A 57671-nucleotide genomic window follows, 5' to 3' on the forward strand; every position below is an offset into this window, starting at 1 on the left:
ACGCAGCGGCAATGGTGTCTGGCAATGCGGCCTCAGAACGCAGCTGACACCAACGTTCGGATACATGACGCGCCAGTTTGAAGGTCTTACCATTGGCGACTCAGTTGACTAAACATCCAAGCTCCGGGGGGACGATGGATCAAGTGAAGTCTGGCGGTATCGCAACACCCGATCCACGGCAAGAAACGTTCTTCCCGTCCAAACGCAACCCGCTGAAAACCACGCGCATCTCGATCTGGATCGGATTCGGCTGCGCATTCGCCATCAGCTTGCTTGCATTGAACGGCCGCACAAAAGCCCAGCTCATCGCCGCTGGGGTGATCTTGCCGCTCCTGCTTGCCCTCGACTGGTTTTTACGTCGGCAGCAGGGTGGTGGGCAGCCGCTGATCACACTCACTCGAAGCGATATCACCTCTGGGTTGTTTCCCGGCAAGCAGAAACGCTATCTCTGGCGCGATATCGAAAGTGTGATCGTACAAACGGTGCAGGGCACGTCGTACCTTCTGTTTCGATTGAACAGCTCGACCGGCGCGGCGCAAAAGCGGGGCTTTCGATTTGGCAGAGACCCTTCCAAGCGGCGGCTGGTGCTCTCATCGTTTGATGCCGCCGACCGTGAGCGCCTGCTTGACTCTATCCATATCCACCTGCAACTACAGAAGGGCGGCGCAATTGATCGGTCGACTCCGGTTAACCAGTTTGCAGTCGAGCGCAAGTTCGAAGAAAAGCTCAAGGCACTCGCTCCCAAACCTCGCATCACCTACATCCTGATCGCACTCAATATGCTGGTCTGGTTGGTAACGCTGTTGCTTGGTGGAAGCGTTTTGCAAACCCCTTTGGACACACTGTTCAACCTCGGTGGAAACGCTGCCTACGAAGTACAGCACGGCGAATGGTGGCGCCTGTTGAGCGCCATCTTCCTGCACGCAGGTGTCGTCCATCTGGTGATCAATATGATCGGGCTGTACTCCGTAGGCGTCGCGGTCGAGCGCATCTACGGACCTGTCGCATACGTCTTGATTTACCTGGGCGCCGGCCTACTCGGCAGCGCGTTGAGCCTGTCGTTCTCGGCACAGCATGCGATTGGCGTTGGTGCATCTGGCGCAGTATTTGGTGTCGCCGGGGCTTGGCTGGTCGCGGTGAGCCGATACCGCGACGAGATGCCGGAGGCGCTAAGCAAGCGACTCCTCACACAACTGGGCTCCTTCATCCTTTACTCGCTGGTGCAGGGCTTGATCACAGCCGGCATCGACAACGCTGCACACATCGGGGGGCTGGTCGGTGGATGTGCGCTGGCTTATATCCTGCCCGCTCGGTTCAACATGGAGCGCTACCGCGAGGTGCTGCGTAGTCGTTGCGCTATCGCCCTGGCGGCGGCGGTTGCAGGCATTAGCCTGCTGGCCTTCCTTGCGCCAATCGCAACGCTTGATCACCGTCAGTTCTTTGCGAACAGCACGGCTGTTGTTCACGGCCTGAGTTCCTTCGGCAACGCAGTCCAAGCCTTGCAAGCGGACGAACACGCCTTTGCCGCTGGCAAGCTATCTGCCCGCCAGTTAATCGAACGCAATCAGACAGTGCATATGCCGGCGATTCGGCGCGCGGCGCAGGCCTTGCACGCCGCCAATCTGCCGCAGAATGACCCTCGCGCTGCATTGGTTCGCAACGCCACGCTCTGTGCGGATCTCATGATTGAAGGAATGAACCTGACCGTCATGGCGGTGCCGGAAAGCGCCGGCATCACCTCGCCTGATCCGCAACGTCTGGCCAGCATCAAGACGCAGTTGGTCGAAATCGGCAAGCAGATGCGGCGAGACTCCGAAGCGCTGCAGCGTCGCGCGCGCAACTAGCGCTTGCTTACCTCTTCACCAACGGACAAGCTGATTCCGCCAGCGTATTGAACGCCTGCTCACCCGGAATCGTCTGCGCGAGCTTGTAGTAGTCCCACGGGCGCGTCGATTCCGACGGCTTCTTGACCTCGAACAGGTAGATGTCGTGGATCATCATGCCGTCAGCGCGCACGTAGCCGCCCTTGGTGTACATATCGTCGATCTTCATCGACTTGAGCTTGGCCATCACGCGATCGGAGTCATCTGTGCCGGCGGCCTGCACGGCCTTCAGGTACGTGAGCGTGGCGGAGTAATCGGCAGCTTGCAGGGCGCTCGGCATCTTCTTGTACTTGGCGTAGAAACGTTCGCCAAACTTGCGCGCGGCGTCGCTGGAGTTCCAGTACCACGGGTCAATCAGTTGCATGCCCTGCGCGGTCTGCAGGCCGAGTGAGTGGATCTCGTCGATGGTCATGACCAGGCCGACCACGCGCATCTTCTTGTCCAGGCCAAAGTCCTTGGCGGCCTTGATGGCGTTGATCGTGTCGCCGCCTGCATTGGCCAGCGCCACGGCCTGCGCACCCGAACTCTGCGCCTGCAGCAGATACGAAGAAAAGTCCGGCGCGCCGAGCGGATGCTTGGTGCCGCCCACCACCTTGCCGCCGCCCGCCGCAATCACGCGGCGCGATTCGGCATCCATGTCCTTGCCGAAGGCGTAATCGACCGACAGCAGGTACCACGAGTTGACGCCCTGCTTGCGCAGTGCGCCGATGGTGCCGCGCACGTGCGCGTTGGTGTCGTACGCATAGTGCACGGTGTAGGGCGTGCACTCCTCGTTGGTCAGGCGCGGCGTGCCGCCGCCGAGGTTGATATATACGCGCTTCTTCTCTGCCGCGATGCGATTCATCGCCAGGCCCGCCGCCGAGTTCGGGCCGGCAAAGAGCACGTCCACACCTTCACGGTCGATCCACTCGCGCGCTTTGGAGGCTGCTACGTCGGCCTTGTTCTGGTGGTCGGCCGAGACGATCTCGATGGGCTTGCCCAGCACCTTGCCACCGAAGTCCGCCACCGCCATGCGAATGGCTTCCAGCCCGCCGGGGCCGTCCAGATCGGCATAGACGCCGGACATATCGGTAATGAAGCCGATCTTGACCTTGTCGTCGGAAACCTGTGCGTGAGCGAAAAAGGAGGCGATGGCCAAGGCCACCGCAACCGTGGCGCGGCGTGCGTGCATGTGTGTCTCCTGATGTGTTTTGTTGTGGGTGCATGCCAGTGGCTGCACCTATTTGGAGCACATGGTATCGACACCATCCGTCGCGAACAGCCCCGGCGGGCGAAACACACTGTCAAGTGAGAGTCGACAGTGGCCTGTTTGCGATACGCTGTACGGCGCTCAGAAGCACATGCCTGTTGCCGTGGAGCTAGCGCTGATGGTGGCGGTATTGAAATCAACGATATGCGGCAACCCGCTGATGCGCACCATCACCCACGACTTCTGGTTCTGCACATTGGTACCCAGCACCATTTCGGTCTGGCCAGGGTCGTGGTGCTGCCACCATCGCCGTCGGGCGAACTCCGCGGTCCGGAAGCTACGTAGTCATTGAGACCGCTTTGGCCACCGCCGGCGCAGTTCCGGCATTACACAAACCCGTAGAGCTTGACCGGATTGGCAACGAAGATCATCTCCTGCCAATCGGCCCGTCCGATCCACACGGCCATCGTGTCGACCAGCGCAGCATCGTCAGGCTTGTGCGTCTTCTCGGTCGGATGCGGCCAGTCGGTGCCCCACAGCATCCGCTCGGGGGCCATGTTGATGAAGGCCTTGGCCACCGGCTCGACATCGGCATAGGCGGGGGCGCCGGTCTTGCTGTCGACGTAGGGACCGGAGAGTGTGATCCACGTGTTGCCCTTGTCGACCAGGCGCTGCGCGGTCCGCATGGCGTCGGACTGCATGCCGCCCGGTTGCGGCACGTGCGCGATGTGGTCGATGACGAGCGGGCATGGCAGCGCGCGCAGATGGGGCTCCAGTTCCGGCAGTTTTGCGCCCTGCACCACCAGTTCGATATGCCACCCGATTGCGCCGATGCGCGCGGCCAGCGGCGCGAGCATGTCAACCGTGGTGGCCCCCGGATAGCTGAGGTTGAAACGGATGGCGCGCACGCCCGCCGCGTGCATCTCCGTGAGCTGCGCGTCGGTGACCGACGTATCGACCACCGCAACACCGCGCGCGTTGGGGCCGAAGCGTTTGAGTGCATCCAGCGTGCAGCGGTTGTCGGTGCCGTAGGTGGAGGGCGTGACGACCACGTTGCGCTGCACGCCCAGGCGCGCCTGCACCTTGCGGTACTGATCGATGCTCGCGTTGGGTGGCTGGAGCGTGGTGCCTGGCGCGCTGGGGAAGCGGTCGTCGTAGATATGCATGTGGCAGTCCACCGCCCCGGCCGGCAGCTTGAATGCCGGCTTGTCGCTGCCGCTAGACCACACCTCGTCGGCCTCTGCGAACGCTGGCATCGCTGCTGCCACGGCACCCGCACCTGCCATCTGCAGGAACTGCCTTCTGCTGAACGCGCGCATGGTCAGGCCGTCTCCGTCTTGTTCAGCAACTGCCCTTCGGGCTTCGCCCGGCTCAACAGCAGCAGCGTCGCCACGCTCACCAGTGTCAGCACGGCCAGCGGCATCAACGCCAATGCGTAGCTGCCGGTGGACTGTTTGACCCACCCGTACACGTTCACCATCAGGCCGCCGCCGATGAGGTTGGCGATCGCGTTGATGGTGGCGAGCCCCGCCGCTGCCGCGCAGTTGGAGAGCATGCCCGAGGCCAGTGCCCAGAACGGCCCCTTGAACGAATACGCGCCCACCAGTACCGCGCACAACATCATCATGGTCGGCATCAACGACCCGCTGAGCGACGTACCAAACAGACCCAGCCCGATCAGCAGCATGGGGATGGCGGTGTGCCAGCGGCGCTCCTTCAGTCGATCCGAACGGCGGCCCCAGTAGACCATCAGCACCGATGCCACCGCATACGGCACCGAGTTGAGCAGCCCCGTCTGCATGACGGTCAACCCGAACGATTTGAGCAGCTGCGGCTGCCACACTGACAGCGTGCTGCCGGCGGCCGACGCGCACACATCCACCAGCGCCAGGCACAGCACATAACGGTTGCAGAACAGCTTGGCCAGCGACATCTGCGCGACCTTCTTGGGCCCGCGCGCTTCACCTGCCAGCGTGTTGGTGAGCCAATTGCGCTCTTCGGTCGACAGCCACTTGGCTTCTTCGGGGCGATTGGTCAGCAAGCGCAGGCAGGCGATGCCCAGCAGCACCGTCGGAATGCCTTCGAGGAGGAACAACCAATGCCACCCGCGCAGCCCGGCAAAGCCATCCATCTGCAGCAGCGCGGCCGAGATGGGCGAGCCGATAAAGCTTGCGGCCGGAATCGCCACCATGAACGTTGCCACGATGCGCGCACGGTGCGTGGCCGGAATCCAGTACGACAGATACAGCAGCACGCCGGGAAAGAACCCCGCCTCTGCCGCACCGAGCAAAAAGCGCAGCGCATAGAACGAGGCCGGCCCGCGCACCAGCGCCGTTGCGGCCGAGACCAGCCCCCACGTGATCATGATCCGCGCGATCCAGATGCGCGCGCCGTAGCGCTGCAGCGCAAGGTTGCTCGGCACCTCGAAGAAGAAGTACGACACGAAGAACAGGCTGCTGCCGAACCCGAACACGCTGGCTGTGAGCCCGAGGTCATGGTTCATCTGCAATGAGGCCATGCCCACGTTGCCGCGGTCGATGAAAGCCAGCAGGTAGCAGACCATAAGGAATGGCACGAGCCGCCAGACCACCTTGCGCAGGGTGCGCTGTTCGAGATCGGTCACACCGGTACTGCCCGTCACTTGCATGTATGTCTCCTGACGCCGTCGTGTGTTTTGCGGCGCTGTTGGGTGTGCAGAAAGAAAGGTACTGCGATCAGGCCATCAATGGGCGACCGCTTCGCCCGCATCGGCGCCCGGATCACCCAGCCAGGCGATGGCCAGCGCGCCGATAAGCAGCACAGCCGACACCGCCAGCAGCGGCGCCGTGAAGCCATGCGAAAACTGCTTGATGGCGCCGATCATCGACGGGCCCACAAAGCCGCCCAGGTTGCCCACGGAAACGATCAGCGCCAAGCCGCCGGCCGCTGCACGGCCGGTCAGGAAGTTGGAGGGAATCGCCCAGTACGTCGCCTGGAATGCGAGGATGCCGCTCACCGTCAGGCACAGCGCCGCCAGCTTGAGCGCGGGCGCATCCAGCGCCGTGCTGGCCGCCAGAGCGACCGCTGCCACCACCAGCGCGCCCGCCACATACGGGATGCAGCTCTGCGCGCGGTTCGCCATACGCGCCCACCACAGCATGACGACCGCGCCCATCGCGTACGGAATGGCCGTGAGCCAACCCACCACCGCATGCTCGACGCCAAACTGCTTGATGATCTGCGGCATCCACAGCCCCACGCCGATCGAGCCGACGATGCCGCAGAAGTTGATGAACGCCAGCACGAACACGCGCCAGTTGGTCATGGCGTCACGCAGGCTCGCGCCGTGCTTGCTGGCGATGTCGCGTTGCTCCATCGCAAGGCGACGCGCGAGCACGGCCTTTTCGTCATCGCTCAGCCACGTGGCCTTCTCGGGACGGTCCGCCAGCACAAACAGGCACGCGATACCCAGCACCACGGCAGGCAGCCCTTCGATCAGCAGCAGCCACTGCCAGCTGCGCAGGCCATACAGCCCGCCGAGTTCCAGCAACGCACCGGAAATCGGCGAGCCGATCATGTTCGCCACCGGAATGCCGACCAGGAATGCGGCCGTCACCTTGGCGCGCCACTTGCCCGGAAACCAGTGCGTGAAATACAGGTAGATGCCCGGCGTGAACCCGGCCTCGGCCAGGCCCAGCAGGAAGCGCGCCGCTGCAAAACTCTTGGGCCCGACCACAAACGCCGTGGCCATCGAGAACAGGCCCCACGTGATCATGATCCGCGCGATCCAGATGCGTGCACCCACCTTCTGCATGATGAGGTTGCTCGGAATCTCGAACAGGAAATAGCCGATGAAGAACAGCCCCGCCCCGAACCCGAACTGCTCGGCGGTCAGGCCGAGGTCCTTGTTCATCGTGAGCGCCGCAAAGCCCACGTTGGTGCGATCGAGATAGCTGATCACATAGCAGGCAAAGATGAACGGCAGGATGCGGCGGAACGCCTTGGCGAGCGTGCGTTCGCTCGCCTGGTAGTCCGCGTCGGGCAGCGTGGCAGCTGCGCGCACGTCCGCGCCGTCGGAGGGTCTGGCGGCGCGCAGGGTGCCTAAGGTGTGGGACATTTGCATGGTCTCCTCCATCGCGCTTCTGTGAGCGCTAGGGGTTACGTATCGATGCGCTAGTGCTGGGGCCTGGCCTGCTTTGCCCGATGCGGCAGCGGGCCGGCGATGTCCATCTCGGCTTTCAGCACGGTGCCGGACACCGACTCCGTCATGAAGAGCGTCTTCATGTCAGGGCCGCCAAAGCACAGGTTGGTGAGCGAGGCGCCTTCCGGGCTGGTGACGATCACCTCAGGCTCGGCGCGGTGGTTCAGCACCCACGCACGGCCAAGGCCAGGGTTGGCCACGAACAACCGGCCTGCCGTGTCGATCGTCAAGCCATCGGGGCCGCTCGGGCCGTACGACGTGAAGAACTGGCCGACCTTGCTGACGGAGCCATCGGCCTGCAGCGGCACGCGCCACACGCAGTTGCCGCGCGTCATGGCCACGTACAAGACCTTCTCGTCGGGCGACAGCACAAGCCCGTTCGGGCTGGGGCAATTGCCGAGCAGCATGTCGAGCTTGCCGTCCACCGACAGGCGATAGACGCGGCCCGTCGGGTCGTGCAAACCCGTCTGCCCTTGGTCGGTGAAATACAGGTTGCCTTGCGAATCGAACGTGAGGTCATTCACACCCCTGAAACGCTCCGAGTTGCGGCGCTGCAGATAGGACGTGACTTCCCCACGCTTGATATCGAGCCGCATCAGCCCGTTGCGGTAGTCGGTGATGAGCAGGTGCGCATCGTCGACCAGCTTCATGCCGTTGGGCTCGCCGTCGTACTCGGCCACCAGCTCCCAATCGCCCGCAGCAGAGATGCGAAAGATGCGGCCATGCGGGATGTCGGTTACGTATAGACAGCCATGACCTTGGCTATCCGGGCTCCACACCGGCCCTTCGAGGAAGGAGTCGGTGGCTTGCCCGCCACGATTGGCGCGCGCCCAGTCCGTCTGGACCTCGGGCTTGCGAAACTTGGCCGGCATGCGCGTGAAGACTTCAGCTTCACGCACAACAGGTGGCGAGAGCAGGAACATGGCTATCACGCCGCCGTGCGGGCGCGCTCCTCGATCACCGCGAGCACATTGGCCGCTGCGCCCTTGCCCATGTTCACGTAAGCCGCATCGCTCACGCCGCCGATGTGCGGCGACAGGATGACGTTCGCAATGTCCTGGAACGGGTGCGGCGTGGTCATCGGCTCCACATCGAAGCTGTCGAGCCCGGCCGCACGGAGTTGGCCGCTGGCCAGTGCCTCCGCCAATGCGGCCTCGTCGATGAGTCCGCCGCGCGCCGTGTTCACAAGGATCGCGCCCGGCTTGAAGCAACTGAACGCATCGCGGTTCAGCATCTTGCGGTTCTCAGCGGTCAGGGGGCAGTGCAGCGAGACCACGTCCGACTGTGCGTACAGCTCGCCCAGGCTGACCAACTTCACACCGGCCGGTGCCTCTTTGGAATACGGGTCAAACGCGATCACGTTCATGCCGAACGCCACCCCGATGGCAGCCGCCCGGCGCCCGATCGCGCCCAGGCCGACCAGGCCCAGTGTGCGGCCATCGAGTTCGACCGATTTGTGCGTCGCCTTATCCCAATGCCCGGCACGCATGCGCGCGTCGAGTTGTGGGACGGCCTTGGCGCACGCCAGGATCAGCGCCCACGCATGCTCGGCGACAGCCGCCGCATTGGCACCCACGGCAGCGCGTACCGCAATGCCGCGTGCCGCAGCGGCTTCCTGATCGATGACATCGATACCGCTGCCATGCTTGGAAATCACCTGCAGGTTGGCGGCCGCATCCATGATGCGTGCGTTGACCTTGCCGTAGCGGACGATGATCGCCACCGGCTTGTGTCGCGCGCAGAGCGCGACGATGTCATCTTCGGTGGGCTGCTTGCCGGCAAACACGACCTCGAAGTCGCTCAGCATATCGAGCGCCTGCGGCGCCAGATCGGCCGCCGTCACCAGTACAACGGGCTTGTGTGCAGACGCGCTCATCACAGTGCCTCGCCTTCGGCCAGCATGCCGGCAGCGCGCAATTCTTTCTCCAGCCAACCCGGGCGTGTGTCGCCCTTGCGAATAGCCGCAATGCGGGCAGCTTCCGCATCCACCTTCTTCTGTGCGAGCACGAGAATGCGCTCGACGTCTTCACGCGGGATGACGACCACGCCATCCGCATCGCCCACCACCAGATCACCGGGGTGCACGGTCGCGCCGGCAGCAGACACCGGCAGGTTCACGCGCCCCGCCACGCTCTTGGTCGGCCCGCACGGGTTGAGCCCGGCGGAAAAAATCGGGAACGTGCCGTGCGCCAGCTCGTGCGAATCGCGCACCGCCCCGTCGATCACAAACCCGGCGATGCCCGTGGCATGGGCCTGCGTGGCCATGATCTCGCCGATGAGCGCGCAGCTCTGGTCGCCCTTGCCATCCACCACGATCACATCGCCGGGCTTGGCGACGGCCAGGGCGGCGTGGATGGCAAGGTTGTCGCCGGGGCGGACTTCGACTGTCACGGCCGGCCCGGCCACCTTCATCGTCGGTGCGAGCGGTTTGACGCGGCTGTTCAACGTGCCGCGGCGGCCCGCCACGTCGGCCAGGATGGCGGCCTGGAAGCGGGCAGCCGCCTCCACAAGGTGGGGGGAAACGCGCTCGATGTCGCGAACGATGGTGGAAGTGGTATGCGAAGGGGTACTCATGAAAAGCTTGCCTCTGTCTTTAGCGTTGTACTATGTACAACAGTGGTGTACTCAGTGAAATCACTATAGCCACGGCAAGCGAGACGATCCACTAGCGTTTACCCGTCCGCCCTATACAACTGTGTTGTACACAGTACAATCATCCTGTTCATCAGTTCAGGGAGTTGGGAATGGGAAACGACGGCGTCGCCGCAGTGGAAAAGGCGCTGGCCTTGCTGGATTGCTTCAAGCCGGGGGCGGAAGCGCTAACACTGGCGGCCCTGGCGCAAGCCTCGGGCATGCACAAGACCACGGTGTACCGGCTGATGAACTCGCTGGAGCGCATGAGCTATGTCATTCGCTCGGAGTCTGGCGCGTATTCGCTCGGGCCGCGCCTGCTGTATCTGGGCAAGCTCTATGAGCAGTCCTTCCACCTGTCGTCGGTGGTTGAACCGGTGCTGCATGCGCTGGCGGCGGCCACACGGGAGAGCGCATCGTACTACGTCATCGATCACGGCCGGCGGCTGTGCCTGTTCCGCGCGGAGCCATCGGAGGGCCTGCGCGAGACGCGCCTGCCCGGTACCTCGTTGCCGTTGGACGACACGGCCATCAGCCACGTGCTCCGCTACTGGGGCCTGGGCGAAGCGCTGTATGACGAAGCGCCCGCGCTGCCGCTCTTCACCTCGGGCGCGCGCGACCAGCACACGGCGGCGTTTGCTACGCCCGTCTTCGGCTCCGGCGACAAGTTCATGGCGGCGCTGACGCTGTCTGGCGCGGCCTCCCGGCTCGAAGCGGCGCGCACCTCCAGTGACGTCGTCGCGCTGCAGCTGCAGGCGGCGTCCGACCTGTCGCGCAAGCTCGGTGCAAGTGCGGCGCTGTGCGAGCGAATCTACGGCCGTTGATTGGAGGCGCCAGCATGCGCACCAAAAGAAAAGCCCGCCCAGGCATGACACCGGGGCGGGCTTTTGTCGCTTCAGGCTGGCCGCTTACTGCCGCAGACCCATCACCTTGTCTGCGGTGATATCAGCGGGCTGGCCGCCAAAGTTCGTGCGCAGGTAGTTTGTAAGTGCGGCCAGTTCCGTGTCGCTCATCTGCGCGAAGCCCGGCATCTCCTGCAGGGCTTCCGTGCCCGGGAAGCGCTGCGCCTCAATGCCGTCGAGCATGGCAACGAGCAGGTTGTGCGCATCAGCATTGCGCACGGTGGCGTTGCCCAGCATCGGTACGGCAACGTGCGGCTTGCCCTCGCCATCGCGGCCATGGCAGCCGGCGCAAACGGCCAGGTAGCTCGCGCGGCCGGCCTTGAGCTGGTCGGCGTTGTCCGCCGTGGCGGCCACCGGCTTGAGCGGTTGCGGCGCGGGCGCCTTGTCGCCCAGCAGGTACGTTGCCAGCGCGCCCAGGTCTGCCTGATTCAGGTACTGCGTGCTCAGGTGGACCACCGGGTACATCTCGCCAAAGGCCGAGCCCTGCGGCGCAATGCCAACGCCGAAGAACGTCTGCAGATCGGCCTGCGTCCAGCCACGCGCCGCCAGGCCGGCGGGCGTGATGTCCGGCGCGACCACACGGCCCAGTGCAGCACCGGCGAGTGGTTTGCTGGCATCAAGCTGACCGGCAAACCCGCGCGGGCTATGGCATTCCGCACAGTGGCCCAGCGCGTTGGCCAGATAACGCCCTCGCTGCCACGCGGCTGCATTGCCGACCGATGCATCCGGCAGCGCGTCCTTCAGGAAGAACAGGTTCCAGCCCGCCATGGCTAGGCGGATGTTGTACGGGAAGCGCAACTCATGCTCGCGGTTGGCGACTGCCACCGGCTTCACCTGCTGGGTCAGATACGCGTACATCGCATCGGTATCGCCACGCGACAGGCCGCGGTACGACGTGTACGGCATCGCCGGATACAGATGCTTGTCGGGCGATACGCCATCATGCAGCGCCTTGTAGAACGCGTCCGCACTCCACTTGCCGATGCCGTGGTCCTTGTCGGGCGTGATGTTGGTGCCGTAGAACGTGCCGAACGGCGAGGCCAGCGGCACACCGCCCGCGAACGGCGCGCCGTCCTTGGCTGTGTGGCAGGCCGCGCAGTCCGCCGCACGCACGAGATAGCGGCCGCGGTTGATCAGGTCTGCACCGGTTAGCTTGGTGGGCGATGGTTGATCGGCAGCGGCCGGAATGTCGGCGGAGCGGTCACCGCAGGCGGCCAGCGTGGCGGCCGCCAGCAGCGGCAACACGGCCAGGCGAGCCAGGCGAAACAGATTGCGATGGTTGGGTTGAGCCATGGTCATCGTCATCACTTGCCGTCCTTGACGAGTCCGGGCGTGCTCAGGACGACGTCCTTGACGGCCTCGAAGTAGCGCACGTAGCCGGTGCAACGGCAAATGTGGTCGTTCAGCGCTTCGGTGATGGTCTCGTCCAGTTGCTCACGCGCCACCGGCTGGCGCTTGAGGCGCTCCACCAGCACCGTCGCGCCGTTGACGAAGCCCGGCGTGCAGTAGCCGCATTGGAAGCTGAAGTGCTCCAGAAACTTCTGCTGCACCAGCGAGAGCGATACCACCTCGCCCTTCTCATTGCGCGTGGCATGGCCTTCCACCGTGCGCACCTTCTTGCCCTGGAAGAAATGCGCACCGGTAATGCACGTGCGGACTTCTTCGCTGGTGCCGTCTGGCTTGTCGAGGATGACCGTGCACGCGCGGCACACGCCCTGCCCGCAGCCCAGGCGCGAACCCGTCAGGCCGGTGTATTCGTGCAGGAAGTCGATCATCATCAGACCTTCGGGCACTTGCACGGGGCCCACGTCCTTGCCGTTCAGGTGCAAGGTGATCGGTTGGGTGGTGATGCTGCTCATGCCAGTACCTCCTGAATCTTTTCCGCGGTCACTGGCAGGCTGGTGAAGCGGTGTCCGATGGCATGCGCGATGCCGTTCACAATGGCGCCCACCACCGGAATCATCACCACCTCGGCGATGCCCTTGGGCGGATCGGTTTCCGACAGGGGCGGCAGCACCGTCCCGGTCTGCGTCCATACAGCCACGTCCTTGGCGCGCGGCAGTTGGTAGCGGTTGAAGTTCCAGGTGCCGTTGCCGGGGCCGTCTTCATACAGCGGCAGGGATTCGTGCAGCGCGTGCCCGATGCCCATCGCCAGACCACCCTGCAACTGCCCCGACACGAGCTGCGGCGAGAGTTGCGAGCCGCACTCCATGATCGAGTGGTGCGACAGCAGTTCCACCTTGCCGCTGGCCTCATGCACCGACAGCTCGACCAGCGTGCCGACCGCGCTGTAGTACGTGACTGACGCGTTGTTACGCTGCGTGGGCGCGATGTACACCTTCTTGCGATCGAGCACGTGGTAGCCGCCGGCTGTCGTCATCTTGGCCTTGTACGCAGCATCGGCACCTTCGCCGTAGCGCACGGACAGGCCGTCGATCGGCACGCGCGTGGCCGTACCGTTCACATCGAAGTCCGCCTCGCTCCACTGCCAGCGGTTGAACACGTGCACCACAGCGCCCGTCACCAGGCCCAGGTCGTGCGCCTTCTTGACGATCTGCTCGTAGGGCAGCGCCTCCAGGCCGCCAGCCGTGAGCTTGCCGTCCACCCAGCGCGCGTCTTCCACGCGCACCACCAGCGAAGTCGCCTGACCACCGCCAATGCCCTGGCTCCAGATCGCCATGGCTGCCGGCCACAGGCCGTGCATGAAGACGATGCGTGCCGCCTCACGCGTGCTGTGCGTGAAGTAGTACGCCGAGTTGGTCGCACTGGCCGGTGATGCATAGGCCGGAGACCAACGCGGGTTGGCCGCCAGCTTGTCCTGATCGGCCTGGCTCATGATGTACGGATCACCGCTGGTGGTCACGGGCAGGTCTGCCCAGTCCGTCACCGCCACGCGCACTTCCGATGCAGGGCGGCCCAGCCAGCGCGCCACCGCCATCGCCTGCGAGGTCGACATGCCGGTACCGATCTCGGCCCCCGTATGGTTCAGCACGATCTGCCCGTCTGGGCGGATTTCCACCTTGGCGAACGAGGCTTCCGCACCCGTACCGAAGTCCTTCTGCACGCACGCAAAGCCCACGCCGTAGCGCTTGCCCGGGTGCGCCGCTTCAAACTCGGCCTTTTTCTTCGCGCGGTTCACCCACATCGGGTGCACCTTGGCGGCCTCCAGCACTTCATCCACGCGGATGGCGCCGGCCGGAATCGCGCCCTGCGTGTTCTTCATGCCCGAGCGCAGCGCGTTCTTCAGGCGAAACTCGATCGGGTCGAGCTTCAGTTGCTCGGCAAACTCGTCGACCATCATTTCGGTCGCAGCCATGCTCTGCAGCGTGCCGTAGCCACGTGCCGAGCCCGCGTCGATGGCGCGCGAGGCAATGGCCACCGTGGCGAGGTCGTTCTTCGGGAAGTAGTAGATCGACTGCGCAGCCGTGGCGCCCACCATCGCCACCGATGGCGAGAAGTTGCAGCGCCCGCCGCCGTTGGCCTCGAAATCGCCCTGGAACGATTGGAACAGGCCCGTCTTCTTGTCCACGGCGATGCGGTAATGCATCTTGAACGCGTGGCGCTTGATGGAGGTCTGGAACTGCTCGTAGCGGTCATTGGCCAGGCGCACGGGCTTGCCGTCTGCGTACAGCGCCGTCACCAGGCCATAGAACGGGAAGTTGTAGTGGTCTTTCGAGCCGTAGCCGACCGTGTAGCACGGGTGCACGATCACCTGCTTCACGGGGAAGGCGCCGCGGGCCTTGGCCAGCATCTCGGCCGTGCTCTCGCCCACTTCAATCGGGCTTTGCGTGGGCACCACCATGTGCAGCGTCTGCGAGGCACTGTCGTACCAGCAGTTGGCGTTGTCGGCTTCCAGCGCGGCGGTGTCGATGGACTGCGTGTTGTACTCGCGGTCGAGCACCAGCCAGTCTTCAGGCGGCTTGGCCAGTTCGTCGCGGATCTGGCCGGCGTAGAACATGCCCTGCTCGCCCAGCTTGCCGTGGTCCACACCATCGGGCCACACGGGCTCGTGCTTGCGCATCTGGCTGGGGAAGATCGGCGCGTTCTTCAGGCTGGAGAACACGTCGTCGTCATATGGCGTCTGACCACCCACGCGCACAAAGCGGAAGGTGCCCCATGGGTCGCGCTCCAGCGGGCCGGTCACCGCGCCGTAGCGGATGATCTTGTCCTGGAACTTGAGCTTGTCTTTCGCAAAGCGGAAGCGCGCGAAGTCGTGATAGATCAGGATAGCGACCGCGTGGCCGTGATACGCAGGCGTCTTGCCCGTCGGCAGCAGCATGTCGTCGCCATAGAACGCGGGGAAGGCTACGCCGTCGCGCGCCAGGTCTTCCGCGGTCACAACGCGATCGGGCTTCAACTCGTCGCCCAGCAGGCTCAGGTCAAAGCCCTCGTACGTGCGGTCGGCCAGCGTGGTGCGCAGAATGAATGCGTGCGATTGCTGCTGCGGCCAGTGCGGCATGTCGCGCGAGCGGATGTCGCGGGCAAACACCTTGTCGCCCGTGACCTTGGCAATGCCGTCAATACGGAACTTTGGGGTACTGGTCTTGGGGTCCCACTGGACCGGGGTGAGGATCTTTTCTTCAAACAGAGCCGCAAATGCGCGGCCGCCCAACGGTGCGATAACCACCGAGACGCCGGCCACGACAGTCGCTTTCAGGAAAGCGCGGCGCGACGGATGGGTAAGCGGCATGAACTTCTTCCTCGAAGGAATGCTACGGCGCACCCGCGTTCGGCGGGTGGCGTGGGGAGGGATGGGGAGCCTGGGTGCAAGTGATTGCCAGGCGGCTCCGCCTCTTTCGATTTTGGTATTCGCCTTGACCCAAGACAAGGCGCGATGCCGAATATCGTCTATTTGGCGGACGTTATCTGCCTTGGCACAATTTTGTGCATACGCAGCAGTGCACGACCGCTGCGTTGGCTGCGTTTAGCGCCACTCTGCGGCCTGCGCGCTGACACGCGCACGCACAAAATCGATCAGCGCGCGCATGGCGGGCGAAGCGTACCGATTGGGCAGCGTGAGGATGAACAGGTGCGTGCCCAGTCCGCCCACCTCGAAGCCGGGCAGCACGCGCTCGAACGGTGTGGCCGTAGCGCGTGTTACGTAATTGGGTAGCAAACCGATGGCCATGCCGCGCGCAACCGCATCGGCCAGGAACGGAAAATCCTCCGACTGCATGCGCGGCTCCACTGTCACGCTGTGCTGGGTGGTCTTGCCGCGCACAGTGCGCGAGAGCGCCAGCGTCAGGCGCCGCCCCGGCATGGGCGGGCAAACAATGGCTTGTTCGACCAGCCCCTCGGGTGTTGCCACCGGGCCATGCGTCTTCAGATAGGCCTTGGTCGCGAACAGGCTCCAGCCGATCGGGCACACCTCGCGCGCAACGGTGTCCTGCGGCGGCGCGGAGGTGATCTTGAATGCCACGTCAATCTCCGAGGCAATCAGGTCATTGACGCGGTTGTTGAACGTCACGCGCAACGTCACGTTCGGGTGCTCGCGCGCGAATTCGAGCAGCATGTCGCCCAGGAAGAAGCGGCCGAGCCCCGTCGGCACACTCACGCGCACGTGGCCGCGCACGGTCTGGCCCAGGCCGTCGATGGAGGCGCGCGCGGTCTCCACCTCCTGCAGCATGCGGCGGCCGTGCTCGAACAGCGTCTCGCCCGCCTGCGTCAGCTCCAGGCTGCGCGTGGAGCGGCGCAGCAGTTGCGCGCCGGTTTCACGCTCCAGCACCTTCAGGCGGTTGCTCAGGTTGGAGCGCGTCATGCCCAGCTTTTGCGCGGCAGCAGTAAAGCTGCGCGCTTCCACAATCTCGACAAACAGGTGGATGAGGTTGAGGTCCATGATGGAAGCGGGCTGCAAATCGACGGGCAGTGTTGTTCAATGGCATTCACCAGTGTGCGCAATACTAAGCGGATTGTTCAGTGCGATTCAATCCGGCATGCTGCGCAGATCAAGCAGAGGTCCAACCCAATAACGAGACCTTGCCCCCAAGGAGACACGCATGACCGCCAGCCTCATCTTCGAAGACCGCCCCGTCGATGCCGACACCCTGCTCGCGCGTGGCGCGGCCCTTGCCGGTGGATTGCGCCGCATGGGTGTGCAAGAGGGCGATGTGATCGGCGTGCTGATGCGCAATGCGCCGGCCTACATTGACGTAATGCATGCGTGCCGCATTGCCGGCTGCCACTTCTGCCCAATCAACTGGCACTTCACGCCGGCCGAGGTGGAATTCCTCATGCGTGACTCGGGTGCCAAGGTGCTGATCGGCCATCGTGACCTGGTGGATGCGGTGGAGCCGCTGCTGCTGCCGCACGTGCAATTGCTGCGCGTGGATGCTGAAGGTACTGACCGTGCGGACGGCTATGCCAACTGGCTCGCGCTGCAAACACCGTACGACGGGCCGATGGTCTCGCCGCGCGGGCACATGGCCTACACCTCAGGCACTACGGGGCGGCCCAAGGGCGTGGTGCGCCAAGCCGTGCCGCTGGATCAACTCGACACCCACCTGCAACAAGCGCGTGCGGTGGTGGCTGCCACCTTCGGCATCGTGCCGGACCGCCGCGCGCTGCTGCCGGCGCCGCTGTATCACAGCGCTCCCAGCCTCTTCGCCCAGCAAGCCGCGCAGATGGCCGAAGTGCTCGTCCTGCATCCGCGCTTTGATCCGCTGCGCGTGCTGGAGCAGATCGAGCGCTACCGCATCGACACCGTCTACCTCGTGCCGATCATGTACGTGCGCCTGCTCAAGCTGACGGAAGAAGAGCGCAACCGCTACGACCTCTCCTCACTGCGCTTTGTGGCTTCCACCGGCGCGCCGTGCGCACCCGAGATCAAGCGCAAGATGATCGATTGGCTGGGCCCCGTCATCTATGAGACGTATGCCTCCAGCGAGACCGGCATGATCACCGTGATGGACCCGCGCGATGCCGCCGCCCGCCCCGGTAGCGCCGGCCGCCCGGTGTGCGATGCTGAGGTGCGCATCCTGCGCGAAGACGGCACGCCCTGCCCCACCGGCGAGGTCGGCCTGATCTACAGCCGCCAACCCGCCTACCCAGACTTCACCTACCGCGGCAATGACGAAGCGCGCAGCAAGATCGAGCGCGACGGTCTGGTCACGCTCGGCGACATGGGCTACCTCGACGCAGACGGCTACCTGTACGTGTGCGATCGCGCCTCGGACATGGTCATCTCGGGCGGCGTGAACATCTATCCGGCCGAGATCGAACACGCGCTGCTGCGCCACCCTGATGTCGTGGACTGCGCCGTCTTTGGCGTGCCGTGCGATGAGTACGGCGAGCGCCTTGTCGCCGTGGTGCAGACCGAACGCGAAGGGCTGCAGGCCGAGCCCGTGATCGACTGGCTGCGCGGCCAGATTGCCGGCTTCAAAATCCCGCGCCAGATCGAGTTCACGGCCGCCCTGCCGCGCGACGACAACGGCAAGATCGCCAAGCGCCGCCTGCGCGATGCATGGTGGGGCGACCGGCAGCGGCGCGTCTGACGCCCGAACCGCTGCCGGCGCGGGTCAAGCAACCGCAGCAGCCTGTGCCGCGCCTGACTTGGCAAACAGCGTGCGCTCCGTGAACTTGGTGTTCTGCGGATCGTAGTACGGGTCGGCCCACGCGCCAGTTGTCTTCAGCACCAGCGGTTTGGCGGCCGTGGCCTTCGATTCGCCCGCGCGGAAGCGGTAGTGATCGAACAGGCGGATGGCCTCGATCGCGTAGGCCGTGACGATGGCCGGTTCGTAAATGGCGATCAGGCTGTCGCCGTTCTGCTCCTCGCCGCCCTTCGACAGGTTGGAGGAGCCGCAGAACACCACCGGCTCGTCGCCGTTGAAATCGCACACGACAAATTTGTGGTGGATGTGCTGGCCGGTGCCGGCATCCACTTCCTGTTTGAACGGCGCGGGTGCCTCGTCCTTCAGGTAGGCGAACGACACGGTCTGCGATGGCACGTCGCGGCCCGGTGCGAAGGCATCCACGCCGCCCTCCTTGTCGATCACGCCCAACGAGAGCAGCCCTGCCTTGTGCGGCACGACCTGTTCCAGCGTGGTCAGCATCTCGCCGCCACCATCGGTGGCCATCACCGCAAACAGTACGGACGACAACGCACCCTTCACACGATCGGCCGCCTCGGAAAGCAACGCATCGGTCTGGTGCGGCGAAAAGCCGAAGCGTGCACGCGGCGCGCCGCCCTGTGGCACGGCCTGCCAGTTGGCGGCCAGCGTATCGGTGCGGAAGGCCGTGGCCACCTTGCGGCTGCCGGCGGCGTCTTCACCGTATTGGCCGATCAAACCCCAGATGTGCTCGAACACCTGCGCATAGAGCTGCGCGGCGTCCTGCTGGAACACCAGCACGCTGTTGGCCTGCACGTACAGCCCGCGCAGCGAGAAATTGGCCGAGCCCGCCAGCACGCGCACCGGCTTGCCGGCGGCGTCGCGCAGCAGAATCGCTTTGTGGTGCTGGAAGCGTGCAAGGTGCGTGCGGCGGACATCCGCGCCGGCCTGTTTGAAGTAGTCGGTAGCTTGCGTTTCAAAGGCGTCGTCGGTGCCGTGCCCGGTCGGGTGCGCGCCTGTGCCGATGTAGTTGTCCTGGATCACGCGCACCTTGCGGCCGTTCTGCGCGAGCCACGCAATGGCGCGGATGATGTCCGGCTCGTCTAGGTCATAGGCCAGAACGTCGATGCCATAGCCGTCGGATGCCTGGCACTGGTTGAGCAGATCGATGATGAGGCGGCGGCCAGTGGCCCCCAGGTAGGCGTACTTGTTCTGGTACGGCCGCGTGTCATACAGCAGCGGCGATTTGGTCTGTGCGCGCTTGTCGGGCGCCAGCGCCGTGTTGCCGCCGTAGTGGTCAATGAACGCCTGCGACGACACATAGCCGCGCACCATACCCACTGTGGCCCAGTCGCTCATGGGTTGATGCAAGGTCACGTTCACGTTGCGTGTGGCGCGTGTTTCAAGCTGCACCGGGTTGGTGGACGCAAAGTAGCGCGCGTGCACGGTGTAGGTGTACTGCCCGGCTGCGTGCGGCGGAAAGTGGACCCAGTGGAACGACTGGAATGGCGCGTCGATGGAGTCGGCGTATTTGCCGGCCTGCAGGGGGGCATCCGCGTGGATGGGCGTGTCGAACGTCAACCGGTTGGGCACCCAGTAGGGCGCACCGCCCTGCGGCGTGCACTGGATGGCAAAACCGGCCAGATCAGCACGGTCTGCATCGGCCACGTCAAAGGCAAACAGCACCGCGCTGTCGCCCTGATACACCTTCACCTGGAATGAATCGACGGATGTCGCCATGGGGGTCTCCTGGGGTGGCAAAGCATCCAGTTTTTATAGCACCGCGATCGTGACAATCCTCTGACGCAAACGGCGTATTTTGCAGGCGCCATGCGGGTTTACGGGCGATGCGTTCAACGACGTTTCAATCGGATCTGCAAGAATTCGCGTACACGTGGATACGGTCGCGCTTTCCGGCGGGCAAAAAAAACGCAGCGGAAACCGCTGCGTACGATGAGAACGTGAGGGGAGACCTCTCCTCGCCTGCGTAAGTTACCCGTAAGTTATGACAAAAAAATGTCACGCGACTGTCTTAATCGCCGCTTTTAGGGCAAAACTGCCGACCAAAAGCGGGATTCTTGGCGGATGTGTATGTGTAGATCACATATTCAAGCGATGTGGCCTGCTTGCGCGTGAGCCTCAAGCCCCGCCAACGGATGCGCACTTGCCCGCCACGGCGACGACAGAAAGTGCCGCACCCGCTCCGGCCGCACAGCAGCGAGCGTGGACGGTGCCCACCCCGGGCGGTGGTCCTTGTCGACCAGATACGCGCGCACGCCTTCGCAGAAATCGCCGTCTTCAATCCCACGCGCCACGATGCCCAGCTCCATCTGGAAGCACTCGGCCAGCGACAGTTGCCGCCCACGCAGCAACGCCTCGCGCGTGACGTGCAGCATGGTCGGCGAATGCGTGGTCATCGCGTCCAGCGTGGCTTGCAGCCACTGGCGAGGCTCGCGGGCCGATTCGCGCTCAAGGCTCTCGCGCAACGTGGCGACAATGCGATCGACCGTTGAGCGCCGATCGAAATAGCGCAGCACCCACGGCATGGCCGTGGCGAGCGCAGCATGCGGGACGATGTTGCACGGCGGCTCGAACACGCGGCGCAGGGCCTGCATCAGATCACCGTCGTGCTGCATACGCTGCAGGCGGTCTTCAAACGTGGCCAGCCATTCCGCCGGCACGCACAGATCCGCTAAGTGGCAATGCAATGCGTCGGCGCCGGAAAGCGTCACGCCGGTCAGCCCGACATACAACTCCAGCTCGGGCGACATCACGCTCAGGAAACGCGTCGCCCCCACGTCGGGCAGGAAGCCGATGCGCGTCTCGGGCATGGCCATCTTCGTGCGCTCAGTCACCACACGCAGGCGCGCAGCCTGCCCTAGGCCCATGCCGCCGCCCATGGTGATGCCATCCATCAGCGCGACGATGGGTTTCGGGAACTGGTGCAGCGCGTAGTCGAGCCGGTATTCGTCGATGAAGAATTGCAGCCAGCCGTCATCGCCGTCCTTGCGACCCTGCTTGGCAAGCTGGTAGAGCGCGCGAACGTCGCCGCCCGCACAGAAACCCTTCTGGCCCGCGCCGCGCAGCACCAGCGCGACGATGCTGTCATCGTGGCGGCACTGCTCCAGCAGCACGGCCAACTGCCTCACCATGCCATGCGACAGCGCATTCAACGCAGACGGCCGGTTCAACGTGATGATGGCCACGCGGTTCACCACGTGCATCAGCACTTCGGGTTCGGTGGCGGTCTCAGGCGGCGTCGCCTGCATCTGGACTGCGCTCATTGCAGCGTCTCCGATTCATGTGCGGTGTGTGCCTGCCAACGCGGCGTGCGCTTTTCCAGGAAAGCGTTCACGCCTTCGCGCTGATCAGGGTGGTCGAACAGATCAACAAAACGCTCGCGCTCCACAGCCAGCGCCGCACCGCGCGGCACACCGTTGCGCGCCTGATGGATCAACTGCTTGCTGAAGGTCACGGCCTGCGGGCTGAGCGTCGTCACCCGCAGCGCCATGGCGATGGCGGCCTCGCGCGCGGCACCGGTCTCGACCACCTCTTCAACGAGGCCGATGCGCAGGGCGGTCTGCGCGTCGACGCGCTCGCCGGTCAGGATCATGCGCTTGGCCCAGCCTTCGCCCACGAGCCACGGCAGCGTCTGCGTGCCGCAACCGCAGCACAGCAGGCCGACGGCGGTTTCGGGCACAGCGAGCTTGGCGTGGGCCTCGGCAATGCGGATGTCGCAAGCCAGTGCGCACTCCAGTCCGCCGCCCATTGCAAAGCCGTTGATGGCAGCAATGACCACAGGGCGCGCATTCTGCAGCGCCTCAAATGCCGCGCCGAAACGTGCAGCGGCCTCGCGTGCCACATCACGGTCGCCATCGGCAAAGGTGTTGAGATCAGCGCCGGCACTGAAGAACTTCGGGCCATCACCAGTGATGACGATGGCGCGCACGCGTGCATCGGCGTTCAGGCGTTCTACGGTGGACTGCAGTTGCAGCAAGCCCTCGGGGGTGAACGCGTTGGCGGGCGGACGCTTGAGTGTCAGCAGCGCAATGGTGTTGTCGTGGAGGAAGTCGAGTTCGATCATCATGCGGCTCCGTCTTTCCGGTACAGCTTGATGACGGCGGAGAAATCCAGCTTGCCGTCGCCCTTGCTGCTCACGGTCTGATAGAGCTGCTGCGCGAGTGCACCCAGGTAGACAGGCTGATGAACGGACTTGGCCGCATCACCCGCCAAGCCCAGATCCTTGAGCATCAGGTCCGTGCCGAAGCCACCGGTATAGCCGCGCGACGATGGCGCGGTCTCGATCACGCCGGGGAATGGGTTGTATGTGTCCGAGCTCCAGCAGCGCCCGGTGGACGTGTTGATGATGCCGCCCAGCACCTTTGGGTCGATGCCCAGCGCCTCACCCAGCGACATGGCCTCGGCCACGCCCGCCATGGTGATGCCGAGCACGAGGTTGTTGCAGATCTTCGCGCCCTGGCCCGCGCCCGTATCACCGCAGTGCACGAGGTTCTTGCCCATGGCGGAGAGCACCGTGCGCACCTGTTCGAACGCCGCCGCACTGCCGCCCACCATAAAGGTGAGCGTGCCCGCAGCCGCCCCGCCCGTACCGCCCGAGACCGGCGCGTCGATGAAGGTGTTGCCATGCTCGGCCGCAAGCGCCGCAAACGCCTTCACGCTGGCAGGGTCGATGGTGCTCGAATCGATGACGGGCACGCCCTTGGCAATGCCGGCCAGCACGCCGTCCTCCGCTGTCAGCACGCTGCGCACGTGTGCAGCCGCGGGCAGCATGGTGATGACGGTCTCTGCCCCGGTCACCGCTTCCTTGGGTGAGGCAGCCGCCACGGCGCCGGCTTCCACCAGCGCCCCGACTGCCTGCGCGTTCAGGTCGAACACGTTGAGCGCGTGGCCCGCCTTGAGCAGGTTGCGCGCCATCGGGGCGCCCATGTTGCCCAGGCCGATGAATGCGATCTTCATGACAACGCTCCTTGGCCGCTCAGCGCAGGCTAATGGTGGTGTTCACGCCGCCGGCATCGACCGCGTCGTCAAACCAGCGGGCGGTCACGGTCTTCGTCTGCGTGTAGAACTGCACGACCTGCTTGCCGTACGGCCCCAGATCACCCAGCTTGGAACCGCGCGAACCGGTAAAACTGAAATACGGCACCGGCACCGGGATCGGGATGTTGATGCCGACCTGGCCGACATCGATCTCGCTCTGGAACTTGCGCGCCGACGCACCGCTCTGCGTGAACAGGCCCACGCCGTTGCCGAACGGGTTGGCGTTGACCAGCGCAATGGCTTCATCCAGCGTCGCTGCCGTCAGCACCACCATCACCGGCCCGAAGATCTCGTTGGTGTAGATGTCCATATCGGTCGTCACATCGGTGAAGATGGTCGGGCCGACGAAGTTGCCGTCCTCATAGCCGGCCACGCGGACGTTGCGGCCGTCCAGCGCGAGCGTGGCACCCTGCTGCACGCCCGACTCGATCAGCCCAAGAATGCGCTGCTTGGCGGCGCGCGAAACAACGGGGCCAACGTCCGTGCCTGGCTCCACGCCGGCATTCACCTTGAGCGTCTTGGCCTTCTCCACAAGCTCGGGCACCCACTGCTGTGCCGCGCCCACCAGCACCACCACCGATGTCGCCATGCAGCGCTGCCCGGCCGCACCAAAGGCCGCACCGGCCAGCGCATTGAGCGTCTGCTCACGGTTGGCATCCGGCAGAACCACGGCGTGGTTCTTCGCGCCCATCATTGACTGCACGCGCTTGCCGTGCTCGCTGCCCAGGCGGTACACGTGCGTGCCCACGGCGGTTGAGCCGACAAACGAAATCGCCTTCACATGCTCGTGCGTGCAGAGCGCATCCACCACATCCTTGCCACCGTGCACGACGTTGAGCACGCCTGCCGGCACACCGGCTTCCAGCGCCAGTTCCACCAGCAGCATGGTCGACAACGGGTCCTGCTCCGACGGCTTCAGCACGAACGTGTTGCCGCACACGATGGCCATCGGAAACATCCACAGCGGGATCATCGCCGGGAAGTTGAACGGCGTAATGCCCGCGCACACGCCAATCGGCTGGCGCAGCGTGTAGGTGTCCACCGCACCGGCGACGTTCTCCAGAAACTCGCCCTGCTGCAGCGAGCCGATCGAGCACGCGTGCTCCACCACCTCCAGCCCGCGGAAGATGTCGCCTTCGGCATCAGGCAACGTCTTGCCCTGCTCGGCCGTGAGCGTGCGGGCGATGCGCGGCGAGTGCTCGCGAATCAGCGCCTGGAACTTGAGCATGATGCGCATGCGCGCGCCCACCGGCGTGTTCTTCCAGGTGGCGAACGCAGCGTGTGCGGACTGGATGGCCGCATCCACTTCATCCGCCGTGGCAAACGGCACGCGCGCCAGCACTTCCTGCGTGGCGGGGTTCACGATGTCGCGCCACTCCTTCGACTTGGACTCGACAAACTCACCGCCGATCAACAGCTTGACGGTGGGCGGGGTGTCTTGGTGTGCGGCAGTCTTGGCAGAAGCGAGAGAGGCAACGGCGCTCATATGGGTCTCCTAGGCAATTCGATGGCGGGGGTTCAATGGGGATCAGCGGAATCCGGAATCAGGCGAAGTCTTCTTCCCAGAACTCGCCGGGCATGCGGGCAGGTTCAGGCGTGCGCTCCAGTTCGAGCCGGCGCAGCTCAACGCGGCGGATCTTTCCCGAGATGGTCTTGGGCAACTCGCTGAACTGCAGGCGACGAATGCGCTTGTACGGTGCGAGCTTTTCGCGCGAAAAGAGGAACACGGCGCGTGCGAGTTCGGGGCCAGCTTCGTAGCCCTGGCGCACTGTCACAAACGCCTTGGGCACCGACAGGCGCAGCGGATCGGAACTCGGCACCACGGCGGCTTCGGCAATGGCCTCGTGCTCGATCAGCACGCTCTCCAGCTCGAAGGGGCTCAAGCGATAGTCGGACGACTTGAACACGTCGTCCGTGCGGCCCACGTAGACGAAGTAGCCGTCATCGCGACGCATGGCCACATCAGACGTGTGGTAGTAGCCGTTGCGCGTGGCTTCGGCTGTTGCCTTGGCGTTGTTGGCGTAACCCTGCATCAGGCCCAGCGGGCGATGCGAGAGCGGCAGCACGATCTCGCCTTCGCTGGCAGGTTGATCATCGTGATCGACCAGCTCCACGCGGTAGCCCGGCAGCGGGCGGCCCACCGAGCCCGGCACCACCGGCTGGCCCGGCGTGTTGCCGATCTGGCAGGTGGTCTCGGTCTGGCCGAAGCCATCACGGATGGTCACGCCCCAGGCGGTGCGCACGCGTTCGATGATCTCGGGGTTCAACGGCTCGCCTGCGCCGACGATCTCGCGCAGCTTGACGGCGTACGACGCCAGAGGCTCCTGCACCAGCATGCGCCACACGGTGGGCGGCGCGCACAGCGTGGTGACGCCACAGTGCACCAGCACATCCAACGTGTCCTTCGGCACGAAGCGCGCGTAGTTGTAGACGAACACGCAGGCCTGCGCATTCCATGGCGCAAAGAAGCAGCTCCACGCATGCTTGGCCCAGCCGGGCGAGCTGATGTTCCAGTGGATGTCACCCGGCTGGAGACCGATCCAGTACATGGTCGACAGGTGTCCCACCGGATAGCTTTGGTGTGTGTGCTCCACCAGCTTGGGCTTGGACGTGGTGCCGGACGTGAAATACAGCAGCAGCGGATCGGTGGCCTTGGTCGCGCCATCAGGGATGAACTCGGCCGGTGCGCTGTAGGCATCGGCCAGATCGATCCAGTCCTCATGCTGCGCACCCACAGCGATCCGCTTGACGCCAGCATCCACCGTATCGAACTTGTGCAGTTCCGCCGCATCAACCACCACGCAGTTCGCCCCGCCCAGTTCCACGCGATCGCGCACGTCGTCCGGCGATAGTTGCGTCGTAGCGGGCAACACGACAGCGCCCAGCTTCATGGCCGCCAGCATCACGTCCCACAGTTCCACGCGGTTGGGCAGCATCAGCAGCAGACGGTCGCCACGCACGATGCCGAGGCCGCGCAGGAAATTCGCCATGCGCGACGAGCGCTCGGACATCTGCGCGAACGAGAGCTTCAACCCTTCGCCCTGCAGGTCATCGACGATCCACAGCGCGGGGTTGTCGTTTCCGCGCGCCATCACATCGAAGTAGTCGAGCGCCCAGTTGAACGTGTCCAGCTTCGGCCAGGTGAACTCGCGATACGCACGGTCGTAGTCGGTGCGATGGCGCAGCAGGAAATCGCGCGCCTCGACAAACCCCTTTGCTGCAGATGCCACTTCGTTCATCGTCGTCTCCTGGTCGGCGCGTATGCGCTCTCTTGTGTTGGCCGATGCTGTGCGGGGCGTACTACACGTGCCGCGCAATCACCATCCGCTGGACTTCGCTGGTGCCTTCGTAGATCTGGGTGATGCGGGCGTCGCGATAGTGGCGCTCGACGGCGTAGTCGGCCAGGTAGCCATAACCGCCGTGGATCTGGATGGCGTTGGAGCAGATTTCCTCGGCCAGTTCCGACGCATACAGCTTGGCCTGCGATGCCTCAGACAGACAGGGCTTGTCCGCACTGCGCAGGCGCGCTGCGTGGTGAACAAGCAGCCGTGCCGCATTCAGGCGCGTAGCCATGTCGGCCAGCATGTTGGCGATGGTCTGGTGCTCGCGCAGCGCCTTGCCGAACTGGATGCGCTCGTTCGCATAGTTGCGTGCGGCATCGAATGCGGCGCGCGCAATGCCCACGGCCTGCGCGGCAATGCCGATGCGCCCGCCTTCCAGGTTGGACAGCGCGATCTTCAACCCCTCGCCGCGCCCGCCCAGCAGGTTTTCTTCGGGCACGGCACAGTCTTCCAGCGTGATCGGGCAGGTGTCCGACGCGCGAATGCCGAGCTTGTGTTCCGGCCGCCCAACATGAAAGCCCGGCGTGTCCGTCGGCACGATAAAGGCGGAAATGCCACGCTTGCCCGCCTCGGGGTCCGTCACCGCAAACACGATGGCGATGTCGGCCCGCGCGCCGTTGGTGACGAACTGCTTGTTGCCGTTGAGCACCCACTTACCATCGCGCAATACAGCACGCGTGCGCAGGTTGTTGGCTTCCGACCCGGCGTGCGGCTCGGTCAGGCAGAACGCGCCAATCGCCCGACCCGTGGCGAGGTCCGGCAGGTAACGCGCCTTCTGCGCCTCGGTGCCGAACTTCAGGATCGGGCCGCAGCCGACCGAGTTGTGCACGCTCATCATCGTCGCGCAGGCGGCGCAACCGGCGGCCACTTCTTCCAGCGCGAGCGCATAGGCCACGTAGTCGGTGTAGGAGCCGCCCCACTCGGGCGGCACGATCATGCCCAGCAGGCCCAGTTCGCCCATCTGGCGGACCACGTCATCTGGCAGTGCACCATCGCGATCCCATTGCGCCGCGTTGGGCGCCAGGCGCTCGGTGGCAAAGTCGCGTGCAGCGTCGTGGATCATCCGCTGCTCTTCCGTGTAGAAATCGTCCATCGCTTGCTCTCTGCTTGCCGACTGCGTGACGGTGCGTGCATGGGCGCCTTACACTGTGCAACCCATCAGGGTGGCGTTCACGCGGCCATTCGATGGGGAAAAAGTGTAGGCACGCGGCGCGCCAGCTTCGATGCCCGTCACGCTCAACTTGCGTGAGCGGATTTGCCATACTGCGCTGCCGCAACGTTCGCTACGACGATGAAGAACAACGAAAAAGGGACCGTCTCCGTCAGCCTCGTCAACGAGGCCGTGACACGCGCACGTGCGCACGGTGTCGACACGCTGCCGATCATGGCGGCCGCCGGCATTACGCCGCAGATGCTCGCCTCACCACGCAGCCGCGTGTCGTCTGCCCAGTACGGCGCGCTGTGGGCCGGCATTGCGCAGGCGATGGACGATGAGTTCTTCGGGCAGGACGCCCACCCCATGCGCTGGGGCAGCTTCGTGACGATGACGCAGGCGGCGCTCACCGCGCGCACCGGCCGCCAAGCGCTGCAGCGCGCAACCGGTTTCCTGCGGCTGGTGCTGGATGATCTGCACGTGCAGATTGAAGAAGATGCGCAGCGCGTGCGCCTGGTGTTCGCGCACCGCAAGGGCACGCGCGTGCCGCCCATGTTCACCTACGCCACGTGGCTCATCATGGTGTACGGGCTGGTCTGCTGGCTGGTCGGGCGGCGCATTCCGTTCATCGCCGCGCGTTTCCGGTGTGCAGAGCCGCAGGACGTGCAGGAATACCGGCTGATGTTCTGCGATGACATGGCGTTCAAGCACAGCGCGTCTTATGTCGATCTATCGCCTGCCTTTCTTGACCTGCCGGTCATTCAGACCGCTGCGTCCATCAAGACCTTTCTGCGCGATGCGCCGGGCAGCTTCATCGTCAAGTATCGCAACCCGGATTCATTCGCGGCACGCGTGCGCAAGATGCTGCGCAACCTGCCGGTGGCAAGCTGGCCGGCATCAGACGCGATGGCGCTCAAGCTGAACGTGGCCGAGGCCACCATGCGCCGGCGCCTCAAGCTGGAAGGCCACACCTATCAGTCCATCAAGGATGACCTGCGGCGCGACATCGCCATCAGCCAGCTGCAGGACACGCGCCGGACGATTGCCGACATTGCAGTCGCCGTGGGCTTTGCAGAGCCGAGCGCATTTCACCGCGCCTTCCGCAAGTGGACGGGCATGCGGCCCACGGACTACCGGCTGGCGCAGGATTGAGCTAGCCCGCGGGAAACAGCACCTGAAGTAACGCACCGCTCGTCTCAGCCTCTTCCTGCGCGGCCAGCTTCGCCACGCCTTCGAGCTGGTCCAGAATCGCCACCACCTGATGGCCACGTGCGCTCAGCCGGTAGACCACCGTGGGCGGAAACGCGGCAAACACCTCACGCTCGATCAGCGCACGTCCGCCCAGCGCCTTAAGCCGCGCTGAGAGCACCTTCGGTGTCACGCCCGGCAACCGGTCGAGCAGTTCGCCGTGCTGCAGCGGTTGCTGCCGCAGGTGCCACAGCACCAGGGCATTCCAGCGGTGGCCCAGAAAAGCCAGCCAGTCTTCCACCGGGCAGCGCTCAGGGCGCACCGGAGACGGCACATCGATCTGCGTATGGATTTCCATTTGGATAGCGTCGCGGGCGACTGTTTCACTCTCTTGCATCGCAACCCTTTCACATCAAAGGACACGCATGCAACCTGTCATGCACCCCGCCGCCATGAATGGCGCCTTTGCCCAGGCGCTCAACAGCGGAAAGCTCGAGAACCTGCTCGCCTTGTACGAAGACGATGCCCTGCTGTGTACGGACGATGCGTCGCGCATTATCACCGGCAAGGCCGACATTGCGCGCACGCTGACACCGCTGCTCGACCTGCGCGGCACGATGACGTCGCGCAACGTGTATTGCCTGATCCATGGCGACATTGCGCTGCTGCGCGCGGATTGGCATATCGAAGACGATGCCGGCCACCGGATTGCCGCCGGCAGCAGCGCAGAGGTCTGCCGCCGGCAGCCAGATGGCACCTGGCGTTACCTGATCGACCATGCGGTGGGCGCCAGCCTGCCGGGCATACCCGCCTGATACGTCAGACGACCGCCCCCGCGCCGCTCACCTCTCGCAGCGTCTCCAGAAACAGCTTGAGCACTGGCGACGTGTCGTCCACCCGGTAGTGCACGTACAGCGGCACGGCCGGCAGTGCGGGCTCCAGCGGTTTGAAGACCACCCCCGGCGGCGCCAGGTTGGCGGTGGACCCAGGCAGAAGCGCCACGCCAAAGCCGGCGCTTACCAGCGCCAGCAGTGTCTGCACCTCGGTCACCTGCTGGCGCACCAGCGGCGCAAACCCCGCCTGGATGCACAGATGCATCAGGTGGTCAGCAAAGCGGGAGCGCTTGGATTCGAATGCGACGAAGGGCTCGCCAGCAAAGTCGCCGAGCGCCAGGCTGGCCTGCCCCGCCAGCCGATGTGAGGCGGGCAGCGCCATCACGATCGGCTCTTGCTGCAGCAGTTCGCTGCGCACGGCGGGGTCTTCATGGCCAAGGCGGAAAATGCAGGCATCGATGCGGCGCTCCTTGAGCGCGGCCACCTGCGCGGCGGGCGTCATCTCTTTCAAGCGCCACTCCACACCGGGATAGCGCTCGCGAAACTGGCGCAACGCCTCGGGCAGCAGCCCCACCATCACCGAGCTGATCATGCCGATTTCCAGCTCGCCCACCTGGCCACGGCCGGCCTGCCGCGTGAGATCGAGTGCGCGATTCAACTGCTCGAACACCAGCGGCGCCTGCTCCTTGAGCGTGCGACCGGCGGCCGTCAGTTCCACGCGATGGTGGCTGCGCACGAACAGCGGCGTGCCGATCTCGTCTTCCAGCAGGCGGATCTGCTGGCTCAGCGGCGGCTGCGACATGAACAGGCGCGCCGCTGCCCGCCCGAAGTGCAGTTCGTCGGCCAGGACCGAGAAGTAGCGCAGCAGGCGAATGTCCATGATGTGCGCTATGCCTGCAGGTCGAGCTTGAACGGCGTCTCGCGCTGGCGCTTGCCGGTCAGCCGGAAGATGGCGTTGGCAATGGCGGGCGCCACCGGCGGGTTGGCCAGTTCGCCCACGCCGCCCGGCTTGTCGCGGTTGCCGTCCACCACCACGATCTCGATGGCCGGCATGTCCGACATGCGCATCACCGGGTAGTCGTGGAAGTTGCTCTGCTGCACCGCCCCGCCCTGGATGTCGATGCGATCGAACAGTGCATGGCCCAGACCCCACATCAGGCCACCATAGAGCTGTTCTTCCACGCCGGTGCGCGAGACGGCCAAGCCGACGTCCGCCACGCAGGTGAGCTTCTCCACCACCACGCGGCCATCCTTGCGCGCCACCTGCGCCACCACGGCGATGTAGCTGTCATAGGCCTGGTGCGTGGCCACGCCCAGCGCGTGCCCGTGAGCAGTCTTTCCCCACCCGGCGCGCTGTGCGGCGGTGCGCAGCACCTCCACATGGCGTGGGCGGTCAGCCATATGGGCAACGCGAAATTCCACCGGATCGCGCTTGGCCGCCGCGGCCAGTTCGTCCATGAAGCTCTCGGTGGCGAACACGTTGGGGATAAAGCTGACAGCCCGGTACCAGCCCGTCGGGATGCCCGTTTCGTGGCGCACCCAGCCGATGTCCATGTGGTTGGCGCGGTACGGAAAATCCCACTTCGAGATGGCCTCGGTGGTGCTGTAGTCCATGCGGTCGGGGCGGTCGAAGTAGCCGGGCTCCCACTGCTCGGGGGAGGCAGGAGACACCGCGCGGATGCGCAGCGCATCCAACCTGCCCTGCGCATCGAGCGCGCCTTCAAGCTGGTGATACGTGGCCGGATGGCCGTACAGCGCGCGCATTTCGTCTTCGCGGCTGTTCATCAGCTTGATGGGCACGCCGGCCTTCTTGGCCAGATAGCTCACCTCGAACAGCCAGTACTTGCTCTCGCGTGCGCCAAAGCTGCCGCCCGACACCATCTCGTGCAGCACCACCTTGTCGCGCGGCAGGCCGCAGATCGTCTCGGCCGCTTCCATGGCGGTGGATGGCACCTGGATGCCGCCCCAGTACTGGATCGTCCCGTCCTTCAACCAAGCGGTGATGTTGACGGGCTCCAGCGGGTTCTGCTGCTTGTAGGGCATGCGGTAGGCCGCGTTGATGCGCTTGGCGCCGTGCGCGATTGCCGCATCGGTATTGCCCGACTGGACCGTGCGCACCACGCGGGCCTTGCCGCTGGCGAGCCACGCGGCCTGGTGCGCGGCGACATGGCCGCTGTCGAAATCGGCGAAGGCGCTGTCGTCCCACTCAACCTTGAGCGCGGCGCGCCCCCTGTTTGCTGCCCAGTAGTCATCGGCCAGCACGGCCACGCCCTCCTGGTTGCCGCCCAGCACATCAGAGCGCAGCGGAATGGTGATGACCTGGCGCACGCCGCGCACCTTCAGCGTCTCGGCGCTGTCGATATGCCGCACGCGTGCACCGGGCATGGGGGCACGCTGCACCACCGCCACCAGCATGCCGGGCAGCGAGACATCCATGCCGTAGTGGAACTGGCCGGTAGCCTTGGCCAGCGCATCGCGCTTGTGGCGCAGCTTGCCGATGTACTTGAAATCCGCCGGGTTCTTAAGCGTGACGTTGGCAGGCGCGGGCAGGCGGCCTGCCGCGTCGGCCAGTTCGCCATAGGTGGCCTTGCGGCCATCGGCGTTGCAGATGACGGTGCCGTCCGTCGTGCTGCAATTGGCCACCGGTACGCCCCAGCGTTGCGCCGCAGCGCTCACGAGCATCGCGCGTGCCGTGGCACCGGCTTGTCGCAGGCGCGTGTATTCGAGCGACACGCTGGTGCTGCCGCCGGTGGAATACACCTTCCAGATCGGGTGGATGTAGTCCTGGAAGAACGGATCTTCCGGCGTGATGACGGCGATGCGCATCGGGTCCACATCCAGCTCTTCCGCCACGCAGGCGGCGAGCGCGGTTTGCGTGCCGGTGCCGGAGTCATGCTTGTGCACGACGATCTTGACCGTGTTGTCGGCCAGCACGCGCACCCAGGCGTTGGGTTCGAACTCGCCGGCAGTGGCGTCCTTGCCGGCGGCCAGCGCATCCGGCAGGCGAAAGCCAACCGCCAGCCCAGCCGTCAGCAATGCGCTCTGTTGCAGGAAACGGCGGCGCGAGGGCGCGTCGGGCATGTGTGCAAGGGGTTCACGCGGCGCATTCATGCCTTGCCTCCCTCGTCGGCGGCGCGCTTGATGGCCTTGCGGATGCGCCCGTAAGTGCCGCAGCGGCAGATGTTGCCGGCCATGGCATTGGTGATGGCTTCATCGTTGACGGGGCTGCCAGAAGCCAGCAACGCCGCTGCCGACATGATCTGCCCCGACTGGCAGTAGCCGCACTGCGGCACGTCCTCAGCCACCCAGGCGCGCTGCAGCGGGTGCGTGCCGTCCTTGGACAGCCCTTCGATGGTGGTGATCTTGTGCCCGGCCGCGACCGAGGCGGGCGTGATGCACGCGCGGATCGGCGCGCCATCCAGGTGGACTGTGCAAGCCCCGCAGAAGCCGCCACCGCAGCCGAATTTGGTGCCGGTCAGCTTGAGCCGGTCGCGCAACACCCACAGCAGGGGCATGTCAGCGTCGGCATCATCCAGCGCATGGGGGGTGCCATTGACCAGAATGTCGGTCATTATTGTTTCCTCCAGAAACCGGGCCGTCTTGTGCGGCCGCTACTGGCCGCAATATGAAGCCGCGCCCCGGCACCCCGCCAGCGACGATTTCTGCCGGACCATGTAAGTCGAACTAACAGCCAGCCAACAGCCGCCATGTACAAGCGTTATCCGTCGATCCAGTCGATGCATGCCTTCCTGCAAGCCGCCCGCACCGGCAGCTTTACCAAGGCCGCGCAGCAACTGGACTTGACGCACAGCGCCATCAGCCAGCAGATCCGGTCTCTGGAGGAGTTCATTGGCCAACCACTGTTTGTGCGCGAGGCCGGCGGCATCGTGCTGACCGATGCCGGCCAGCTCTTCGCCAGCATGCTCACCGACGGCTTTGGGCAGGTAGACCGGGCGCTGTCTTCCGTGCGCAACCGACGCGTGCCGCAAACGTTGATCGTCGATGTCGACAGCGAACTGGCGCAGGGCTGGCTCAACGCGCGGCTGCCGCAGTTGCTGGCAGCGCTGCCGGGGTATCAGGTGATGTTCCTGTCGACCACGCGCGGCGAGCGGCCCTCATTCGAGCGGGTGGATGTCTCGCTGCGCTACGGCTACGGTGAGTGGGACGACTGCGAGATGGCACCGATCTGTGGTGACCACGTCACCGCCGTGGCTGCGCCGGCCCTGCTGGAGCGACATGGTGTGCAGGCGCCGCTGGCGCCGTCGGCGGTGATGACGCTGCCGCTGCTGGGCTATACGCGGCGCTCGTGGATTCCTTGGCTGGACGCGGCCGCGCTGGAGCCGCTGGAACCCGCCGTGGTGGCCGCCTTCGACAACGCGGCCAACATGGTTGCCGCGGCTGAGGCCGGCATCGGCGTGGCACTGGTGCGCGGCCTGCTGGCTGCCGATGCACTGCAGCAAGGGCGACTCGTGCAGTTGACGGACGTGGCCATCCCGGCGCACTACAACTTGTATGCCGTCTGGCAACGCGGCCAAGGCGAACGTGCGCAGGCCGTGGTGAACGCAGTGCAGCAACTCGCACGCGACACGCTGGGCGGCTGAGCCGCCGCTTTTCTCCTCCCCACTCCTCCCCCGCGTTGCCGATATCGGCAACGTATCAAGACCGCCGCCAAATAGTATTGGCCGGCCCCCGGCCCCGACTCCGATACTGCGCCCCAAGCAGCACGCATCCGGCATCAACGCGAATCAACGCGATCCGGCGAGGGGAAGGCACACGCCTAGCAAGAACGCCGCGCTGCAGGACGTGCCTGCCCTCACCGGGAAGCCATCGCGCTTCCTCCCAGTCATCAGGAGATCCAACGATGATCATCGACATCAGCTGCTACCCCACCGACCTGGTGGACCTCGCGTGGTGGCACGACGGCGACCCCTTTACCGGCGAGCGCCTGCTCGAAATGATGGACGGCCCTTACATGATCAACGGCAAACCACGCCGTATCGACAAGGCCTTCATCCAGCCACCGCAGGGCAACACCATTTATACGTGGACGGACGGCGAGCTCACGGGCCGCGAGTCCATCGACGCCTACATGGCGTACACCCTCAAGATGGTGCAGACGTATCCGGACCGCTTCATCGGCTGCTTCGTCTACAACCCGCGCTGTGGGGTGCAGAACGGCGTGGAAGCCATCGAGCGCTACGTCAAGGAGCACGGCTTCAAGATGGTCCAGATGCAGGCCAACATGCACGCCTACCGGCCAGACCGCGCGCTGGACTGGGTGATGCCGGCCTTCGAGAAATGCGCCGAGCTGGGCGTGCCCGTCAAGCTGCACACGGGTGACGGCCCTTACAGCATCCCATCGGAATGGATTCCGATGATCAAGCAGTTCCCGAACGTCGATTTCATCATGGCGCACTTCGGTGTGCAGACCGGCGGCGTGTACGTGTTCGAGCCGATGCAGTGGGCGATGGAACTGCCCAACGTGTATTGCGAATCGGGCTGGTGCCTGCAGTCGCGCATCGTTGAATTTGCCAAGGTGCTGCCCAAGCACAAGATCCTGTTTGGCACCGACACGCCCCCCAACGAGCCCGGCATGTGGCTGCGCCTGCTGGAGGTGCTGTGCATGGACCCGCCGCAGGGTCTGAACCTCGATGAAGACACGCTCGAGGATTACCTGGGCAACAACATCGCCCGCATGATCGGCCTGGAGCCGACCCGTCCGCCCAAGACCGTGGCCGAAGCCGAAGCGCAGCTTGCGCTGGCTGCTGCCTGAGCCACCGCAGACCGCACGGAGCGCACACATGATTATTGATACCCATCTGCACCCGACCAACCTCGTTGACGAGGCCTGGCGCCACACCGGCACGCCCTTCAACGGCGAGCGCATGATCCAGCTGATGGATGGCCCCTACATGATCAACGGCAAGCCGCGCCGCATCGACATGGGCTTCATCCAGCCGCCGCCGGGCAACACTGGCTACCGCGACGGCAACCGCCGTGGCCGTGAAGGCATTCGCGACTACATGTCGTACATCGCCGAGCTCACACAGAAGTACCCCGACCGCTTCATCGGCAACTTCACCTACAACCCGCGCTGGGGCCCGGAGAACGGCGCGGCGGAGCTGGAATTCCACATCAAGGAATACGGCTTCAAGATGGTCAAGCTGCACGCCAACATGCACGGCTACCGCCCCGACCGCGCGCTGGACTGGCTGCGCCCGGCCATGAAGGTCTGCGCCAAGTACAACATCGTGGTGCTGATCCACACCGGCGACGGCCCGTACACCATCCCGACGATGTTCTACCCGATCATCCGCGAGTTCCCGATGGTGAACTTCATCATCGGCCACTTCGGGATCCAGACGGGCGGCAACTACTCGTTCGAAGCATTCTGGATGGCGATGGACACGCCTAACGTGTACTGCGAATCGGGCTGGTGCTTCCAGTCGCGCATCGTTGAGTTTGCGAAGCAACTGCCGCGCGACAAGATCGTGTTCGGCACCGATTCGCCGCCCAACGAGCCCGGCATGTGGCTGCGCGAGCTGGAGGTGCTGTGTTCGGCGCCGCCGCAAGGGCTGGGCATCGACGAGGACCACCTCGAAGACTATCTGGGCAACAACATTGCGCGGCTGGTCGGCATCGAGCCCACCAAGCCGCCCAAGGACCTGGCCGAGGCGGAACTGCGCCTGAAGTCGACCTACGTCCAGACAGCAGAAGCGGCCTGAGCGCCGATCCCGCGGGCGCCGCGCCTCTGTGGCGGTCGGCGCCCGCCTCTAGCGAGGTGTGCCATGAGCATGACCCGGCTTGGCGAAGGCCAGGATTTCCACGTCTTCGCCAATCTCTATCGCGAGCTGTATCCCGATGATGTGCTGACCCTGCACAACGGTGTTTCCGCCGATCAGGATGTCACCGCCGTCATCGACCAGCTTGCTGCGCGCAACCGCCACCCCATGCTGGTCTGCGAGCAGGTCAGCGGCCTGCAGGTGCCGCTGGTCACCAACGTCTTTGCCTCGCGCACCCGGTTGGCACGGTTGTTCGACGTGCAGCCGCATCAACTGCACGACGCCTTCCAGGCGCGTGCCAATGCCCCCATCGCACCGCGTGTCGTTTCACACGGCCCCATCACCGACGAGGTGATCGAGGGCGATGCGGTGGACGTTGCGCTGCTGCCGATGATCAAGCACTTCGAGAGCGACCGCGCGCCCTACGTCACCAACGCCATCATCGTGGCCGAAGATCCGGTGACGGGCGTGGCGAACATGAGCTATCACCGCTCGATGCGCCACGCGCGCAACGCACTGGCCACCAGCCTGCACTCGCGCGGGCATCTGTGGCGCATGCTGCAGACCGCGCGCGAGCGCGGCGACGTGCTGCGCGTGGCGATGGTGGTGGGTGCGCACCCGCTGTTCATGCTGGCCGCCGCTGCGCGCCTGCCCTTCGGCGCCGACGAGCGTGCCGTGGCTGGTGGCCTGCTTGGCGCGCCGCTCGATATCGTGCGCACGCCGCGCTACGGCATTGGCGTGCCGGCGGCAGCCGAGTTCGTGCTAGAAGGCACCATCGACCCGGCTGCCTATGCGGAAGAAGGCCCATTCGGCGAGTTCACCGGCTACTCATCCGACCGCTCCACCAACAACGTGCTGCGCATCGATGCACTGATGCGCCGGCGCGATGCGTGGCTAGTCGACGTGGTGGGCGGTCAGTACGCGGAGCACCTCACCTTGGCCCGCCTGCCGCGCGAAGCCGAGATGAGCGAGAAGCTCAAGGCGCGCTTCCCGTCGGTCACAGCGCTGCACTACCCGAACTCCGGCACGCACTTCCACTGCTACGTGGCGCTCAACCCGACACGCGACGGTGAGGCACGTCAGATCATGCTGGCCCTGCTCGGCTGGGACCCGTACCTCAAGACCGTGATTGCCGTGGATTCGGATATCGATCTGCAGCAGGACGAACAGGTGCTGTGGGCTATGGCCACGCATTTCCAGCCGCATCAGGATCTGTTCATGATCGATGGCCTGCCGGGCAGCCCGCTTGATCCGTCGTCGTCGGTGCACGGCACGACATCGCGCATGGGCATCGATGCCACGCGCGGTGCCAGCTTCGAGGGCATCCGCGCGCGCCTCGATCCGGCCGTCATTGCACGCGCCAGCGACATCCTCCGCCAGGCAGGAGTGCAATCATGAACGCGCGCAACCTTCAGCACCTCCGCCCCGCGCCCCCGCGCATGGTGGTCGGCATCAGCGGCGCGTCGGGCTTTATCTACGGCGTGCGTCTGCTGGAACTGCTGCGGGCGCTGGAGGTGGAGACGCACCTCGTCGTCACACGGTCCGCCCTGCTGACGATGACGCACGAAACGCCGTACAAGCTGGCCGACGTGATCGACCTCGCTTCGCATTACCACCGGGCAGACGACATGGCCGCCGGCATCGCCAGCGGATCGTTTCGCGCGCTCGGGATGATCGTGGCGCCGTGCTCGATGAAATCGCTGGCGGAGATCGCCACCGGTGTCTCGTCGACGCTGCTGACACGCGCGGCGGACGTCACGCTCAAGGAGCGCCGCCCGCTGGTCCTGATGGCGCGCGAGACGCCATTCACGCTGGCACACCTGCGCAACATGCAGGCCGTCACGGAGATGGGCGCCATCGTCGCCCCGCCCGTGCCGGCCTTCTATGCAAGACCCAATACGTTGGACGACATGATCGACCACACCCTCGGCCGCGTACTCGACCTCTTCGGGCTCGATGCCGGCACCGCCCTGCGCTGGGGCGAACACGCCTTACCAACCTTAGTCCGTACCCCACCCACGATTGACAAGGAGTCCGTATGACCACCCATGCCCACCCGAACGCCGTGCTTCCCGGCCCGAACACCAAGATCCCGGTCACCATCCTGACCGGCTTCCTGGGCGCCGGCAAAACCACGCTGCTCAACTACATCCTGCGCGAAAACCACGGCCGCAAGATTGCCGTGATCGAAAACGAATTCGGCGAGGTCGGGATCGACGGTGGCCTGGTGATGGCCTCGGAGAACGAGGAGATTTACGAGATGGTCAACGGCTGCGTGTGCTGCACGGCCGAAGTGCGCGAAGACCTCGTACGCATCGTGCGCCAGCTCGTCGCGCGGCCTGAGCGGCTGGACCACATCCTGGTGGAAACTAGCGGCCTGGCCGATCCGTATCCGGTGGCGCAGTCGTTCTTCATCGACGACCCGATCGCCGAGCACGTGGAGTTGGACGCCATCGTCACCATGGTTGATGCCAAGCACATCGGCGCGCATCTGGACGACCTGCAACTGGATGGCGTCGACAACCAGGCCGTCGACCAGATCGTCTGCGCAGACCGCATCGTCATCAACAAGGTGGACCTGGTCGACGCCGAAGCCGTCAACGCGCTGCGCGGTCGCGTGCGCGGACTGAACGCCACGGCCGACATCGTCACCTCCAGCTATGCCGAGATCGACCTGAACAAGATCATCGGTGTAGGCGCGTTCGAAGCCACGCAGAAGCTGCTGGAGATCGGCGCCGAGCATGGCGAGCATCACGATCATGACCACCATGATCACGACGAACATGCCCACGACCATGAGCACGTTCACGCTGATGCACACGATCACGAGCCCGACCACCAGCACGATCCGAGTGTCAGCTCGGTGGGCTTTGACGTGCCGGCCGACGTGGACCTCGCCCGCTTCCATACCTGGATCGAAGCCCTGCGCAACGAGCAGGCGGAAACGCTGTACCGCATGAAGGGCATCCTGGCCGTGCAGGGCCAGGCGCAGCGTTACGTGCTGCAGGGTGTGCACAGCCTCATCGATTTTCGCGCAACGCAGCCCTGGGGCAGCGAAGCGCGCAGCAGCAAGATCGTCTTCATCGGCCGCGACCTTGATCGCGCGGCCCTGCAGGACGGTTTCAACGCGTGTCTGGCGGCGTGAGCATGCCATGACATGACATCCCCCTGACCCGCGGGCAGCCCCTGGCATGCCCCGGGCATGACAACGATAGGAGACAACCATGACAACAGCCGTACACCCGGTCGACCAGATTCTGTCGACCCGACAGATGTTGACGCTGGGCTTGCAGCATATGGCGGTGTCGTACATCGGCGCCATCGCGGTGCCGCTGATCATTGCATCGGCACTCAAGATGTCGCAGGCGGACACCATTGTCCTCATCAGCACCACGTTGTTCTGCTCGGGGATCGCCACGCTGTTACAGACCATCGGGTTCTGGAAGTTCGGTGTACGGTTGCCGATCCTGCAGGGGGTCGCGTTCAGCAGCGTGGGGCCGGTGATTGCCATCGGCACCAACCCTGCCGTAGGTTTCGCGGGCGTGTGCGGTGCGGTCATTACGGCCGGTCTGTTTACGCTGCTCGCCGCACCGCTGGTGGGGCGGCTGCGGCGATTTTTTCCACCGGTGGTCACGGGCTGTATCGTGACCGTCATCGGCCTGCAGCTCTTTCCGGTCGCCTATGACTGGGTGGGCGGCGGGCGCAACGCCGCCAACTTCGGTGCCCCGCTGTACCTGATGGTGGCGGTGGTCGTGGTGCTCACCATCCTCCTCATCAACCGCTTTGGCACGCCGCTGCTGCGCAACCTCGCGGTGCTGATTGGCATGATCGTCGGCACGTTGCTTGGCTGCGCGCTGGGCATGGGCGACTTCCACGGCGTGGCAGACGCCCCGTGGGCCACGCTGCCGGTGCCGTTTCACTTCGGGATGCCTGTCTTTGCCCTGGTGCCGGCGCTGACCATGATCGTGGTGATGATCGTGCAGATGGTGGAATCGATGGGCCTGTTCCTGGCCATCGGCGACATCGTCGAGAAGCCCATCGCGGAAGAAGAAGCCATCAACGGCCTGCGCGCCAACGGCCTGGCCAGTGCCATTGCCGGCATGTTCGCGGCCTTCCCGTTCATCGCGTTCATGGAGAACGTCGGGCTGGTGGTGCTCACCGGCGTACGCAGCCGCTGGGTGGTGGCCGTGAGCGGCGTGCTGATGTGCCTGGTGGCGCTGGTGCCCAAGGCGGGTGCTGTGATTGCCGCCACGCCGCCGGCCGCGCTGGGCGGCGCCGGTATCGCCATGTTCGGTGTGGTGGCCGCTGCGGGCATCCAGACGCTGGCCCGCGTGGACTACGAAGAGAACCGCTACAACGTGCTGATCGTGGGCTTCACGATTGCAGCCGCGCTGATCCCGGTGCTCGCCCCGGCGCTGTTCAAGCAGATGCCCGACTGGGCGCAGCCGTTCCTGCACAGCGGCGTGGTCATCGCCTGCCTGGTGTCGGTGGCACTGAACCTGCTGCTCAACGGTACCGAAGAAGCGCACGTGCCATCCAACATCGTGCGTACGGCTGGCCGTGCCTGACTTTCCACTGGACACCTCCATGCACAACACGCCTCAAGACATCCTGATCCGCCGCCCCATAGCCGTTATGACCGGCCTGCGTGGCGACGCGGCGCGCGCGGGAGCCGTCGACATCCGCATCGTCGGCGGCCGCATCGCCGAGATGGCCCCCGACCTCACGCCCCGCCCCGGCGAGCGCGTGATCGACGCCAGCGATTGCCTGGTCTACCCCGGCTGGATCAACACGCACCACCACCTGTTCCAGAACCTGCTCAAGGCCGTGCCGGAAGGCATGAACCAGGACCTGCAAGGGTGGCTGGCCAGCGTGCCGTATCCGCGCCTGCCGCTGTTCACACCAGAGCTGATGCGCACGGCTGCGCGCCTGGGCATGGCAGAGCTGCTGCTGTCGGGGGCCACCACCTGTGCCGACCATCACTACCTCTATCACGCCGGTGGCGGCACCGAGTCGGGTGACATGCTGTTCGACGTGGCTGACGAGTTCGGCATGCGCTTCGTGCTGTGCCGCGGTGGTGCGGTTGAATCGGCCAACAGCCACCCGGGTTTCTCGAAGACGGCGCTGCAACCCGAGACGTTCGACCAGATGGTGGCCGACATCGAGCGGCTCAAAAATCGCTATCACGACGACGCGCCTGACGCGATGCGCCGTGTGGTGGTCGCACCGACCACGCCCACCTTCTCGCTGCCGCCCGCGCTGCTGGTAGAGATGGCACACGTGGCACGCGCCATGAACCTGCGCATGCACACGCACTTGTCTGAGACCGACAACTACGTGCGCTTCTGCCGCGAGAAATACAACTGCCTGCCGGTGGAGTTCGTGGCTGAACACGAGTGGCTGGGGCCGGACGTCTGGTTTGCGCACATGGTGCACATGCAGCCGGCGGAGATCCGCATGCTCGCGCAAACCGGCACCGGCGTCGCGCACTGCCCGGTCAGCAACAGCCGGCTGGGCAGCGGCATCGCACCGGTGCCGCAAATGGCCGCGGCCGGCGTGCCGGTGTCGCTGGGGGTGGACGGTGTAGCGTCGAACGAATCGGGCAGCATGACCGGCGAGGTCAACACTGCGTGGCTGATCCACCGCGCCGCACAGGGCGCCAGCGCCACCACCGCCGAAGAGGTGATCCACTGGGCCACGGCCGGCGGTGCGCGCGTGCTGGGTCTGGGCGAAGTCGGCACGCTGCAGGTCGGGCAAGCCGCCGATCTGGTGCTCTACGACATCAACCACCCGCGCTTCTACGGCTTCCACGACCCGGCGATCGCACCCGTGGCGGCCGGCGAGCCCATCACCGTGCGCACCAGCATCATTGGTGGGCGTGTGGTGGTGGATGAAGGTGTGGTGTGCGGGCTGGATGTGGCGAGCATCCGCGCGCAGGCCAGCCAGGGCGTGGCTGACCTGATGGCATGCGCTTGACGGATCAGGTGTCGAGCCGCAGCGCCATGTGTTCTTCGTCGTAGAAGCGCTCTCCGACACGCATGGCGCGGCGCTCGACGCCGAAGGTTTCGAAACCCGCGTTGCGATATAGCTGTTGCGCACGCGGGTTTTCGGCGCTTACTTAAGCCGAATGGCGATGTCGCTCATGGCTGCTTGGCTTCCACGTTGAATGCATCGCCCGTTTCAAAGAAGGCACCACCTGCGAGGTAGTGCACGGTCTTGCTGCCGGCATCTGTGAAGTGCCAGCGGCCATTGCTGAACAGCGCAGGGTCCGCCCACGCAGCTGTGACTTCGGCAATGAAAAGGTCGTAGCGCTTTTCGTTGTGCGGCTCGGGAATGACGCGGCATTCGAGCCACGCTGCGCAACCGGCCACCAGCGGCACGTCGATGGTGCGGGCGGGCGTGGTGGCGATGCCTAACGCATCGAACTTGTCGCCATCGCGGCCGGTGAGCGTGCCAACGGTCAGTGTGGTTTCGGCAATTGCACGGGTGGGGATATTGAGGGCGAACACGCCGGAGGCTTCGATCAACTCGCGCGTAAGAGTGCGGCTGTCGACTACCAGCAGCACCTTAGGTGGGTCGAAGTCGAGTGGCATGGCCCAAGCGGCGGCCATCACGTTGCGTACGCCGTTGTGGGCGCTCGTGACCAGTGTGGTCGGGCCGTGGTTCAGGAGGCGATAGGACTTTGCCAGCTCTACCGGAGCTAGCTTGATGGGATCGGACATGATGGCTAGGTGAGGCTGGGGGAGGCGTCATCATAGGCCAACGGTATTGAATGTGTTGGTGGCAGCGGTGCCCTTCTTTTGGTTTTTTGGGGTGTTGGTGCATCCCTTGTTTCATCCCCTGCCGGGGCTGACTCACTTTCTTTGTCTTGCCAAAGAAAAGTGAGTCGGTCCCGGCAGGGAACGAAAGGGGGGATGGACCACAAAAAAAACCCGGCGATCACTCAACCGGGGTTCTAATTTACTCAGCAACGCGCTTAGCAATATGCTCCAGCGCCTCTTCCACCTGATCGATCAGGATCAGACAGAGGTCACCAGGCTGTAAGCGACCAAGCGCCGTATCAATCGCCAGAAACTCACCACGAATTTCATCAATGCGGCTGGTGCGCTCAGCACCGTGCAACCCCTCACGCAGCAGCGCCAGCACCTCACCATCCTCACGCCCACGCTGACACTGATCCTCATACAGCAGCACATCATCAAACACGCCACCAAGAATCTGCGTCTGCTTGCGGATGTCCTCATCACGACGGTCACCCGCCCCGCTGATCACCACCGAGCGACGCTTGGCCGGCATCGTTGCCACGGCGTTGCACAGCGCCTGAATGGCATCCGGGTTGTGGCCGTAGTCAGCAATAAGCGTAGCGCCCTTGTAATCGAACAGGTTGAAGCGCCCCGGCGCCGTGGCGGCGTCGTTCACAAACGTGGCCAGCCCGCGGCGGATGACCGCCCAGTCGATGCCGAGCGCCCAAGCGGCAGCAATCGACGACATGGCGTTCTCAACCTGGAAGCCGATCGTGCCGTTGCGCGTGAGCGGAATGTCGGCCAGTGCGATGCGCGTTTCGTTGGCGCCTTCGGTGGCCACAATCTCTGCGCCATCGACAAACACCACGCGCTTGCCCTGCGCACGATGCAGTGCCATGGTCGGCAGGCCAACGTCCTGCGCAAAGAACGTGATCGAACCTGGGCAGGCATCGGCCATGCGCGCGACCATCGGGTCGGCGGCGTTGAGCACAGCCATACCCTTGGGCGCCACGTTCTGCACGATCACGCTCTTGAGCACAGCCAGGTCTTCTACCGTGCTGATGTAGTTCAGGCCCAGGTGGTCGCCTTCACCCACGTTGGTCACCACGGCGACATCGCAGCGGTCGAAGGCCAGGCCTTCGCGCAACAGGCCGCCGCGCGCGGTTTCGAACACGGCGGCATCCACGTCGGGGTGCAGCAGCACGTTGCGGGCGCTGCGCGGGCCGCTGCAATCACCGGTGTCGATACGCTGGCCCTGGATGTACACGCCATCGGTGCCGGTCATGCCCATGCGCAGGCCGCTAGAGGCCAGCAGGTGGGTGATCAGGCGCACCGTCGTCGTCTTGCCGTTGGTGCCGGAGACAGCCACCAGGGGGATACGGCCATCGTCGCCATCGGCAAACATCGTGGAAATGATGGCTTCGCCCACCGCGCGGCCCTTGCCGTATGACGGCTGCAGGTGCATGCGCAAACCCGGTGCGGCGTTGACTTCTACAATGCCGCCAGCCTGGTCTTCAAACGGCTTGAGCATCGTTTCGCAAACGGCATCCACACCGCAGATGTCGAGCCCAACCATCTGCGCAGCCGCCACGGCACGCGCCGCGATGGCCGGGTGGACGTCGTCAGTCACGTCGGTTGCCGCACCGCCCGTGGAGAGGTTCGCGTTGTTGCGCAGCACCACGCGCGTGCCCTTCGGCGGCACGGCGTCGGCGCTCAGGCCCTGCTTGGCGAGCGTGGCCAGTGCAATGTCGTCAAAGCGGATCTTCGTGAGCGACGTGGCATGCCCTTCACCACGGCGCGGGTCGCGGTTCACCTCGTCGACCAGCTCGCGGACCGTGTGCTTGCCGTCGCCAATGACTTGCGGCGGGTCGCGGCGCGCGGCCGCCACCAAGTGCTTGCCCACCACCAGCAGACGGAAATCGTGGCCGGGGATGTAGCGCTCGACGATCACGTCCGACGAGATGTCGGCCGCCACTTCGTAGGCGGTCTTCACTTCTTCCTGCGTGCGGATGCGCACCGCCACACCCTTGCCCTGGTTGCCATCACGCGGCTTGACCACCACCGGGCCGTTGATTTCCTGCGCGGCTTCCCAGGCCTCTTCGGCGCTGCGCACCGAACGGCCAAGCGGCACCGGCACACCTGCGGCATGCAGCAACGTCTTCGTCAGGTCCTTGTCCTGCGCAATGGATTCGGCCACGGCGCTGGTCATGTCGGTCTCGGCCGCCTGGATGCGGCGCTGCTTGCTGCCCCAGCCGAACTGGACCATCGAGCCCTGCGTGAGGCGGCGGTACGGAATGCCGCGCGCCACGGCGGCGTAGACGATGGACCCGGTGCTCGGTCCCAGGCGCACGTCTTCATCCAGGTCGCGCAGGCGGTGCAGTGCGTCGTCCAGATCGAACGGCTGGTCATCACGCGCCGCTAGGCAAAGTTGGCCAGCCAGCTCAAACGCCAGTCGCCCCACTTCCTCTTCGGTGTATTCGACAACGACCTGGTACGTGCCGGGTTCGAGCGTTGGCTCAGTGTGGCTGAACGTGACCGGGCAACCGGCAGCAGCCTGCAGGCCCAGCGCGGCAGCTTCCAGCGCGTGCGCCATCGACGGCGCATCGGCTTCGTCATCCGGCCGCAGCGGGCCGATGGCCGGAAAACGCGCACGCAGGCGGTCTTCAAAACCCGGCAGCTCGGTCAACAGGAGCGATTGGTCCGAGCAGGCCACGATGGCTTCGATGGCCGTGTGACGACACCAGAGATTCGGGCCGCGCAAGGCCCGGATACGAGAGACTTCCATACAGTCGGCTTTCCGTTGTGCTGTGGGCTGCTTTTGGTCAGGCCCGGTGTTCCGTGCGGCCCATCCACTGATGGACTTGCTCGACGGTGGCATCAATCGCGCATTCGTCGCATTGCAGGACCAGCAGATCGCCAGGCGCGAGCTGCGACAGTGCCGCTTCCACGGCATCCTGGCGTTTGCCCCCGTCGATGACGACCTCGGCCACGCGGCCGCCTTGCTGCATCCCCTGCTTGAGCAGCGCACGCGCCTGGGGCTCGAACTGGGCATCAGCGCGCTTGACGCTGGCGTCTTCGCACAGCAGCACGCGGTCGAACGTTTGACCGATCACCGTGCCCTGTGCCACGAGGTCTTCGTCGCGACGTTGCAGACCAGCGCCAAACACCAATGTCCGGCGTTCTGCCGGGAAGTTGTCCAGCGCACCGGCCAGCGCTTGCAGCGCTGACGCGTTGTGCGCGTCATCCACCACGATGGTGGCGCCGTTGTGCTGGAACAGCGTAAAGCGCCCCGGTACATCCACCTGGCCAACGTCAAACGTGACGATGCCGGCACGGATCAACTCATGTGAGATACCCAGCGCCCAGCCGGTCGCCACGGCGGCCAGCACGTTCTCGATCTGGAACGGCACCCGGCCCGCGTAAGCGAGCGGGATAGCCGAGACATCGGCCAGTGCCACTTCCGTTTGGCCAGTGGCAAGCACTACCTTGCCGTCGCGCACGAACACCGCCCGCTTGCCCTCGGCACGGTGCGCGGCAATGGCCGGCAGGTCGCCGGACAGGGCGAAGAAGATCACCTCGCCATCGCACAACTCGGCCATCTCGACCAAGCGTGCGTCGGCGGCATTAAGCACGCCCACGCCGGTCTTCAGCACCACGTCAATCTGCGTGCGCAGGACGCTGTACATGCGGTCTTCGTCTTCGACGTAGAAGTCGCCCAGGTGATCGGGCTTGTCGAAGTTGGTGACCACGCCGACCTGGCAGCGGTCATACGGCAGCCCTTGCGACAGGATCATGCCGCTGTCGTTCTCGAACACGGCAGCTTCCACCGCGCGGTTCATCAGGATGCGGTGGCAGGCGTCCCAGGCAGCGCGGTCGCTGCGGGCCGTGCCTTCCACTTGGCGGTGGTCCAGGTACAGGCCGTCGCTGCAGCCCAGGCCCGTGTGTTTGCCCGAGAGCTGCAGTAATTGCGCCACCAGCTTGGCGACGACAGTTTTGCCGTTGGTGCCCGTAATGCCGACGATGGGAATGCGGCCGTCGTCCTGCACGCCGTCCTTGCCGGAGAACAGGTGGTCGACAATCGCACGGCCCACCGGGCGCGGTTCACCCTGGGCGGGGCGGATATGCATCAGCAAACCCGGCCCGGCGTTCACTTCAACAACGGCGCCGCGCTGTTCGTCCAGCGGGCGCGAAATGTCTTCGGCCACCAGATCCACGCCGGCAATGTCCAGCCCGACCACCCGTGCCGCCAGCGACACGTGGGCCGCCACGCTCGGGTGTACACGGTCGGTCACATCAAATGCGACGTTGCCGTTGCGCTGGATCAGCACGGTGCGGCCTGCGGGCGGCACGGCGGTGCCATCGGCATAGCCCTGGCGCTTGAGCTCCAGGCGCGCGGCGGAATCCAGGCGCACGGGGTTCAACGGGTGCTCTTCGGTCGGGCCACGGCGCGGGTCGGCGTTGATCTGCGATTCGATCAACTCCTCGATGGTGGAGGTGCCATCGCCGACAACCGACGCGGTCTCGCCCATGGCCGCCGCCGCCACACGGCCGCCCACCACCAGCAGGCGGTGTTCGTTGCCGGAGACGAAGCGCTCGACGATCACGCCGTTGCCCTCTTCGATGGCCACCGCGTAAGCGGTTTCCACCTCTTCGCGCGTCATCAGGTTGGTGAACACGCCGCGGCCGTGGTTGCCGTCATACGGTTTAACGACCACGGGCACGCCGATGTCTTCAGCGGCCTCCCAGGCGTCTTCGGCGCTGTCGACCATGCGGCCTTCCGGCACGGGCACGCCGCACGACTGCAATAAGCTTTTCGTAAGGTCCTTGTCGCGCGAGATCGATTCGGCAATGGCGCTGGTGCGGTCCGTCTCGGCCGTCCAGATGCGGCGCTGGCGTGCGCCGTAGCCCAGTTGCACGAGGTTGCCGTCCGACAGGCGGATCGACGGAATGCCCCGGTCGTCAGCCGCATCCACAATGCAGGCCGTGCTGGGGCCAAGGCATTGGTCATCCACCATATCGCGCAGCGTTTCGACCGCCGCATCCACGTCGAACGGGCGATCTTCAATGGCGGCCATGACGAGGTCCCGCGCCGCAAACAGTGCTGCGCGGGTCACGTCTTCGTGCCAGGCACGCACGATCACCTTGTAGACGCCGCGGATCGGGGTCTCGCGGGCCTTGCCAAAGCCGCCCGGCATGCCGGCCAGGTTCTGCAGCTCGAGCGTGACGTGCTCCAGGATGTGACCCGGCCAGGTGCCTTCCTTCAAGCGCATCAGGAAGCCGCCGCGCACGCCGGGGCTGCAGCGGTGCTCGATCAGCGTTGGCAGCCACGTCGACAGGCGCTCATAGAACCCCGGAATCGTGTTGGAGGGGAAATCCTCCAATTCACCAATGTCGACCCATGCCTCCAGCACTGGCCGATATGTCCACATATTCGGGCCGCGCAGCGACATGACATCGAGAATCTCAATGTCCTTCTTCTTCATCGAATTAGCTTGGAAAGCAGTGGGCGAAATGCCCGAGAAAATGAAGCGTTACCTTTCAATAACGTTACAACGGCTTTGGCGTTGACCGCTTGAACCAGGAGTGCGTTGTGCATCGCACCAATTTCCTGGCTCGCTCCCCTATGTATACTTGCGAGCAAAATTTGCCGGCCACCGGACGCTCAACGCGCGCGATGGCCGCACCATTGCTCCGATTTATGTTCGTCCTTTACCCGTTTTGGGCTGTTTTTTGGGCCATTGGGACGCGCTTTTTGAATTCTTTGCGCCGCTCATGACCCAGTCCTCCCCAACATCCGCCCCCAACCTTGCCGGCACTCAGGACCCCTGGAGTGTCGAACTCGGCTCAAGCCTCGCTCCAGAGGAAACCGTCCTGGCCGGACTGCAGCTGGATTTGGACGCAAGGCTGCATTTTACCCAAGGGTGGCTGGTTGTTACGCATCGCCGCCTGATCGGGCGGGCCCCCGGCGGAAAGGACTTGCAAAGCTGGGACATCGCGCCCGGCATGACGCTTTCGCACACCGACCACGCCGGCGTAGGCACGCTGGAGCTGTCCGACGGCCAGCGCCGCCTGGCGAGCTGGCGGTACACGCTGGGCCACAACGCCGACGCCCTGCGGTTGACCGATGTGTTCGACGCGCGCCGTAACGCACTCACGGCAGGCGCCGAGCCCGCACCAGCCGACACAGACGTCTGCCCGACCTGCAAGGCGCCGCTTCCGCCCGATGAAGACACCTGCCCCCAGTGCAGCCGCGAGCTGGAGCAACCGCCCTCCACCTGGGCACTGCTGCGCCTGTGGCGCTTTGCCCGGCCATATCGCTGGCAATTGCTGGCCGGGTTCGCCCTGCTGCTGCTGGGCACGGCCGCCACCCTGGTGCCGCCGTACCTGACGATGCCCTTGATGGACAAGGTGCTGATCCCGTACCAGAACGGCACCCCGATCGACTACAGCCTGGTCACCCTCTACCTGTCCGGCCTCTTTGGCGCCGCGCTGGTGGCATGGTCGCTGGGCTGGGCGCGCACCTACCTGCTGGCGCGCGTGTCCGAGCGCATCAGCGCCGACCTGCGTACCACCACCTACGAGCACCTGCTCAAGCTGTCGCTGGAGTACTTCGGCGGCAAGCGCACGGGTGACCTGATGGCCCGGATCGGTTCGGAAAGCGATCGGATCAGCGTGTTCCTGTCGCTGCACCTGCTTGATTTCGCCACCGACGTGCTGATGATCGTGATGACGGCCGTGATCCTCATCTCGATCAACCCGTGGCTGGCGCTCGTCACCCTGGTGCCGCTGCCCTTTATCGCGTGGATGATCCACCTGGTGCGCGACCGCCTGCGCCACGGTTTCGAGAAGATCGACCGGATCTGGTCGGAAATCACCAACGTGCTGGCCGATACGATCCCGGGTATCCGCGTGGTCAAGGCCTTCGCCCAGGAAAAGCGCGAAGTCACGCGCTTTGCCGAGGCCAACAAGCACAACCTGGCCATCAATGACCGCGTCAACGCGGTGTGGTCGCTGTTCACGCCCACCGTGACGCTGCTCACCGAGGTGGGCCTGCTGGTGGTCTGGATTTTCGGGATCTGGCAGATCAGCCACGACGCCATCAGCGTGGGCGTGCTCGTGGCGTTCCTGACCTACATCAGCCGCTTCTATACACGCCTGGATTCGATGAGCCGCATCGTGTCAGTCACGCAAAAGGCGGCAGCGGGCGCCAAGCGGATCTTCGACATCCTCGACCACGTGTCGAGCGTGCCGGAGCCGCAAAAGCCGGTGCACCTCGACAACGTTGAAGGTGCGATCGAACTGCGCGACCTGGGCTTCCGCTATGGCAACCGGGCGGTAATCCGCGGCCTGAACCTGTCGATCCAGCCGGGCGAGATGATCGGCCTGGTGGGGCATAGCGGCTCGGGCAAGAGCACGCTCGTGAACCTGATCTGCCGCTTCTACGATGTGTCGGAAGGGGCGATCCGCTTGGATGGCGTCGACATCCGCTCGCTGCCCATCTCGGAATTCCGCCGCAACATCGGCCTGGTGCTGCAGGAGCCATTCCTGTTCTTCGGCACGATTGCCGACAACATTGCCTACGGCAAACCCGACGCCACGCGCGAGGAAATCGTTGCCGCCGCACGTGCCGCGCACGCACATGAGTTCATCCTGCGCCTGCCGCATGGCTACGACTCGCTGGTGGGTGAGCGCGGCCAGGCGCTGTCGGGTGGTGAGCGCCAGCGCATTTCGATTGCGCGCGCGCTGCTCATCAACCCACGCATCCTGATCATGGACGAGGCCACGTCGTCCGTGGATACGACCACCGAGAAGGAAATCCAGAAGGCGCTCGACAACCTCGTGCAGGGCCGGACGACCATCGCCATCGCGCACCGGCTGTCGACGCTGCGCAAGGCGGATCGCCTGGTCGTCATGGACCGCGGCCAGATCGTCGAAGTGGGCAACCACGATGAACTGCTGGCACGCGAAGGGGCGTACTACAAGCTCTATCAGGCACAGGCCCGCAATGTCGACGCAGACACCGACATGACGAGCGACGGCGAGCGCGTGGACGCTGCCGAACCGGCTTACGCGCAATAAGCGCAGCCATCACGTTTCTGGAAGAGCACGGCAATGCAAACGCCCGATTTCACCCTGAGCCGCAACCGCCTCGGCAAGCTGGTCATGACCCTGGCCGACGGCACCTCGCATGAAGGCGTGGTGCCTGTGCGCGCGTTTCCGATTTCCGCAGCGGCCGACGGCTTCAGCCTGATGAGCACCGACGGCCGCGAGCTGGCCTGGATCACGCGGCTGGATGCGCTACCCGAGCCCACGCGCGTGCTGATCGCCGATGAACTGGCCACACGCGAGTTCATGCCCGAGATCCGCAAGATCATCGGCGTATCGACCTATGCCACGCCCAGCACGTGGACGGTGCAGACCGATCGTGGCCAGACCGACCTCGTGCTGCGCGGCGAAGAAGATATCCGCCGCCTGACCGGCAGCACGCTGCTGATCTCGGACAGCCACGGTATCCACTACCTGATTCGCGATCACGTTGCGCTGGACAAGCCCAGCCGCAAGATCCTCGATCGGTTTCTCTGAGCCGCGCAGCGGTTACCTCAGGGCTGGCGGTACCGGTTGCACTGTTGCCATCACCTCGCTGAACAGGGTTGCCGTCTGCTTCCAGCTCCCGCGCTGGTTGTAATCGCCTGCCGTTGTCACGACCACCATGTCGAGCGCGGGGATGATCCACAGGCGCTGGCCACCGTTGCCGATGCCACCCATCCAATCCTGCTGCGCACCGCCCGCCTCCACCTTGCCCAGCCACCATTGGTAGCCGTACCGCAAATCCGGCTCGATACCCGTATCGATGTGCGGGCGGGTCGATTCGGCAATCCATGCAGTAGGCACCACTTGCCGGCCGTTCCATTGGCCGTGCTGCAAGACAAGCTGCCCGATGCGCGCCAAGTCCCGCGGGCGCAAGCGCACCCCCGCAAATGCCAGCGGGCGACCACGGTAGTCGTCCACCCATTCCCAGTCGGTGATGCCCAGCGGCTCGAAAAGCTGTTGGCGTGCGTACTCGGGCAATGACATGCCAACGCGATCGGCCAGCAATTGGGCCAGCACCGCAGTATTGCCGCCGCTGTAGTTGAACTGCGTGCCGGCCGGCACAGCCATTGGCCGGTTGAACACGTAGCGCGTTTGTGAGGTATGCCAGAACAGCCCGAATTCGTCGTTATTGAACGGGCTCGTGGCGTGCCATTCGTTCCAGGCCAGCCCGCTGGACATGGAGAACATCTGCGACAACGTAATCGCCTCGCGGCCATCACGGCTCAAGGCAGCCAGTTCGGGAAACAGTGACAACGCGGGCATATCCAGCGCCGGCATCTTGCCCTGCCCCTGCGCAATCCCCCATAGCAGGCTGGTCACCGATTTGCTGATCGAGCGGATGTCGTGGAGGCTGTTAGCGTCAAAGGTACGCGTGGTGCGGAAGAGATCCTTCACGCGCTCATCTTTGCCTGCATGGTAGACCTCTGCCACCAGACGGCCATGGCGGATGACGAGCAGGCTGTGGATGTTGGCCTCACCACCGGCCAAGCTGTGCAGGATGGTGCAAAGGCGGTCGGCGTCAATACCGGCGGCAGCAGGATTGGCTTCGATCTGCCAGCCATCGTTCAACTGAGCGGGGGCATCGCACGGTGGCGCCGCAGATGCCACGTGCAGAGCGGCGACCAAACCCACCGCAATGGCCGCACGGGCCAACCAGCCAGAACTGCAATGTCGCTGCGCCATGAAACCCCCGTGTTTGAATCAGATGGGATCGGTGGCACACAGTATCGTCAGCCGCATCGTTTCAACCAAGCGGCTTGCGACGAACGGTGAACCAGGCGGCGCAGGCCGTCCGGCGCGTTACGCGCCGTTGGCTGCGTAGACGTAGGCAAACACAAACGCCCCGATCACCAGCGAGGCCACCCAGCCGGAGAGTCGCACGCGGCGCGAACGCACCGCCACGCTCGAAAACAGCATGCGCTCACGGCGCGCTGCGGAGCCAAAGGCCAGCAGCAGAACGCCGAGCAGGCCAATGGCCGCAACGGCTGCGCCGACGCTCAGGCGCGACCACGCGGCCGTCAGATGTTCACCATCCCGGTAACCAAGATAGCTGCTGACCGCTCCGATCACGACGAGGGCGGTGCAGCCGAGGACAAAACGACCGCGCGCGGGGCGGGCCTTCCAATCAACTGACATGTTGTTCTTGTTCTGAAAACACAATGGGCGAAGTATAAGTCGCATGCCAACCGGCCTCACCAAGTGCGACGCCAAGTCCCCGTCCGGAACCCCTGCCCGCGTTACCATGTCGGACTATTCTGATCCTCAAGTTACGTTACAGGCACCTATGGTCACACGTCGAACCCTTCTTGCCTCCGCCTCCGTGACCGCCACGCTGGCAGCGCTCGGCATCACGCCCGAAGCACTGGCCGCAAATGGCGTCAAACTCGGCGTCAAACTGGGCGATGCCGCACCGTTTTCTTTCGATGCGCTGATCGAGCGCGCCCGCACGATGGCCGGCCAGCAGTACACGCCGCCCGCCACGGCGCCGGCCGATATCCTCGCCAAGATCGACTACGAAGCCCACGGCAAGATCAAGTTCGACACGGCACACGCGCTGTTTGCCGATGGCCCGGGGCAGTTTCCGGTGACGTTCTTCCACCTGGGCACGTTCTTCCGCGCGCCCGTGCACATGCACGTTGTGGAAAAAGGCGCCGCGCGCGAGGTCGTCTACGACGCGTCGTACTTCGACATGCCCGCCGACAGCCCCGCACGCAAGCTGCCCGATGGGACCAAACCCGGCAGCGGCTTCGCTGGCTTCCGCTTCCAGGAGAGCCGCCTGGGCGACCAGAAGAAGCTCGACTGGAAGAAGAACGACTGGGTGGCCTTCCTGGGTGCGTCGTACTTCCGCGCCATCGGCGAGCTGTATCAGTACGGCCTGTCGGCACGCGGCATTGCGCTGGACGTCGCACAGGCTGGCAAGCCGGAAGAATTCCCCAACTTCACGCACGTGTGGTTCGACACGCCGGCAGACAACCGCGCCGATTCGGTGACGATCTACACGCTGCTCGACGGCCCGAGCATCACAGGTGCTTACCGCTTTGTCATGCATCGCACGAAGGGCGTGGTGATGGACATCGACACAGCCATCTTCCTGCGCAAGGACATCGACCGCTTCGGCATCGCGCCCGCTACGTCGATGTACTGGTTCTCGGAAACCGCCAAGGGCACCGCCACCGACTGGCGCCCCGAAGTGCACGACTCCGATGGCCTGGCCCTGTGGACGGGCAGCGGCGAGCGCATCTGGCGCCCGCTGAACGATCCGCCGCGCACGATGGCCTCAGCCTTTGGCGACAACAACCCACGCGGCTTCGGCCTGCTGCAGCGCGATCGCGATTTCAACAACTACCAGGACGGCGTGCACTACGAGCGCCGCCCGAGCCTGTGGGTCGAGCCGCTGGAGGGCTGGGGCGAAGGCGCGGTGCAGTTGATCGAGATCCCGACCGACGACGAGATTCACGACAACATCGTCGCCATGTGGGTGCCGAAGGCACCGGCGCGCGCCGGCAGCCAGTACCGCCTGCGCTACCGCCTGCACTGGCTGGCCGATGAGCCGTATCCGACGCCGCTGGCGCGCTGCGTGGCCACGCGCTTGGGCAACGGTGGCCAGCCGGGCCAACCGCGTCCGCACGGTGTGCGCAAGTTCATGGTGGAGTTCAAGGGCGGCCCGCTGGAGAAGCTGCCCTTTGGCGTAAAGCCCGAAGCGGTGTTGAGCACCTCGCGCGGTACGTTCTCGTATGTATTTACCGAAGCGGTGCCGAACGGCGTGCCAGGCCACTGGCGCGCGCAGTTCGATTTGACGGTCGAGGGCAAGGAGCCGGTGGACATGCGCCTGTTCCTGCGCGTGGATGGCAAGCCGCTGTCGGAAACATGGCTGTATCAATACCACCCGTTTCAATCACCAGTGGGGCCGGTGGCGTCGTAAGCGCTAGCGCGAGCGAATAAAAAAAGGCGGGAGAATTCCCGCCTTACTTGTATGCGACCGTCACGATGGCCAGTGCCGGTTCGGCGCCAGGTGAATGTGAGAGCGTGAGTTTTCCGCGGTTGCCCGCCAGCACGTTGGATTTGAAGCCGTCATACCGAGCACGCATCAGTGCCCCGCTCACGACTTCACCAACCCTGTGCCACACCCCCGACGACTTGCCGCGCGCCATAACCGACACCTCGGCTGGCACTGGCTTGACCGCGGGTGTGTTGAAGTCCACGACCACTTGATTGCCGGTTGCGGCCGTACGGGCCTGCAGCCCATCGGCCGTGCCGGCAGCACGCGGCCCAGCCTGCACGCTGTACCCGGTTGCAACAACCGCCCCCGTGAAACGGATCGTGCCGCCGCTTTGACCGCCAGCGGCCAGTGCTCCGGTCGCCCCCATCAAACCAATCGCCGCCATCAGTGCCACGGCCCCTCTCGTATAACGCTTGTGCATAACAACCCCCAGTACCCGACCCTCGGGCGATGTTCTTTATCCAGTCGTTTACGGACGACCAGACCTGACATATTTTTAACCGCCATTTTGTAACAGTCAGATTCAACAATTCTTTACATACAAAATCGTCTCACAATCCGATTCTTATTCTTAACCACGGGTATTCCCGATTGATCATCAGAATCGAAAATACCGCGTTATTCAAGATCTAGGGTGTTGGCCACACTTCCAATGCCTGCATCAGCCGTTTTCCTAACGGAATGCGCTTGGCCATGTCGGCCTCAAGCGGCATGTCGATGTTCAGGGCGAACGCGTACACCTTCCCCTCACGCTCGACCCAGCCCACCCACCAGCCGATCTCGGGCTGATACTCGGTAGCGACCCCCGTCTTGGCGTACAGCGCGGCATCGCCCTGTTTCTCGATCAGCAGCATGCGGTGAACCAGATCCCACGTGCGCGGCTTCACCGGCAGTTGCTTGAGCGCAAGGCGGCTGGTGAAGCGCGCCTCTTCAAATGCGGAAATTTCCAATGGACCACGCAGCCAAAACTGGTCAATCACGCTGCCGATCTGGCGGTTGCCGTAGTCAAAGGCATCCACATAGGCCTGCATGCGCGCGGGGCCGATACGGCGCGCAACCTCCTGGTAGATCGGCACGTTCGACACGCGGATCGCCTCGGGCAATGCCATGTCCTTCTCCCACTGTTTGAAGGGCTGTGGCTTGCCACCGTATGGAATCACCTCCTGGTCGTCACGCACGGCACCCGTATCGAAGGCGATCAGGCTGTTGGGAATCTTGAAGGTTGATGCAGGGTGGATGCGCCGCGCGGCGCGTGCCGGGTCCACCACGTAGGTGCGATCACCACGGATGTCCATCAGCACGAAGGTGCCGGTAACACCGGCTTCGTCGAACACGCGCTTGAGGTCATCGCGCACGACCAGCTCGGCGTGCGCCTGACTGGCACCCATCACGAACGCATAGGCTGTGAGGGCCAGCGCAAAGGTCTTTGACCAGCGAGGGAACATAGGGACTCCTTGAACGTTGTCGGTAGCTGCCGGCAAGCACCGGCGCTGCGCATCGTAGGGAGCGCGCTGTGCCCTTTCCAGCGCGCAAGGCATGCTGCACGTCACACGCGTAACGCCTGTAACAAACGGCTTGGCGCACAATGGCGGCAACGCTTTTGCCTTACAGCCTCCACCGCAGTTTCCGTATGCAGCCACCCGCCTTGCCCGCCCTTCACCTGGAACTGACCACGCCGCAAACCGTCGATGGCCGACGCGCGCCGTTCCAGAGCCTGTGGCTGTTGGTGCGGCTGGCCTATGCGCACCGCCTGTCGCCCGAGCAGCCCTTTGTGCGGCTGGCCGATCTGCGTGGGGCCGTATCGGATGCCAGCACACAGCGCATGATGATCAGCCGTGCGTTTCGCGATTGGCAGAACTGGGGCGTGCAAGCCGGCTGGGGCGAACAGCGCGACCGCGCGCCGCGCTTCCTCAACGCCGACAAACGCAGCCAGGGCCCGTTCTGGCTCACACCCGAAGACGTCGCGCGTGTCGTCTGCCTGGTCGAAGGGCGCATTGCCGACGATACGGACGTACGCGCCTTCCTCGGCATCGCCACCACAGAATGCCCGACGGACAACGCTGCAGAGGCCACCGCCAGCGCGCTGTCCGGCCCCGCACCCGGTACACCCAACCCCGCGTTCTGGCATGCCTTCCTAACGGCACGCCATGCCA

47 protein-coding genes and 1 pseudogene (1 of these 48 running past the window's edge) are annotated in these 57671 nt (G+C 64.8%); 17 read left to right on the forward strand and 31 right to left on the reverse strand.

Going from position 1 to position 57671, the window contains the following annotated elements:
• Window positions 1–134: 134 nt before the first annotated feature.
• Window positions 135–1844, forward strand: coding sequence for a rhomboid family intramembrane serine protease (locus tag F7R11_RS18315; RefSeq protein WP_064808919.1), 1710 nt, complete (start codon window positions 135–137; stop codon window positions 1842–1844).
• A gap of 7 nt (window positions 1845–1851) precedes the next feature.
• Here the strand turns inward: F7R11_RS18315 and F7R11_RS18320 are convergent, their stop codons facing one another.
• The 8 genes from F7R11_RS18320 to F7R11_RS18350 all read right to left on the reverse strand — a co-directional run bounded on the left by F7R11_RS18320 (window position 1852) and on the right by F7R11_RS18350 (window position 9826).
• Window positions 1852–3054, reverse strand: a complete 1203-nt coding sequence (locus tag F7R11_RS18320) for an ABC transporter substrate-binding protein (protein ID WP_064808918.1) — start codon at window positions 3052–3054, stop codon at window positions 1852–1854.
• 159 nt (window positions 3055–3213) lie between these two features.
• The gene (locus F7R11_RS27435; RefSeq protein WP_257784472.1) at window positions 3214–3345 is read right to left on the reverse strand and encodes a hypothetical protein; all 132 of its coding nucleotides are present in this window, start codon (window positions 3343–3345) and stop codon (window positions 3214–3216) included.
• Window positions 3346–3458: 113 nt separating this feature from the next.
• A complete protein-coding gene (locus F7R11_RS18325) occupies window positions 3459–4391 on the reverse strand; it encodes an amidohydrolase family protein (RefSeq protein WP_064808917.1) in 933 nt (310 codons plus the stop codon).
• 2 nt (window positions 4392–4393) lie between these two features.
• Window positions 4394–5719: an MFS transporter gene (locus F7R11_RS18330; RefSeq protein WP_064808916.1), complete on the reverse strand. Its 1326-nt coding sequence runs from the start codon at window positions 5717–5719 to the stop codon at window positions 4394–4396.
• Window positions 5720–5794: 75 nt separating this feature from the next.
• Window positions 5795–7174: an MFS transporter gene (locus tag F7R11_RS18335; protein ID WP_104577578.1), complete on the reverse strand. Its 1380-nt coding sequence runs from the start codon at window positions 7172–7174 to the stop codon at window positions 5795–5797.
• A 50-nt stretch (window positions 7175–7224) separates the two neighbouring features.
• Window positions 7225–8175: an SMP-30/gluconolactonase/LRE family protein gene (locus F7R11_RS18340; protein WP_064808914.1), complete on the reverse strand. Its 951-nt coding sequence runs from the start codon at window positions 8173–8175 to the stop codon at window positions 7225–7227.
• Between the two features lie 5 nt (window positions 8176–8180).
• The gene (locus tag F7R11_RS18345) at window positions 8181–9128 is read right to left on the reverse strand and encodes an NAD(P)-dependent oxidoreductase (RefSeq protein WP_064808913.1); all 948 of its coding nucleotides are present in this window, start codon (window positions 9126–9128) and stop codon (window positions 8181–8183) included.
• Window positions 9128–9826, reverse strand: a complete 699-nt coding sequence (locus F7R11_RS18350; RefSeq protein ID WP_021192931.1) for an RraA family protein — start codon at window positions 9824–9826, stop codon at window positions 9128–9130. The genes F7R11_RS18345 and F7R11_RS18350 overlap by 1 nt, the downstream gene beginning before the upstream one ends.
• Before the next feature lie 170 nt (window positions 9827–9996).
• Here F7R11_RS18350 and F7R11_RS18355 point away from each other — a divergent pair, with 170 nt between their 5' ends.
• The gene (locus tag F7R11_RS18355) at window positions 9997–10707 is read left to right on the forward strand and encodes an IclR family transcriptional regulator (protein ID WP_064808912.1); all 711 of its coding nucleotides are present in this window, start codon (window positions 9997–9999) and stop codon (window positions 10705–10707) included.
• Between the two features lie 84 nt (window positions 10708–10791).
• On the opposite strand, the gene F7R11_RS18360 is transcribed toward F7R11_RS18355, so the two are convergent.
• The 4 genes from F7R11_RS18360 to F7R11_RS18375 all read right to left on the reverse strand — a co-directional run bounded on the left by F7R11_RS18360 (window position 10792) and on the right by F7R11_RS18375 (window position 16621).
• Window positions 10792–12090: a c-type cytochrome gene (locus F7R11_RS18360; protein ID WP_064808911.1), complete on the reverse strand. Its 1299-nt coding sequence runs from the start codon at window positions 12088–12090 to the stop codon at window positions 10792–10794.
• Window positions 12090–12644: a (2Fe-2S)-binding protein gene (locus F7R11_RS18365; protein WP_021192934.1), complete on the reverse strand. Its 555-nt coding sequence runs from the start codon at window positions 12642–12644 to the stop codon at window positions 12090–12092. Before F7R11_RS18365 ends, F7R11_RS18360 begins: the two co-directional genes overlap by 1 nt.
• A complete protein-coding gene (locus F7R11_RS18370; RefSeq protein WP_064808910.1) occupies window positions 12641–15475 on the reverse strand; it encodes a xanthine dehydrogenase family protein molybdopterin-binding subunit in 2835 nt (944 codons plus the stop codon). The genes F7R11_RS18365 and F7R11_RS18370 overlap by 4 nt, the downstream gene beginning before the upstream one ends.
• A 234-nt stretch (window positions 15476–15709) precedes the next feature.
• Window positions 15710–16621: a LysR family transcriptional regulator gene (locus F7R11_RS18375; protein WP_064808909.1), complete on the reverse strand. Its 912-nt coding sequence runs from the start codon at window positions 16619–16621 to the stop codon at window positions 15710–15712.
• 160 nt (window positions 16622–16781) lie between these two features.
• Here F7R11_RS18375 and F7R11_RS18380 point away from each other — a divergent pair, with 160 nt between their 5' ends.
• On the forward strand, window positions 16782–18275 hold the full coding sequence (locus tag F7R11_RS18380; protein WP_064808908.1) for an acyl-CoA synthetase: 1494 nt from the start codon (window positions 16782–16784) through the stop codon (window positions 18273–18275).
• Between the two features lie 24 nt (window positions 18276–18299).
• On the opposite strand, the gene F7R11_RS18385 is transcribed toward F7R11_RS18380, so the two are convergent.
• The 7 genes from F7R11_RS18385 to F7R11_RS18415 all read right to left on the reverse strand — a co-directional run bounded on the left by F7R11_RS18385 (window position 18300) and on the right by F7R11_RS18415 (window position 27821).
• Entirely contained in the window at window positions 18300–20069 is a 1770-nt protein-coding gene (locus F7R11_RS18385) for a phospholipase D-like domain-containing protein (RefSeq protein WP_064808907.1), read from the reverse strand.
• A gap of 368 nt (window positions 20070–20437) precedes the next feature.
• Window positions 20438–21613, reverse strand: coding sequence for an enoyl-CoA hydratase/isomerase family protein (locus F7R11_RS18390; protein ID WP_064808906.1), 1176 nt, complete (start codon window positions 21611–21613; stop codon window positions 20438–20440).
• Window positions 21610–22413 carry an enoyl-CoA hydratase gene (locus tag F7R11_RS18395; protein ID WP_064808905.1) on the reverse strand — a complete coding sequence of 268 codons (804 nt, stop codon included), beginning with the start codon at window positions 22411–22413 and terminating at the stop codon, window positions 21610–21612. The genes F7R11_RS18390 and F7R11_RS18395 overlap by 4 nt, the downstream gene beginning before the upstream one ends.
• Window positions 22413–23306 (reverse strand): 3-hydroxyisobutyrate dehydrogenase, encoded by an 894-nt coding sequence (gene mmsB, locus F7R11_RS18400; protein ID WP_064808904.1) that lies wholly within the window; start codon window positions 23304–23306, stop codon window positions 22413–22415. Before mmsB ends, F7R11_RS18395 begins: the two co-directional genes overlap by 1 nt.
• A 19-nt stretch (window positions 23307–23325) precedes the next feature.
• Window positions 23326–24873 carry a CoA-acylating methylmalonate-semialdehyde dehydrogenase gene (locus F7R11_RS18405; RefSeq protein ID WP_064808903.1) on the reverse strand — a complete coding sequence of 516 codons (1548 nt, stop codon included), beginning with the start codon at window positions 24871–24873 and terminating at the stop codon, window positions 23326–23328.
• A gap of 58 nt (window positions 24874–24931) precedes the next feature.
• Window positions 24932–26626, reverse strand: a complete 1695-nt coding sequence (locus F7R11_RS18410) for an AMP-binding protein (protein ID WP_064808902.1) — start codon at window positions 26624–26626, stop codon at window positions 24932–24934.
• A 61-nt stretch (window positions 26627–26687) separates the two neighbouring features.
• The gene (locus tag F7R11_RS18415) at window positions 26688–27821 is read right to left on the reverse strand and encodes an acyl-CoA dehydrogenase (RefSeq protein WP_021192944.1); all 1134 of its coding nucleotides are present in this window, start codon (window positions 27819–27821) and stop codon (window positions 26688–26690) included.
• A 198-nt stretch (window positions 27822–28019) separates the two neighbouring features.
• Between F7R11_RS18415 and F7R11_RS18420 the strand changes: the two genes are divergently transcribed.
• Window positions 28020–29033, forward strand: a complete 1014-nt coding sequence (locus F7R11_RS18420) for an AraC family transcriptional regulator (protein ID WP_064808901.1) — start codon at window positions 28020–28022, stop codon at window positions 29031–29033.
• Between the two features lies 1 nt (window position 29034).
• On the opposite strand, the gene F7R11_RS18425 is transcribed toward F7R11_RS18420, so the two are convergent.
• Window positions 29035–29427 (reverse strand): winged helix-turn-helix transcriptional regulator, encoded by a 393-nt coding sequence (locus F7R11_RS18425; protein ID WP_064808900.1) that lies wholly within the window; start codon window positions 29425–29427, stop codon window positions 29035–29037.
• A gap of 67 nt (window positions 29428–29494) precedes the next feature.
• Between F7R11_RS18425 and F7R11_RS18430 the strand changes: the two genes are divergently transcribed.
• The gene (locus F7R11_RS18430; RefSeq protein WP_064808899.1) at window positions 29495–29884 is read left to right on the forward strand and encodes a YybH family protein; all 390 of its coding nucleotides are present in this window, start codon (window positions 29495–29497) and stop codon (window positions 29882–29884) included.
• A 4-nt stretch (window positions 29885–29888) separates the two neighbouring features.
• Here the strand turns inward: F7R11_RS18430 and F7R11_RS18435 are convergent, their stop codons facing one another.
• Genes F7R11_RS18435 through F7R11_RS18445 form a run of 3 tightly spaced genes read right to left on the reverse strand, consistent with a single transcriptional unit; the run spans window position 29889 to window position 33474 of the window.
• Window positions 29889–30782: a LysR family transcriptional regulator gene (locus F7R11_RS18435; protein ID WP_064808898.1), complete on the reverse strand. Its 894-nt coding sequence runs from the start codon at window positions 30780–30782 to the stop codon at window positions 29889–29891.
• 8 nt (window positions 30783–30790) lie between these two features.
• On the reverse strand, window positions 30791–33013 hold the full coding sequence (locus F7R11_RS18440; protein ID WP_064808897.1) for a xanthine dehydrogenase family protein molybdopterin-binding subunit: 2223 nt from the start codon (window positions 33011–33013) through the stop codon (window positions 30791–30793).
• Window positions 33010–33474: a (2Fe-2S)-binding protein gene (locus F7R11_RS18445; RefSeq protein ID WP_064808896.1), complete on the reverse strand. Its 465-nt coding sequence runs from the start codon at window positions 33472–33474 to the stop codon at window positions 33010–33012. Before F7R11_RS18445 ends, F7R11_RS18440 begins: the two co-directional genes overlap by 4 nt.
• A 135-nt stretch (window positions 33475–33609) precedes the next feature.
• Here F7R11_RS18445 and F7R11_RS18450 point away from each other — a divergent pair, with 135 nt between their 5' ends.
• The 8 genes from F7R11_RS18450 to F7R11_RS18485 all read left to right on the forward strand — a co-directional run bounded on the left by F7R11_RS18450 (window position 33610) and on the right by F7R11_RS18485 (window position 42660).
• Window positions 33610–34503 (forward strand): LysR family transcriptional regulator, encoded by an 894-nt coding sequence (locus F7R11_RS18450; protein WP_064808895.1) that lies wholly within the window; start codon window positions 33610–33612, stop codon window positions 34501–34503.
• A gap of 260 nt (window positions 34504–34763) precedes the next feature.
• Window positions 34764–35675, forward strand: coding sequence for an amidohydrolase family protein (locus F7R11_RS18455; RefSeq protein ID WP_021192950.1), 912 nt, complete (start codon window positions 34764–34766; stop codon window positions 35673–35675).
• Between the two features lie 28 nt (window positions 35676–35703).
• On the forward strand, window positions 35704–36627 hold the full coding sequence (locus F7R11_RS18460; RefSeq protein WP_021192951.1) for an amidohydrolase family protein: 924 nt from the start codon (window positions 35704–35706) through the stop codon (window positions 36625–36627).
• A 63-nt stretch (window positions 36628–36690) separates the two neighbouring features.
• Window positions 36691–38082 carry a UbiD family decarboxylase gene (locus F7R11_RS18465; protein WP_064808894.1) on the forward strand — a complete coding sequence of 464 codons (1392 nt, stop codon included), beginning with the start codon at window positions 36691–36693 and terminating at the stop codon, window positions 38080–38082.
• A complete protein-coding gene (locus F7R11_RS18470; protein WP_197495059.1) occupies window positions 38079–38726 on the forward strand; it encodes a UbiX family flavin prenyltransferase in 648 nt (215 codons plus the stop codon). The genes F7R11_RS18465 and F7R11_RS18470 overlap by 4 nt, the downstream gene beginning before the upstream one ends.
• Complete coding sequence (locus tag F7R11_RS18475; RefSeq protein ID WP_064808893.1) at window positions 38723–39829, forward strand: CobW family GTP-binding protein; 1107 nt, start codon at window positions 38723–38725, stop codon at window positions 39827–39829. Before F7R11_RS18470 ends, F7R11_RS18475 begins: the two co-directional genes overlap by 4 nt.
• A 79-nt stretch (window positions 39830–39908) precedes the next feature.
• Window positions 39909–41252 carry a nucleobase:cation symporter-2 family protein gene (locus F7R11_RS18480; RefSeq protein ID WP_064808892.1) on the forward strand — a complete coding sequence of 448 codons (1344 nt, stop codon included), beginning with the start codon at window positions 39909–39911 and terminating at the stop codon, window positions 41250–41252.
• Window positions 41253–41271: 19 nt separating this feature from the next.
• On the forward strand, window positions 41272–42660 hold the full coding sequence (locus tag F7R11_RS18485) for an amidohydrolase family protein (protein WP_064808891.1): 1389 nt from the start codon (window positions 41272–41274) through the stop codon (window positions 42658–42660).
• A 4-nt stretch (window positions 42661–42664) separates the two neighbouring features.
• Here the strand turns inward: F7R11_RS18485 and F7R11_RS27325 are convergent.
• The 4 genes and pseudogenes from F7R11_RS27325 to cphA (F7R11_RS18505) form a co-directional block, all read right to left on the reverse strand.
• Window positions 42665–42802: pseudogene (locus tag F7R11_RS27325) on the reverse strand (GNAT family N-acetyltransferase); the annotation flags it as partial.
• Between the two features lie 22 nt (window positions 42803–42824).
• A complete protein-coding gene (locus tag F7R11_RS18495) occupies window positions 42825–43406 on the reverse strand; it encodes a flavin reductase family protein (RefSeq protein ID WP_064808890.1) in 582 nt (193 codons plus the stop codon).
• 238 nt (window positions 43407–43644) lie between these two features.
• On the reverse strand, window positions 43645–46212 hold the full coding sequence (gene cphA / locus F7R11_RS18500) for a cyanophycin synthetase (RefSeq protein WP_064808889.1): 2568 nt from the start codon (window positions 46210–46212) through the stop codon (window positions 43645–43647).
• A gap of 37 nt (window positions 46213–46249) precedes the next feature.
• A complete protein-coding gene (gene cphA / locus F7R11_RS18505; RefSeq protein WP_064808888.1) occupies window positions 46250–48910 on the reverse strand; it encodes a cyanophycin synthetase in 2661 nt (886 codons plus the stop codon).
• Between the two features lie 289 nt (window positions 48911–49199).
• On the opposite strand from cphA (F7R11_RS18505), the gene F7R11_RS18510 reads away from it, so the two are divergent.
• Both F7R11_RS18510 and F7R11_RS18515 read left to right on the forward strand, forming a co-directional pair.
• Complete coding sequence (locus F7R11_RS18510) at window positions 49200–51506, forward strand: cyanophycin metabolism-associated ABC transporter (RefSeq protein WP_064808887.1); 2307 nt, start codon at window positions 49200–49202, stop codon at window positions 51504–51506.
• Window positions 51507–51539: 33 nt separating this feature from the next.
• The gene (locus F7R11_RS18515; RefSeq protein ID WP_064808886.1) at window positions 51540–52010 is read left to right on the forward strand and encodes a cyanophycin metabolism-associated DUF1854 family protein; all 471 of its coding nucleotides are present in this window, start codon (window positions 51540–51542) and stop codon (window positions 52008–52010) included.
• 12 nt (window positions 52011–52022) lie between these two features.
• On the opposite strand, the gene F7R11_RS18520 is transcribed toward F7R11_RS18515, so the two are convergent.
• Both F7R11_RS18520 and F7R11_RS18525 read right to left on the reverse strand, forming a co-directional pair.
• Window positions 52023–53201 (reverse strand): serine hydrolase domain-containing protein, encoded by a 1179-nt coding sequence (locus tag F7R11_RS18520; protein WP_064808885.1) that lies wholly within the window; start codon window positions 53199–53201, stop codon window positions 52023–52025.
• A 117-nt stretch (window positions 53202–53318) separates the two neighbouring features.
• Complete coding sequence (locus tag F7R11_RS18525; protein ID WP_151180544.1) at window positions 53319–53654, reverse strand: hypothetical protein; 336 nt, start codon at window positions 53652–53654, stop codon at window positions 53319–53321.
• A 148-nt stretch (window positions 53655–53802) separates the two neighbouring features.
• On the opposite strand from F7R11_RS18525, the gene F7R11_RS18530 reads away from it, so the two are divergent.
• A complete protein-coding gene (locus tag F7R11_RS18530; protein WP_064808883.1) occupies window positions 53803–55440 on the forward strand; it encodes an OpgD/OpgG family glucan biosynthesis protein in 1638 nt (545 codons plus the stop codon).
• 43 nt (window positions 55441–55483) lie between these two features.
• On the opposite strand, the gene F7R11_RS18535 is transcribed toward F7R11_RS18530, so the two are convergent.
• Both F7R11_RS18535 and F7R11_RS18540 read right to left on the reverse strand, forming a co-directional pair.
• Window positions 55484–55903 carry a hypothetical protein gene (locus tag F7R11_RS18535; RefSeq protein ID WP_231973432.1) on the reverse strand — a complete coding sequence of 140 codons (420 nt, stop codon included), beginning with the start codon at window positions 55901–55903 and terminating at the stop codon, window positions 55484–55486.
• A gap of 244 nt (window positions 55904–56147) precedes the next feature.
• Window positions 56148–56963, reverse strand: a complete 816-nt coding sequence (locus tag F7R11_RS18540; protein WP_064808881.1) for an OXA-60 family carbapenem-hydrolyzing class D beta-lactamase OXA-573 — start codon at window positions 56961–56963, stop codon at window positions 56148–56150.
• A 200-nt stretch (window positions 56964–57163) separates the two neighbouring features.
• On the opposite strand from F7R11_RS18540, the gene F7R11_RS18545 reads away from it, so the two are divergent.
• Window positions 57164–57671: the 5' end (the start) of a hypothetical protein gene (locus F7R11_RS18545; RefSeq protein WP_231973340.1), read on the forward strand. 1085 nt of this gene lie beyond the right edge of the window; only the first 508 of its 1593 coding nucleotides appear in the window; it begins with the start codon at window positions 57164–57166; the stop codon falls past the right edge of the window.

The organism is Ralstonia insidiosa (assembly GCF_008801405.1).
GTDB lineage: Bacteria > Pseudomonadota > Gammaproteobacteria > Burkholderiales > Burkholderiaceae > Ralstonia > Ralstonia insidiosa.

Excerpts from the sequence above, each read along its gene's own strand:
- F7R11_RS18485 (WP_064808891.1), top strand. The coding sequence starts at position 41,272 with ATGCACAACACGCCTCAAGACATCCTGATCCGCCGCCCCATAGCCGTT.
- F7R11_RS18345 (WP_064808913.1), bottom strand. The coding sequence starts at position 9,128 with ATGAGCGCGTCTGCACACAAGCCCGTTGTACTGGTGACGGCGGCCGAT.
- F7R11_RS18445 (WP_064808896.1), bottom strand. The coding sequence starts at position 33,474 with ATGACCGACATTCTGGTCAATGGCACCCCCCATGCGCTGGATGATGCC.
- F7R11_RS18525 (WP_151180544.1), bottom strand. The coding sequence starts at position 53,654 with ATGTCAGTTGATTGGAAGGCCCGCCCCGCGCGCGGTCGTTTTGTCCTC.
- F7R11_RS18410 (WP_064808902.1), bottom strand. The coding sequence starts at position 26,626 with ATGAACGAAGTGGCATCTGCAGCAAAGGGGTTTGTCGAGGCGCGCGAT.
- F7R11_RS18320 (WP_064808918.1), bottom strand. The coding sequence starts at position 3,054 with ATGCACGCACGCCGCGCCACGGTTGCGGTGGCCTTGGCCATCGCCTCC.
- F7R11_RS18350 (WP_021192931.1), bottom strand. The coding sequence starts at position 9,826 with ATGAGTACCCCTTCGCATACCACTTCCACCATCGTTCGCGACATCGAG.
- F7R11_RS18335 (WP_104577578.1), bottom strand. The coding sequence starts at position 7,174 with ATGCAAATGTCCCACACCTTAGGCACCCTGCGCGCCGCCAGACCCTCC.
- F7R11_RS18520 (WP_064808885.1), bottom strand. The coding sequence starts at position 53,201 with ATGGCGCAGCGACATTGCAGTTCTGGCTGGTTGGCCCGTGCGGCCATT.
- F7R11_RS18370 (WP_064808910.1), bottom strand. The coding sequence starts at position 15,475 with ATGCCGCTTACCCATCCGTCGCGCCGCGCTTTCCTGAAAGCGACTGTC.
- cphA (WP_064808888.1), bottom strand. The coding sequence starts at position 48,910 with ATGAAGAAGAAGGACATTGAGATTCTCGATGTCATGTCGCTGCGCGGC.
- F7R11_RS18360 (WP_064808911.1), bottom strand. The coding sequence starts at position 12,090 with ATGACGATGACCATGGCTCAACCCAACCATCGCAATCTGTTTCGCCTG.
- F7R11_RS18515 (WP_064808886.1), top strand. The coding sequence starts at position 51,540 with ATGCAAACGCCCGATTTCACCCTGAGCCGCAACCGCCTCGGCAAGCTG.
- F7R11_RS18375 (WP_064808909.1), bottom strand. The coding sequence starts at position 16,621 with ATGGACCTCAACCTCATCCACCTGTTTGTCGAGATTGTGGAAGCGCGC.
- F7R11_RS18480 (WP_064808892.1), top strand. The coding sequence starts at position 39,909 with ATGACAACAGCCGTACACCCGGTCGACCAGATTCTGTCGACCCGACAG.
- F7R11_RS18340 (WP_064808914.1), bottom strand. The coding sequence starts at position 8,175 with ATGTTCCTGCTCTCGCCACCTGTTGTGCGTGAAGCTGAAGTCTTCACG.
- F7R11_RS18495 (WP_064808890.1), bottom strand. The coding sequence starts at position 43,406 with ATGTCCGATCCCATCAAGCTAGCTCCGGTAGAGCTGGCAAAGTCCTAT.
- F7R11_RS18365 (WP_021192934.1), bottom strand. The coding sequence starts at position 12,644 with ATGAGCAGCATCACCACCCAACCGATCACCTTGCACCTGAACGGCAAG.
- F7R11_RS18315 (WP_064808919.1), top strand. The coding sequence starts at position 135 with ATGGATCAAGTGAAGTCTGGCGGTATCGCAACACCCGATCCACGGCAA.
- F7R11_RS18330 (WP_064808916.1), bottom strand. The coding sequence starts at position 5,719 with ATGCAAGTGACGGGCAGTACCGGTGTGACCGATCTCGAACAGCGCACC.
- F7R11_RS18440 (WP_064808897.1), bottom strand. The coding sequence starts at position 33,013 with ATGAATGCGCCGCGTGAACCCCTTGCACACATGCCCGACGCGCCCTCG.
- F7R11_RS18465 (WP_064808894.1), top strand. The coding sequence starts at position 36,691 with ATGAGCATGACCCGGCTTGGCGAAGGCCAGGATTTCCACGTCTTCGCC.
- F7R11_RS18405 (WP_064808903.1), bottom strand. The coding sequence starts at position 24,873 with ATGAGCGCCGTTGCCTCTCTCGCTTCTGCCAAGACTGCCGCACACCAA.
- F7R11_RS18380 (WP_064808908.1), top strand. The coding sequence starts at position 16,782 with ATGACCGCCAGCCTCATCTTCGAAGACCGCCCCGTCGATGCCGACACC.
- F7R11_RS18415 (WP_021192944.1), bottom strand. The coding sequence starts at position 27,821 with ATGGACGATTTCTACACGGAAGAGCAGCGGATGATCCACGACGCTGCA.
- F7R11_RS18470 (WP_197495059.1), top strand. The coding sequence starts at position 38,079 with ATGAACGCGCGCAACCTTCAGCACCTCCGCCCCGCGCCCCCGCGCATG.
- F7R11_RS18425 (WP_064808900.1), bottom strand. The coding sequence starts at position 29,427 with ATGGAAATCCATACGCAGATCGATGTGCCGTCTCCGGTGCGCCCTGAG.
- F7R11_RS18390 (WP_064808906.1), bottom strand. The coding sequence starts at position 21,613 with ATGAGCGCAGTCCAGATGCAGGCGACGCCGCCTGAGACCGCCACCGAA.
- F7R11_RS18530 (WP_064808883.1), top strand. The coding sequence starts at position 53,803 with ATGGTCACACGTCGAACCCTTCTTGCCTCCGCCTCCGTGACCGCCACG.
- F7R11_RS27435 (WP_257784472.1), bottom strand. The coding sequence starts at position 3,345 with ATGGTGCTGGGTACCAATGTGCAGAACCAGAAGTCGTGGGTGATGGTG.
- F7R11_RS18430 (WP_064808899.1), top strand. The coding sequence starts at position 29,495 with ATGCAACCTGTCATGCACCCCGCCGCCATGAATGGCGCCTTTGCCCAG.
- F7R11_RS18460 (WP_021192951.1), top strand. The coding sequence starts at position 35,704 with ATGATTATTGATACCCATCTGCACCCGACCAACCTCGTTGACGAGGCC.
- F7R11_RS18450 (WP_064808895.1), top strand. The coding sequence starts at position 33,610 with ATGTACAAGCGTTATCCGTCGATCCAGTCGATGCATGCCTTCCTGCAA.
- F7R11_RS18535 (WP_231973432.1), bottom strand. The coding sequence starts at position 55,903 with ATGGCGGCGATTGGTTTGATGGGGGCGACCGGAGCACTGGCCGCTGGC.
- F7R11_RS18355 (WP_064808912.1), top strand. The coding sequence starts at position 9,997 with ATGGGAAACGACGGCGTCGCCGCAGTGGAAAAGGCGCTGGCCTTGCTG.
- F7R11_RS18455 (WP_021192950.1), top strand. The coding sequence starts at position 34,764 with ATGATCATCGACATCAGCTGCTACCCCACCGACCTGGTGGACCTCGCG.
- F7R11_RS18540 (WP_064808881.1), bottom strand. The coding sequence starts at position 56,963 with ATGTTCCCTCGCTGGTCAAAGACCTTTGCGCTGGCCCTCACAGCCTAT.
- F7R11_RS18475 (WP_064808893.1), top strand. The coding sequence starts at position 38,723 with ATGACCACCCATGCCCACCCGAACGCCGTGCTTCCCGGCCCGAACACC.
- F7R11_RS18435 (WP_064808898.1), bottom strand. The coding sequence starts at position 30,782 with ATGGACATTCGCCTGCTGCGCTACTTCTCGGTCCTGGCCGACGAACTG.
- F7R11_RS18510 (WP_064808887.1), top strand. The coding sequence starts at position 49,200 with ATGACCCAGTCCTCCCCAACATCCGCCCCCAACCTTGCCGGCACTCAG.
- F7R11_RS18385 (WP_064808907.1), bottom strand. The coding sequence starts at position 20,069 with ATGGCGACATCCGTCGATTCATTCCAGGTGAAGGTGTATCAGGGCGAC.
- F7R11_RS18325 (WP_064808917.1), bottom strand. The coding sequence starts at position 4,391 with ATGCGCGCGTTCAGCAGAAGGCAGTTCCTGCAGATGGCAGGTGCGGGT.
- cphA (WP_064808889.1), bottom strand. The coding sequence starts at position 46,212 with ATGGAAGTCTCTCGTATCCGGGCCTTGCGCGGCCCGAATCTCTGGTGT.
- mmsB (WP_064808904.1), bottom strand. The coding sequence starts at position 23,306 with ATGAAGATCGCATTCATCGGCCTGGGCAACATGGGCGCCCCGATGGCG.
- F7R11_RS18420 (WP_064808901.1), top strand. The coding sequence starts at position 28,020 with ATGAAGAACAACGAAAAAGGGACCGTCTCCGTCAGCCTCGTCAACGAG.
- F7R11_RS18395 (WP_064808905.1), bottom strand. The coding sequence starts at position 22,413 with ATGATCGAACTCGACTTCCTCCACGACAACACCATTGCGCTGCTGACA.